49 protein-coding genes are annotated in these 57,671 nt (G+C 57.0%); 34 read left to right on the top strand and 15 right to left on the bottom strand.

From position 1 onward, the window contains the following. Positions 1 to 75 precede the first annotated feature (75 nt). Positions 76 to 462: a helix-turn-helix domain-containing protein gene (locus RTU33_RS17730; protein WP_312629111.1), complete on the top strand. Its 387-nt coding sequence runs from the start codon at positions 76 to 78 to the stop codon at positions 460 to 462. Between the two features lie 65 nt (positions 463 to 527). Here RTU33_RS17730 and cpdB read toward each other — a convergent pair whose 3' ends face one another. Continuing rightward, the gene (gene cpdB / locus RTU33_RS17725; RefSeq protein WP_312629110.1) at positions 528 to 2,471 is read right to left on the bottom strand and encodes a 2',3'-cyclic-nucleotide 2'-phosphodiesterase; all 1,944 of its coding nucleotides are present in this window, start codon (positions 2,469 to 2,471) and stop codon (positions 528 to 530) included. A gap of 191 nt (positions 2,472 to 2,662) precedes the next feature. Here cpdB and cysQ point away from each other — a divergent pair, with 191 nt between their 5' ends. Beyond that, complete coding sequence (gene cysQ / locus RTU33_RS17720; RefSeq protein WP_312629109.1) at positions 2,663 to 3,406, top strand: 3'(2'),5'-bisphosphate nucleotidase CysQ; 744 nt, start codon at positions 2,663 to 2,665, stop codon at positions 3,404 to 3,406. On the opposite strand, the gene RTU33_RS17715 is transcribed toward cysQ, so the two are convergent. Continuing rightward, complete coding sequence (locus RTU33_RS17715) at positions 3,400 to 3,957, bottom strand: YtfJ family protein (protein WP_312629108.1); 558 nt, start codon at positions 3,955 to 3,957, stop codon at positions 3,400 to 3,402. The two genes, cysQ and RTU33_RS17715, sit on opposite strands and share 7 nt — an antisense overlap. A 321-nt stretch (positions 3,958 to 4,278) precedes the next feature. On the opposite strand from RTU33_RS17715, the gene RTU33_RS17710 reads away from it, so the two are divergent. Next, entirely contained in the window at positions 4,279 to 4,485 is a 207-nt protein-coding gene (locus tag RTU33_RS17710) for a DUF1107 domain-containing protein (RefSeq protein ID WP_312629107.1), read from the top strand. 75 nt (positions 4,486 to 4,560) lie between these two features. Here RTU33_RS17710 and RTU33_RS17705 read toward each other — a convergent pair whose 3' ends face one another. Next, positions 4,561 to 5,898, bottom strand: coding sequence for a hemolysin family protein (locus RTU33_RS17705; protein WP_312629106.1), 1,338 nt, complete (start codon positions 5,896 to 5,898; stop codon positions 4,561 to 4,563). A 191-nt stretch (positions 5,899 to 6,089) separates the two neighbouring features. Then, positions 6,090 to 6,731 (bottom strand): peptide-methionine (S)-S-oxide reductase MsrA, encoded by a 642-nt coding sequence (gene msrA / locus RTU33_RS17700; RefSeq protein ID WP_312629104.1) that lies wholly within the window; start codon positions 6,729 to 6,731, stop codon positions 6,090 to 6,092. A 215-nt stretch (positions 6,732 to 6,946) separates the two neighbouring features. Here msrA and tamA point away from each other — a divergent pair, with 215 nt between their 5' ends. The 3 genes from tamA to RTU33_RS17685 are packed head-to-tail and all read left to right on the top strand — an operon-like array spanning position 6,947 to position 12,800. Further along, complete coding sequence (gene tamA, locus RTU33_RS17695) at positions 6,947 to 8,680, top strand: autotransporter assembly complex protein TamA (protein ID WP_312629102.1); 1,734 nt, start codon at positions 6,947 to 6,949, stop codon at positions 8,678 to 8,680. After that, positions 8,677 to 12,453, top strand: a complete 3,777-nt coding sequence (gene tamB, locus RTU33_RS17690) for an autotransporter assembly complex protein TamB (protein ID WP_312629101.1) — start codon at positions 8,677 to 8,679, stop codon at positions 12,451 to 12,453. Before tamA ends, tamB begins: the two co-directional genes overlap by 4 nt. 2 nt (positions 12,454 to 12,455) lie before the next feature. Next, on the top strand, positions 12,456 to 12,800 hold the full coding sequence (locus tag RTU33_RS17685; RefSeq protein WP_312629100.1) for a gamma-glutamylcyclotransferase: 345 nt from the start codon (positions 12,456 to 12,458) through the stop codon (positions 12,798 to 12,800). An 87-nt stretch (positions 12,801 to 12,887) separates the two neighbouring features. Here RTU33_RS17685 and ppa read toward each other — a convergent pair whose 3' ends face one another. After that, on the bottom strand, positions 12,888 to 13,415 hold the full coding sequence (gene ppa, locus RTU33_RS17680; RefSeq protein WP_032616230.1) for an inorganic diphosphatase: 528 nt from the start codon (positions 13,413 to 13,415) through the stop codon (positions 12,888 to 12,890). Positions 13,416 to 13,709: 294 nt separating this feature from the next. Between ppa and ytfQ the strand changes: the two genes are divergently transcribed. From ytfQ to RTU33_RS17655, 5 genes are all read left to right on the top strand, one after another. Then, entirely contained in the window at positions 13,710 to 14,666 is a 957-nt protein-coding gene (gene ytfQ, locus RTU33_RS17675; RefSeq protein WP_312629098.1) for a galactofuranose ABC transporter, galactofuranose-binding protein YtfQ, read from the top strand. A gap of 139 nt (positions 14,667 to 14,805) precedes the next feature. Then, positions 14,806 to 16,311, top strand: a complete 1,506-nt coding sequence (ytfR, locus tag RTU33_RS17670; protein ID WP_312629096.1) for a galactofuranose ABC transporter, ATP-binding protein YtfR — start codon at positions 14,806 to 14,808, stop codon at positions 16,309 to 16,311. A gap of 10 nt (positions 16,312 to 16,321) precedes the next feature. After that, positions 16,322 to 17,347, top strand: a complete 1,026-nt coding sequence (gene ytfT, locus RTU33_RS17665) for a galactofuranose ABC transporter, ATP-binding protein YtfT (RefSeq protein ID WP_312629094.1) — start codon at positions 16,322 to 16,324, stop codon at positions 17,345 to 17,347. Continuing rightward, a complete protein-coding gene (gene yjfF, locus RTU33_RS17660) occupies positions 17,334 to 18,335 on the top strand; it encodes a galactofuranose ABC transporter, permease protein YjfF (protein ID WP_312629093.1) in 1,002 nt (333 codons plus the stop codon). Before ytfT ends, yjfF begins: the two co-directional genes overlap by 14 nt. Before the next feature lie 95 nt (positions 18,336 to 18,430). Further along, a complete protein-coding gene (locus tag RTU33_RS17655; RefSeq protein WP_312629092.1) occupies positions 18,431 to 19,999 on the top strand; it encodes a methyl-accepting chemotaxis protein in 1,569 nt (522 codons plus the stop codon). A 97-nt stretch (positions 20,000 to 20,096) separates the two neighbouring features. Here RTU33_RS17655 and fbp read toward each other — a convergent pair whose 3' ends face one another. Beyond that, positions 20,097 to 21,095, bottom strand: a complete 999-nt coding sequence (fbp, locus tag RTU33_RS17650; RefSeq protein WP_312629091.1) for a class 1 fructose-bisphosphatase — start codon at positions 21,093 to 21,095, stop codon at positions 20,097 to 20,099. A 180-nt stretch (positions 21,096 to 21,275) separates the two neighbouring features. Between fbp and mpl the strand changes: the two genes are divergently transcribed. Both mpl and RTU33_RS17640 read left to right on the top strand, forming a co-directional pair. After that, the gene (gene mpl / locus RTU33_RS17645) at positions 21,276 to 22,652 is read left to right on the top strand and encodes a UDP-N-acetylmuramate:L-alanyl-gamma-D-glutamyl-meso-diaminopimelate ligase (RefSeq protein WP_312629090.1); all 1,377 of its coding nucleotides are present in this window, start codon (positions 21,276 to 21,278) and stop codon (positions 22,650 to 22,652) included. 85 nt (positions 22,653 to 22,737) lie between these two features. Further along, positions 22,738 to 23,262, top strand: coding sequence for a GNAT family N-acetyltransferase (locus RTU33_RS17640; RefSeq protein WP_312629089.1), 525 nt, complete (start codon positions 22,738 to 22,740; stop codon positions 23,260 to 23,262). A gap of 36 nt (positions 23,263 to 23,298) precedes the next feature. Here the strand turns inward: RTU33_RS17640 and yjgA are convergent, their stop codons facing one another. Then, complete coding sequence (gene yjgA, locus RTU33_RS17635; protein ID WP_312629088.1) at positions 23,299 to 23,853, bottom strand: ribosome biogenesis factor YjgA; 555 nt, start codon at positions 23,851 to 23,853, stop codon at positions 23,299 to 23,301. A gap of 94 nt (positions 23,854 to 23,947) precedes the next feature. Between yjgA and pmbA the strand changes: the two genes are divergently transcribed. The 13 genes from pmbA (at position 23,948) to RTU33_RS17570 (ending at position 35,431) form a co-directional block, all read left to right on the top strand. Next, entirely contained in the window at positions 23,948 to 25,300 is a 1,353-nt protein-coding gene (pmbA, locus tag RTU33_RS17630) for a metalloprotease PmbA (RefSeq protein WP_312629086.1), read from the top strand. Positions 25,301 to 25,370: 70 nt separating this feature from the next. Beyond that, complete coding sequence (gene cybC / locus RTU33_RS17625; RefSeq protein ID WP_312629084.1) at positions 25,371 to 25,757, top strand: cytochrome b562; 387 nt, start codon at positions 25,371 to 25,373, stop codon at positions 25,755 to 25,757. Positions 25,758 to 26,210: 453 nt separating this feature from the next. Beyond that, the gene (locus RTU33_RS17620) at positions 26,211 to 26,540 is read left to right on the top strand and encodes a glycine dehydrogenase (RefSeq protein ID WP_312629083.1); all 330 of its coding nucleotides are present in this window, start codon (positions 26,211 to 26,213) and stop codon (positions 26,538 to 26,540) included. 10 nt (positions 26,541 to 26,550) lie between these two features. Next, on the top strand, positions 26,551 to 26,913 hold the full coding sequence (locus tag RTU33_RS17615) for an SFCGS family glycine-rich protein (protein WP_312629082.1): 363 nt from the start codon (positions 26,551 to 26,553) through the stop codon (positions 26,911 to 26,913). A 2-nt stretch (positions 26,914 to 26,915) separates the two neighbouring features. Beyond that, positions 26,916 to 27,215, top strand: coding sequence for a DUF4312 family protein (locus tag RTU33_RS17610; protein WP_312629081.1), 300 nt, complete (start codon positions 26,916 to 26,918; stop codon positions 27,213 to 27,215). A gap of 19 nt (positions 27,216 to 27,234) precedes the next feature. Next, positions 27,235 to 28,011 carry a DUF4311 domain-containing protein gene (locus RTU33_RS17605; protein ID WP_312629079.1) on the top strand — a complete coding sequence of 259 codons (777 nt, stop codon included), beginning with the start codon at positions 27,235 to 27,237 and terminating at the stop codon, positions 28,009 to 28,011. Between the two features lie 11 nt (positions 28,012 to 28,022). Beyond that, positions 28,023 to 28,664: a DUF4310 family protein gene (locus RTU33_RS17600; protein WP_312629078.1), complete on the top strand. Its 642-nt coding sequence runs from the start codon at positions 28,023 to 28,025 to the stop codon at positions 28,662 to 28,664. 18 nt (positions 28,665 to 28,682) lie between these two features. Further along, positions 28,683 to 29,816: an amidohydrolase/deacetylase family metallohydrolase gene (locus RTU33_RS17595; protein WP_312629076.1), complete on the top strand. Its 1,134-nt coding sequence runs from the start codon at positions 28,683 to 28,685 to the stop codon at positions 29,814 to 29,816. Then, positions 29,800 to 30,918, top strand: coding sequence for a DgaE family pyridoxal phosphate-dependent ammonia lyase (locus tag RTU33_RS17590; protein ID WP_312629075.1), 1,119 nt, complete (start codon positions 29,800 to 29,802; stop codon positions 30,916 to 30,918). The genes RTU33_RS17595 and RTU33_RS17590 overlap by 17 nt, the downstream gene beginning before the upstream one ends. After that, entirely contained in the window at positions 30,915 to 31,655 is a 741-nt protein-coding gene (gene dagF / locus RTU33_RS17585) for a 2-dehydro-3-deoxy-phosphogluconate aldolase (protein WP_312629074.1), read from the top strand. Before RTU33_RS17590 ends, dagF begins: the two co-directional genes overlap by 4 nt. A gap of 188 nt (positions 31,656 to 31,843) precedes the next feature. Further along, positions 31,844 to 32,986 carry a lactonase family protein gene (locus RTU33_RS17580; RefSeq protein ID WP_312629073.1) on the top strand — a complete coding sequence of 381 codons (1,143 nt, stop codon included), beginning with the start codon at positions 31,844 to 31,846 and terminating at the stop codon, positions 32,984 to 32,986. Between the two features lie 51 nt (positions 32,987 to 33,037). Then, entirely contained in the window at positions 33,038 to 34,948 is a 1,911-nt protein-coding gene (locus RTU33_RS17575; RefSeq protein ID WP_312629072.1) for a PRD domain-containing protein, read from the top strand. Positions 34,949 to 35,233: 285 nt separating this feature from the next. Then, positions 35,234 to 35,431, top strand: a complete 198-nt coding sequence (locus tag RTU33_RS17570) for a cold-shock protein (protein ID WP_312629070.1) — start codon at positions 35,234 to 35,236, stop codon at positions 35,429 to 35,431. A gap of 142 nt (positions 35,432 to 35,573) precedes the next feature. Here the strand turns inward: RTU33_RS17570 and nrdG are convergent, their stop codons facing one another. The 3 genes from nrdG to RTU33_RS17555 form a co-directional block, all read right to left on the bottom strand. Continuing rightward, positions 35,574 to 36,038 carry an anaerobic ribonucleoside-triphosphate reductase-activating protein gene (gene nrdG, locus RTU33_RS17565; RefSeq protein WP_312629068.1) on the bottom strand — a complete coding sequence of 155 codons (465 nt, stop codon included), beginning with the start codon at positions 36,036 to 36,038 and terminating at the stop codon, positions 35,574 to 35,576. 106 nt (positions 36,039 to 36,144) lie between these two features. Further along, a complete protein-coding gene (gene nrdD / locus RTU33_RS17560; protein ID WP_312629067.1) occupies positions 36,145 to 38,283 on the bottom strand; it encodes an anaerobic ribonucleoside-triphosphate reductase in 2,139 nt (712 codons plus the stop codon). A gap of 373 nt (positions 38,284 to 38,656) precedes the next feature. Beyond that, complete coding sequence (locus RTU33_RS17555; protein WP_312629066.1) at positions 38,657 to 39,400, bottom strand: MurR/RpiR family transcriptional regulator; 744 nt, start codon at positions 39,398 to 39,400, stop codon at positions 38,657 to 38,659. A gap of 257 nt (positions 39,401 to 39,657) precedes the next feature. Here RTU33_RS17555 and RTU33_RS17550 point away from each other — a divergent pair, with 257 nt between their 5' ends. From RTU33_RS17550 to celB, 3 genes are all read left to right on the top strand, one after another. Then, complete coding sequence (locus tag RTU33_RS17550) at positions 39,658 to 39,966, top strand: PTS sugar transporter subunit IIB (protein WP_312629065.1); 309 nt, start codon at positions 39,658 to 39,660, stop codon at positions 39,964 to 39,966. Positions 39,967 to 40,050: 84 nt separating this feature from the next. Continuing rightward, positions 40,051 to 41,358, top strand: coding sequence for a 6-phospho-beta-glucosidase (locus RTU33_RS17545; protein ID WP_312629064.1), 1,308 nt, complete (start codon positions 40,051 to 40,053; stop codon positions 41,356 to 41,358). A gap of 22 nt (positions 41,359 to 41,380) precedes the next feature. Continuing rightward, the gene (gene celB, locus RTU33_RS17540) at positions 41,381 to 42,733 is read left to right on the top strand and encodes a PTS cellobiose transporter subunit IIC (RefSeq protein WP_312629063.1); all 1,353 of its coding nucleotides are present in this window, start codon (positions 41,381 to 41,383) and stop codon (positions 42,731 to 42,733) included. A 114-nt stretch (positions 42,734 to 42,847) separates the two neighbouring features. Here celB and treC read toward each other — a convergent pair whose 3' ends face one another. The 3 genes from treC to treR all read right to left on the bottom strand — a co-directional run bounded on the left by treC (position 42,848) and on the right by treR (position 47,058). After that, a complete protein-coding gene (gene treC, locus RTU33_RS17535) occupies positions 42,848 to 44,506 on the bottom strand; it encodes an alpha,alpha-phosphotrehalase (RefSeq protein WP_312629062.1) in 1,659 nt (552 codons plus the stop codon). Between the two features lie 50 nt (positions 44,507 to 44,556). Beyond that, positions 44,557 to 45,975, bottom strand: a complete 1,419-nt coding sequence (gene treB, locus RTU33_RS17530) for a PTS trehalose transporter subunit IIBC (RefSeq protein WP_312629144.1) — start codon at positions 45,973 to 45,975, stop codon at positions 44,557 to 44,559. Between the two features lie 135 nt (positions 45,976 to 46,110). Then, complete coding sequence (treR, locus tag RTU33_RS17525; RefSeq protein WP_312629061.1) at positions 46,111 to 47,058, bottom strand: trehalose operon repressor TreR; 948 nt, start codon at positions 47,056 to 47,058, stop codon at positions 46,111 to 46,113. Positions 47,059 to 47,247: 189 nt separating this feature from the next. Between treR and mgtL the strand changes: the two genes are divergently transcribed. The 5 genes from mgtL (at position 47,248) to mtgA (ending at position 54,248) form a co-directional block, all read left to right on the top strand. Continuing rightward, positions 47,248 to 47,301, top strand: a complete 54-nt coding sequence (mgtL, locus tag RTU33_RS21905) for a mgtA regulatory leader peptide MgtL (RefSeq protein WP_409438261.1) — start codon at positions 47,248 to 47,250, stop codon at positions 47,299 to 47,301. Positions 47,302 to 47,455: 154 nt separating this feature from the next. Further along, entirely contained in the window at positions 47,456 to 50,164 is a 2,709-nt protein-coding gene (mgtA, locus tag RTU33_RS17520; RefSeq protein WP_312629059.1) for a magnesium-translocating P-type ATPase, read from the top strand. A gap of 145 nt (positions 50,165 to 50,309) precedes the next feature. Beyond that, complete coding sequence (gene arcB / locus RTU33_RS17515; protein WP_312629058.1) at positions 50,310 to 52,637, top strand: aerobic respiration two-component sensor histidine kinase ArcB; 2,328 nt, start codon at positions 50,310 to 50,312, stop codon at positions 52,635 to 52,637. Positions 52,638 to 52,872: 235 nt separating this feature from the next. Then, on the top strand, positions 52,873 to 53,526 hold the full coding sequence (gene elbB, locus RTU33_RS17510) for an isoprenoid biosynthesis glyoxalase ElbB (RefSeq protein ID WP_312629057.1): 654 nt from the start codon (positions 52,873 to 52,875) through the stop codon (positions 53,524 to 53,526). Beyond that, on the top strand, positions 53,523 to 54,248 hold the full coding sequence (mtgA, locus tag RTU33_RS17505; protein ID WP_312629056.1) for a monofunctional biosynthetic peptidoglycan transglycosylase: 726 nt from the start codon (positions 53,523 to 53,525) through the stop codon (positions 54,246 to 54,248). Before elbB ends, mtgA begins: the two co-directional genes overlap by 4 nt. Positions 54,249 to 54,288: 40 nt before the next feature. Here mtgA and RTU33_RS17500 read toward each other — a convergent pair whose 3' ends face one another. Together RTU33_RS17500 and RTU33_RS17495 are read right to left on the bottom strand one after the other, a co-directional pair. After that, positions 54,289 to 54,792, bottom strand: a complete 504-nt coding sequence (locus RTU33_RS17500) for a GNAT family N-acetyltransferase (RefSeq protein WP_312629055.1) — start codon at positions 54,790 to 54,792, stop codon at positions 54,289 to 54,291. Between the two features lie 120 nt (positions 54,793 to 54,912). Continuing rightward, the coding region (locus RTU33_RS17495; RefSeq protein WP_312629054.1) for a valine--tRNA ligase at positions 54,913 to 57,671 on the bottom strand (2,759 nt) is incomplete at its 5' end.

Genomic DNA, 57,671 nt, shown 5'->3' with positions numbered 1-57,671 from the left:
CCATGGTGTTTGGTTTCAGTTGTGGTAAGCTAACACCATAGCTAACTTTTGGTAAGTACGTACAAAAAGGTAAGTATGAAAATGGCGAATCCGACACTGAGTGAGCAGCTGCGTGACGGCAATCTGTTTGCCGAACAATGCCCGTCCCGCGATGTGCTTAAGCACGTCACCAGCCGCTGGGGCGTACTGATTCTGGTGGCGCTGCGTGACGGCACTCACCGCTTCAGCGATTTGCGCCGCAAAATGGGCGGCGTCAGTGAAAAAATGTTGGCGCAGTCGTTACAGGCTCTCGAGCAGGACGGCTTTCTTAACCGCGTCTCTTTCCCCGTTGTGCCACCGCACGTCGAGTACAGCCTGACGCCGCTTGGCGAGCAGGTGAGTGAGAAAGTGGAAGCGCTGGCCGACTGGATCGAACTGAACCTGCCGCAGGTGATGGCGAACTGGGATGAGCGGGCGGCGTGAGCGTCCGCTATGATGCAGAAATTGCCCGGTAGCGGCTTCGCCTTACCGGGCTACAAATCCTTCCGCTACTTGCTTAAATCCACCTGATACACCGCAAAGCCAATCTCGTCGGTGCCGACCTGCTTCATCGGATACTGCGCTTTGTCTTTGATAAACGCAGCCGCTTTTTCTGACGGCGACGTTTCGAAGCGAATATCCAGCGGCGTAGCTGAGGTGATTGGCGCTAAGCGCCAGTTGTTGTCCGCTGCGGGATGAATCTCGCCATGCTTTTTCGACTCGGCGCTAATCCACGCCGCCAGGACTGAACGGTTTTCATCCGGCGAGGCGAAAGCGATATGGCTGTCGCCGGTGCCTGCAAACTTACCGCCGTAAGCGCGGTAGTTATTGGTCGCCACGAGGAAAGTCGCCTTTGGATCGATGGGCTTGCCGTTAAAGGTCAGATTTTTGATGCGCTCTGCGTTCGGGTTGAGGCTCTGGCATTCGCCGTCGTAGCGTGCGGGCTGGCTGACGTCTACCTGATAATTCACGCCGTCAATCACATCGAAGTTATAGGTGCGGAAACCGTCCCAGTTGATGAGCGACTGCGGTTTGCTGCTGGTCACGTCGATCTGGTTGAACTGCCCGGCGGAGCACTCCAGCCACTCTTTAACCTCCTGGCCGCTGACTTTCATCACCACTAGCGTGTTCGGGTAGAGATACAGATCGGCGGCGTTGCGGAAGGTCAGCTGACCCTTCTCCACTTCGGTGTAGCTCGCCGGATCGTTCTTGCGACCGCCTGCTTTGAACGGCGCCGCAGCGGAGAGCACCGGCAGCTTCGCCAGATCCGGATCGCCCTGAATAAAGTGCTCGACGTAGGCTTTCTGCGCCATATTCACCACCTGAACGGTAGGATCGTCCTGCACCAGCGATAAATAGCTGTACATGTTGTCCGAAGATTTGCCAATCGGCTTGCTGACAAAGGCGCGAGTGGCATCGTGGTCGGCCTTCAGCACCTTCACCAGGCTGGTGTCTTCTGCCGCGAGGGATTTTTTCGCCACCGGATCGTAAATCGGACGCGCCTCGGCTTTAGCCTGCGTCACCTGCCATTTGCCGCTGTCGTTATTCAGGCTCAAATCGACCACGCCCAGATGATCGCCCCACATGCCGGGCATTACCGCTGGCACACCGTTCAGCAGGCCTTTTTCAATATCGGCACCTTTAATACTGGCGAAATCTTTTGACGGGAAAACGGCATGCGCGTGGCCAAACATGATTGCATCCACGCCCGGTACCTGGCTTAAGTAGTACACAGAGTTCTCTGCCATGGCGTGATAAGGGTCTGCGGAGAGGCCTGAGTGGGCAATGACTACCACGATATCGGCACCTTTCTCACGCATCTCCGGCACGTATTTACGGGCGGTTTCAGTGATGTCGTTCACCGTCACTTTGCCGCTGAGATTGGCCTTATCCCAGGTCATGATCTGCGGCGGCACGAAGCCGATATAGCCGATTTTCAGCGTCTGCGGCTTGCCGTCCTTATCGACGACCTTTGTCTCTTTAATCAGGTAAGGGGTAAACAACGGCTGTTTGGTCTTAACGTCGATGATATTGGCGTTAACGTACGGGAATTTCGCGCCATTGATGGCTTTGTGCAGATACTCCAGCCCATAGTTGAACTCATGATTGCCGAGGTTGCCCACGGCATAGTCCAGCGTGTTCATTGCTTTGTAAACCGGATGCACATCTCCCGTTTTTAATCCTTTGGCCGCCATATAATCGCCGAGCGGGCTTCCCTGAATGACGTCGCCGTTATCCACCAGAACGCTGTTTTTAACTTCCTCACGCGCGGCGTTGATAAGGCTTGCGGTGCGTACCAGGCCGAATTTTTCCGTTGCGGTATCTTTGTAGTAGTCAAAATCCATCATGTTGCTGTGCAGGTCGGTGGTTTCCATGATTCGCAAATCCACCGTCGCCGCACTGGCGCTGGCGGCAATCAGCGTGGCCAGGAGCGTTGCGCTAAACTTAATCATCAGAGGCGTCCTTTTATTGATCGGGGGCACAAAAGAGAAAAGGGTATACATCCTGTTGCTTACAGAAATGTGAAGCTTGCCAGAAATCGGGGCGATGAAACGGGTAACGCTTCACAGATAGCGCAATTTGTCGCGATGGGATATAACTAAAACAACGAGTTAACGCCACTCTACTCAACACGAGGTGGAATATGTTGGAACAGGTTTGTCAGCTTGCACGGAAAGCAGGTGATGCCATTATGCAGGTCTACGATGGCGAGAAGCCGATGGACGTGGTCAGTAAAGCCGATGACTCTCCGGTGACGGCGGCCGATATCGCGGCCCATAAGGTGATTGCTGAAGGGCTAAGCGCGCTGACGCCGGATATTCCGGTGCTGTCAGAAGAGGATCCGCCGGGCTGGGACGTGCGCCAGCACTGGCAGCGCTACTGGCTGGTCGATCCGCTCGACGGTACCAAAGAGTTCATTAAGCGTAACGGCGAGTTTACCGTTAATATCGCATTGATTGAAAAAGGAAAACCGGTTATGGGCGTGGTTTACGCGCCGGTAATGAAGGTGATGTACAGCGCCGAAGAGGGCAAAGCCTGGAAAGAAGAGTGCGGCGTGCGTAAACAGATTCAGGTACGGGATGCGCGTCCGCCGCTGGTGGTGGTCAGCCGCTCGCACGGCGGCGACTCTGAGCTGCAGGAGTATCTGCAGCAGCTGGGTGAGCATCAGACAACGTCGATCGGCTCCTCGCTCAAGTTCTGCCTGGTGGCGGACGGGCAGGCTCAGCTGTATCCTCGCTTTGGGCCAACCAGCATCTGGGACACGGCGGCGGGCCACGCGGTGGCGGTGGCTGCCGGGGCGCACGTTCACGACTGGCAGGGCAAAACCCTCGATTACACGCCGCGTGAATCGTTCCTCAACCCCGGCTTCCGGGTATCGATCTACTGAGCTAACAGCTTATGCAGCAGGGCGATGACCTGCTGCACTTCATCCTGGGTTAGCGCCCCGTCTTTTGCCCATTCAATGCGGCCATTTTTATCGAGTACGATAATCGCGGAGCTCTCTTCATCGAGCTGCCAGGCGCTGCGCACCACGCCGTTGCTGTCGACGATAAACTGCGACCACGGATAGAGCTTTTTATTGCTCTCAAGGCTGCTGCGCACGAACATGCCCGAGCCGGGAATCGCATCATCGGTGTTCACGATGGTGGTGGTCTGGTACTTATCATGCGGGAATTTTGCGGTCTTGATCGCTTCAATCAGCGCGGCATTTTTCTCTTTGGCAGATGTACGACCGGCAATATGTTGTACAACTCTCACTTTCCCGGCGAGCTGCGAGCTATTCCAGTTTTTATAGCTAAACTCATCATTATTGAGAATGAGTTCACCGCGGTCGGCGACGCCTACCGCCGGAACGCGCTCTCCGGTTTTCAGGTTGTGCGCCGAGGCCATCAGCGGGAACAGCAGGCATGAAACTGCCATCAGCTTACGTAGAGTCATGATGTTTCCTTATTGTATGCAGGTGATCCGACCACTTAGGGTTTTGTTTTAATCATAAGTGCGAATGATGAGGTTTTCCCGCAAGCGTGATGCCAGTTTGCGGGTGAACGCACATAACCGTGAGAAAATGAAGGTTTATACTGCCTTTATAGTCATTCTGAAAAGATAATTCTTAAATTTTGTCATCAAACGGTAAATAAACTTCTACAGACTGGGTGTCCCGGTCGATATGGACTATAGTTTTAGTGCATTAATTTTGCGCCCCGGAACGCGGAGCCGATTGTGGACTCGCAAGGGTGTAAGACTCAGCAGGAGACAACAATGAAAATTTTCCAAAAGTACAACCCGCTTCAGGTGGCGAAGTACGTGAAGATCCTGTTTCGTGGACGGTTGTACATCAAGGACGTTGGCGCTTTTGAGTTTGATAAGGGCAAGATCCTTATCCCAAAAGTGAAGGACAAGCAGCATCTTTCCGTGATGTCCGAAATCAACCGTCAGGTTATGCGTCTGCAAACTGAGATGGCGTAATCAGCAACGTGCTATGCAGTAACGTAAAAAAACGGCTCCCGATGGGAGCCGTTGATGTTTGTAGGGCCGGAAACCTTACGCCGCGCCTTTCTCCTCCGCGTCCGGCAGCTTCGGTGCCAGCACCGTTGGCTTGCTGTCGATGCGGGTGACCAGCAGCTGGTCGATACGGAAGTTGTCGATATCCACCACTTCGAACTTATAGCCGGAGAACTTCACGAAGTCGGTACGTTTCGGGATCTTACGCAGCATAAACATCATGAACCCGCCGATGGTTTCGTAGTTGCCCGACTGCGGGAATTCGTCGATATCCAGCACGCGCATCACGTCGTCGATTGGCGTGCCGCCATCAACGAGCCATGAGTTTTCATCGCGGGCAACAATCTGCTCTTCCAGGCCCTGGCCGACCAGGTCACCCATCAGCGTGGTCATCACGTCGTTCAGAGTGATGATACCCACAACCAGCGCATATTCGTTCATGATCACCGCGAAGTCTTCACCGGCGGTTTTGAAACTTTCCAGCGCTTCTGAGAGCGTCAGCGTATCCGGCACGATCAGCGTATTGCGGATCTGCACGCCGCTGGTCAGCATCAGGCTCTGATTGGCCAGCACGCGGTTCAGCAGGTCTTTGGAATCCACATAACCGATGATGTGGTCGATATCTTCTTTACACACCAGGAACTTAGAGTGCGGATGCTCGGCCACTTTGTTTTTCAGGCTTTGTTCATCTTCGTTTAAATCAAACCAGATGACGTTTTCGCGCGAGGTCATCGAAGACGGCACGGTGCGTGATTCGAGTTCAAACACGTTCTCAATCAGCTCGTGTTCCTGCTTACGCAGCACGCCTGCCAGCGCACCGGCTTCGACAACGGCGTAGATATCGTCGGAGGTGATGTCGTCTTTACGCACCATCGGCAGCTTGAACAGGCGGAATATCATGTTTGCCATGCCGTTGAAGAACCACACCAGCGGGCGGAAGACGGCAAGGCAGAAGCGCATCGGGTTGATGATGCGCAAAGCCACGGCTTCGGGCGCAATCATACCGATGCGTTTCGGGGTCAGGTCGGCTATCAGAATGAACAGGCTGGTCACCAGGACGAACGACAGGACAAAGCTAATCTGCTCGGCCAGTTCAGCGGACATGTAGTTGATAAAAAGAGTATGGAAGGCCGGAGAGAAGGCGGCGTCACCGACGATACCCCCCAGGATAGCAACGGCGTTAAGACCAATTTGCACCACGGTAAAGAACATACCGGGGTTTTCCTGCATTTTCAGCACACGTTGAGCGTTAACGTTACCCTCATCGGCGAGCAGCTTCAGTTTAATTTTGCGGGAAGCCGCAAGCGAAATCTCGGAAATTGAGAAAAACGCACTGACGCCGATGAGGCAGAGTATGATTAATATACTGTTTAGCATAGTTTTTCTGGCTTTTGTCGCCAGAACCTCGGAAGGATAGTTGATGATGTTTTTGCGCGTGAAATTGCGCTTAAAAAAACCGGTCCGAAGGCGCTGGACCGGTAATATCGTGGGATAGTATAGCGTAAGGGACTGTAAATTCGCCAGAGGCTTAACTTTGCGCCCCGGCGTTGCGATGGCAAGTTCAGGCCTCAGGCAAGCTGTGGCGGTAAGCACACCCCGATTCCGCCGATACCGCAGTAGCCGTACGGGTTCTTATGCAGGTACTGCTGGTGATCGTCTTCCGCGTAATAGAAAGGTTTAGCGGTAGCGATTTCGGTGGTGATGGTGCGATCGTCCTGGGCTTCGCGCATCGCCGCCTGGAAACGCTCAAGGCTCTCGTGCGCAGCTTTGTCCTGTTCAGGAGTCAGAGGGTAAATCGCCGAGCGGTACTGTGTGCCCTGATCGTTCCCCTGACGCATGCCCTGCGCCGGGTCGTGGTTCTCCCAGAACACCTGCAACAGCTGTTCATAGCTGATGACTGCCGGGTTATATACCACGCGTACGGCTTCGGCATGGCCGGTCTGGCCTGAACACACTTCACGATAAGTCGGATTCGGCGTATAGCCTCCGGTGTAGCCCGCAGCGGTACTATACACGCCGGGCAACTGCCAGAAGAGGCGCTCCACTCCCCAGAAACAACCCATGGCAAACAGAGCGATCTCCATGCCTTCCGGGACGTTGGTCATCGAATGGCCATTAACGGCGTGCAGCGTGGCGACGGGCATTGGCGTATTGCGACCGGGTAGCGCATCCGCCTGCGAAACAAGGGTTTTCTTATCAAATAGACTCACGGGATGGCCTCCGGATAAAGGAAATTGGGGTTAAGGTTGTCACAGCGCCTCTCTTTGAACACAATAAAGGCCGTGAACACGACTAGAGTTAGACATAAGAAATAATATTGAGTTGGATCGATTTTTTTCAACCGAACGTGTTGGAATTTTGTTAAGCAGTAGATCGGCATTGTGTTTCCTGACGGGGTGGAAACAAGGACTTTTTGGGAGAAGACGTGCCACAAATTCGCCAATTTTGTTGGGCCAGCCTGTTGCTGGTCAGTGGTGTTGCCGGAGCGGCAAACATACGTTTACAGGTAGATGGGCTTGACGGAGAGCTGCTGAAGAACGTGCGCGCACAGCTGTCCACCATCGAGAGCGACGAGGTGACGCCGGATCGCCGTTTCCGCGCGCGCGTCGATGACGCTATCCGCGAAGGGCTGAAGGCGCTCGGCTATTACGAACCGCAGATTGATTTTGAGCTGAAGCCTGCGCCGGCCAAGGGCCGCCAGGTGCTGATGGCTCACGTTACGCCGGGCGAACCCGTTCGCATTGGTGGCACCGACGTGATTTTACGCGGCGGGGCGCGAACCGATCGCGATTATCTGGATTTGCTGAAAAAGCGACCTGCCGTCGGGACTATCCTTAACCACGGCGATTACGACGGTTTCAAGAAAGATCTTACCAGCGTCTCGCTGCGCAAAGGTTACTTCGACAGCGAATTCAAAAAGAGCCAGCTTGGCGTTTCCCTTGACCGCCATCAGGCGTTCTGGGACATCGACTACGACAGCGGCGAACGCTATCGCTTCGGGCCGGTGACGTTCCAGGGATCGCAGATTCAGGACCGCTATCTGCAAAATCTGATTCCGTTTAAGGAAGGGGATTACTACACCTCCGACGATCTGGCCGAGCTCAACCGCCGTCTCTCGGCGACAGGCTGGTTCAACTCCGTGGTGGTGGCGCCGGAATTTGATAAAGCGCGAAAAACGAAAGTTCTGCCGCTGGAAGGCGTGGTATCGCCGCGCACCCGGAACACGATTGAAACCGGGGTTGGCTATTCCACCGACGTAGGCCCGCGCGTTAAAGCGTCATGGAACAAGCCATGGATCAACTCCTACGGCCACAGTCTGACCTCGTCCGTAAGCCTTTCCGCACCGGAGCAGCAGCTCGATTTCTCTTATAAAGTGCCGCTGCTGAAGAACCCACTCGAACAGTATTATTTGCTGCAGGGTGGCTTTAAGCGCACCGATCTGAACGATACCGAATCGGACTCCACTACGCTCGGCGTGTCGCGCTACTGGGATCTTTCCAGCGGCTGGCAGCGTGCGATTAACCTGCGCTGGAGCCTTTCTCACTTTACCCAGGCGGACGTCACCAACACCACCATGCTGCTTTATCCGGGCGTGATGATAAGCCGCACCCGCTCGCGTGGCGGCCTGATGCCGACGTGGGGCGATTCCCAGCGCTATTCGGTCGATGTATCGAACACCGCGTGGGGATCGGACGTTGACTTCGCCGTTATTCAGGCGCAAAACACCTGGATTCGCACCCTTTACGATCGCCACCGCTTTGTGGTGCGCGGCAACCTTGGCTGGATCGAAACCGGCGACTTCGACAGAGTGCCGCCGGACCTGCGCTTCTTCGCCGGGGGCGATCGCAGCATTCGCGGCTATAAATACCAGTCGATCTCACCGAAAGACGATAACGGCAAGCTTACCGGGGCATCGCGTTTGGCGACGGGCTCGCTGGAGTACCAGTACAACGTGACCGGTAAATGGTGGGGGGCGATGTTCGTCGACAGCGGCGAAGCGGTAAACGACTTCCGCGATGACGATTTTAAAACCGGCGCGGGCGTCGGCGTGCGCTGGCAGTCTCCGGTCGGGCCCATCAAGCTCGACCTGGCGGTGCCGGTCGGTGACAAAGACGAGCACGGGTTACAGTTCTACATCGGTCTGGGGCCAGAATTATGAGTTTATGGAAGAAGATTAGCCTCGGCGTACTGGTATTCCTCATTCTGCTGCTGGGCACGGTGGCATTCCTGGTGGGGACCACGACCGGGCTGCATCTGGTTTTCAAAGCCGCGGACCGCTGGGTGCCCGGCCTTTCCATCGGCCAGGTGGTCGGCGGCTGGAAGGATTTAACGGTTAAAAACCTGCGCTATGAGCAGCCAGGCGTGGCGGTAGACGCGGGGCAGTTCCATCTGGCGGTGAATACTGCCTGCCTGTGGAAAAGCAGCCTGTGCGTGAACGATCTGTCGCTTTCAAACGTGAACGTGGCGATCGACAGCAAAAAAATGCCGCCGTCAGCACCCGCGACGGAAGAGGACAGCGGGCCGCTGAACCTCTCCACGCCGTACCCGATAACCCTGAGCCGGGTTGCGCTGAATAACGTGAATATCAAAATCGACGACACCACCGTGTCGGTGATGGATTTCACCTCCGGCCTTAACTGGCAGGATAAAAACCTGACGCTGACGCCGACCTCGCTACAGGGGCTGCTTATCGCCCTACCGAAAGTGGCTAACGTGGCGCAGGAACAGGTGGTTGAGCCGAAAATCGAGAAGCCGAAGCCGGATGAAAAAACGCTCGGTGAGACGATGAAGGAACTCTTCTCGAAGCCGGTGCTGCCAGAAATGACCGACGTGCATCTGCCGCTCAATCTGAATATTGAGGAATTTCGCGGTGAGCAGCTTAGGCTGACGGGTGACACCGACCTTACCGTCTACAAAATGCTGCTTAAAGTCAGCAGCATTGACGGCGACATGAAGCTGGACGCGCTGGACGTTGACTCCAGCCAGGGCACGGTGAACGCCACCGGCACGGCAAAACTTCAGGACAGCTGGCCGGTCGATTTAACCCTTAACAGCACCCTGAATATCGACCCGGTGAAGGGCGAGAAGATCAAAATGAAAATCGGCGGCGAAGTGCGCAAGCAGCTCGACGTCGGGATCAATCTCTCTGGTCCGGTAGACGTTGGCATTCGGGCGCAGGCGCAGCTCGCCGAAGCCGGGCTGCCGCTGAATCTGGAAGTGCTGAGCAAGCAGCTTTACTGGCCGTTTACCGGCGCGAAACAGTATCAGGCCGATGACCTGAAGCTGAAGCTCAGCGGCAAAATGACCGACTACACGCTGTCGTTCCGCACGGCGGTGAAAGGACAGGATGTGCCTCCGGCAACTATCACGCTGGATGCTAAAGGCAATGAGCTGCAGGTGAATCTCGATAAGCTGACCATCGCGGCGCTGGAAGGGAAAACGGAGCTCAAGGCGCTGCTGGACTGGCAGCAGGCGATCAGTTGGCGCGGTGCGCTGACGCTAAACGGCATCAATACCGCTAAAGAAATGCCGGACTGGCCTGCAAAGCTTAACGGCAGCATCAAAACCACCGGCAGCCTGTATGGCGGCAGCTGGCAGGTGGACGTGCCGGAACTTAAGCTCACCGGCAACGTGAAGCAAAATAAAGTAAACGTTGACGGTAAGCTTTCGGGCAACAGCTATCTGCAATGGAAAATACCGGGGCTCCATCTGGAGCTTGGGCGCAACAGCGCCGACGTGAAGGGCGAACTGGGCGTGAAGGAGCTGAACCTGGATGCGACCATCGATGCGCCGGGGCTGGATAACGCGCTTCCGGGCCTCGGCGGCACGGCCAAAGGTCTGCTGAAGGTTCGCGGCACCGTCGATGCGCCGCAGCTGCTGGCGGATATCACTGCCCGCAACCTGCGCTGGCAGGAGATTTCCGTCGCTCAGGCTTCGATCAAAGGCGACGTGAAATCCACCGACCAGATTGGCGGTAACCTCGATGTGCGTGTGAACGGTATTGCGCAGCCCGGCGTCAATATCAGGCAGGTGCTGCTGTCCGCGAAAGGCGATGAGAAACAGCACAAGCTGGAGCTGCGTGTTCAGGGCGAGCCGGTGTCCGGCCAGCTTGATTTGGCGGGCAGCTTTGACCGTAAAGAAGAGCGCTGGAAAGGGACGCTCAGCAATACCCGCTTCCAGACGCCGGTTGGGCTCGTGTCGCTCTCGCGCGCCATTACGCTCGATTTCCGCAATAAAGAGCAGAAAATCAGCATCGGGCCTCACTGCTGGACGAACCCGAACGCAGAGCTGTGCGTGCCGCAAACCATTGATGCCGGTGAGACCGGGCGGGCGGTGGTCAATCTTAACCGCTTTGATTTAGCCATGCTCAAGCCGTTTATGCCGGAAGAAACGCAGGCGAGCGGCGTGTTCACTGGCAATGCGGATGTGAGCTGGGATGCGACCAAACCGGGTCTGCCGCAGGGCAAAGTGACGCTCAGCGGACGTAACGTAAAGGTCACGCAGACGGTGAACGACGCGGCGCTGCCGGTAGCCTTTGACACGCTTAACCTGAACGCCGATCTGCACAATAATCGTGCTCAGCTGGGCTGGATGATTCGCCTGACCAACAACGGCCAGCTTGACGGACAGGTTGAAGTGACCGATCCGCAGGGGCGGCGCAATCTCGGCGGCAACGTGAATATCCGTAACTTCTCTCTGGCGATGATCAACCCGATTTTCGCACGTGGGGAAAAGGCCGCGGGAACTCTGAATGCGAACCTGCGCCTTGGGGGGAACGTTCAGAGCCCGCAGCTGTTCGGACAGCTGGCGCTGACCGGTCTGGATATCGACGGTAACTTTATGCCGTTTGACATGCAGCCGAGCCGGGTGGCGATGAACTTCAACGGCACGCGCTCGACGCTCGATGGCGTAATTGCCACCCAGCAGGGGCAAATTAGCCTCAGCGGTAACGCCGACTGGACGCAAATAGACAACTGGCGCGCGCAGGTGGCGGCAAAAGGCAGTCGGGTGCGCATCACCGTACCGCCAATGGTTCGCCTTGATGTGTCGCCGGACGTGGTCTTCACCGCAACGCCGAGCCTGTTTACGCTGGATGGCAACGTGGATGTACCGTGGGCGCGCATCGTGGTGCATGACGTGCCGGAGAGCGCCGTCGGCGTCTCCAGTGATGAAGTCATGCTCGACAAAGACCTGAAGCCGGTTAATCCGCAAACGGCGGGCATTCCGATCAACAGCAATCTGACTATTCACGTCGGTAACAACGTGCGCCTGGACGCGTTCGGCCTGAAGGCGCGCCTGACGGGCGATCTGAAAGTGGCTCAGGACAAGCACGGTCTGGGTCTGAATGGCCAGATCAACATCCCGCAAGGGCGCTTCCACGCCTATGGGCAGGATTTGATCGTGCGTAAAGGCATCCTGCTGTTCTCCGGCCCGCCGGATCGGCCGATGCTGAATATTGAAGCAATTCGTAACCCGGATGCCACGGAAGATAACGTCACCGCGGGCGTACGCGTGACCGGGCTGGCGGATCAGCCGAAGGCCGAAATCTTCTCCGACCCGGCAATGTCGCAGCAGGCGGCGCTTTCGTATCTGCTTCGCGGGCAGGGGCTCGACAGCCAGCAGGGGGACGGCGCGGCGATGACGTCAGCGCTGGTCGGACTAGGGGTTGCACAAAGTGGGCAGATTGTGGGTAAAATCGGCGAGACGTTTGGCGTCAGCAATCTGGCCCTGGATACTGCCGGGGTGGGCGACTCCTCACAGGTTGTGGTGAGCGGCTACATCGCTCCAGGATTGCAGGTGAAATATGGCGTGGGAATTTTTGACTCTCTGGCAACACTCACGCTACGCTACCGTCTGATGCCCAAGCTATATCTGGAAGCGGTGTCTGGCATAGACCAGGCACTTGATCTGCTCTATCAGTTCGAGTTTTAGCAATGCGAATATTTGTTTACGGCAGTTTACGGCGCAAACAGGGCAACAGCCACTGGATGACCAACGCTCAGTGGCTGGGCGATCACAGCGTCGATAACTATCAGCTCTACAGCCTGGGCCACTATCCAGGCGCGGTTCCCGGTGAAGGAACAGTAGCAGGTGAAGTTTATCGAATCGACGCCTCGACGCTCGCCGAGCTTGATGCGCTGCGTACCAAAGGTGGTGAGTACGCCCGCTACCTGATTCAGACGCCGTACGGCAGCGCGTGGATGTACGTCTATCAGCGTCCGGTAGACGGCTTCACCCGAATCGATACCGGCAACTGGCTGGATAAAGATAAGTTCTGACTAAGTCACGCCACCTTCGGGTGGCGTGACTTTTTGTGCACAATAAAAAACACCGCCCGGAGGCGGTGTTTTTTATCACGAAAAGAATTACTTCTTCGCGCGCTCGAAGGAGGCGATGATTTCTGCTTTTGCAGCTTCAGCGTTGTCCCAGCCTTCCACTTTCACCCATTTGCCTTTTTCCAGATCTTTGTAGTGCTCGAAGAAGTGAGCGATCTGGGCTTTCAGCAGTTCTGGCAGGTCGTTCACATCTTTAATGTGATCGTACTCTTTGCTCAGTTTGGTGTGCGGTACGGCAACCAGCTTCGCATCTTCACCGGCTTCGTCGGTCATCTTCAGGACGCCAACCGGACGGCAGCGAATCACGGAGCCCGGCTGCAGTGGATATGGCGTTGGAACCAGAACATCAACCGGGTCACCGTCCAGAGACAGGGTGTGGTTGATGTAGCCGTAGTTGCACGGATAGAACATCGCGGTAGACATGAAGCGGTCCACGAACAGCGCACCGGTGTCTTTGTCGATTTCGTATTTGATTGGATCTGCGTTAGCAGGAATTTCGATAACAACGTAGATGTCTTCTGGCAGCTCTTTGCCCGCAGGGACGTTGAGTAAGCTCATGTCGGATTCCTTAAAAATGTATAGCAACCAAGTGCCCGGTATTATAGCCAACTCAACCTAAATGTCTTCGCTTCTTTTCAGTCCTGGCTTGCCTTCGCGTCGTTTTTCAGAGCCTTTAACCAGGTGAAAAATCCATAAAGCCAGCCGCTTGATGAATAAAGCTGTGGAAGCGCTTACAAATCACACTTTCTCTTTTTGGAAGTGTGATGTAACGCATCACGTTACATTTCTCATTGTCTATAGTTTTTCGGCAGATGCTGGTTTTACCCACAAAATCTCAGAGAGGATACCCTTATGTGGAAGCGTTTACTTCTTGTCTCCGCTGTTTCCGCAGCCATGTCGTCTATGGCGATGGCTGCCCCTTTAACCGTAGGATTTTCACAGGTTGGTTCGGAATCTGGCTGGCGTGCTGCTGAAACCAGCGTGGCAAAAAGTGAAGCCGAAAAACGTGGGATCACCCTGAAAATCGCCGATGGACAGCAAAAACAAGAGAACCAAATCAAAGCGGTACGTTCGTTCATCGCCCAGGGCGTGGACGCCATTTTCATTGCTCCTGTGGTTGCAACCGGCTGGGAGCCGGTGCTGAAAGAAGCCAAACAGGCCAAAATCCCGGTATTCCTGCTCGACCGTTCGATTGATGTGAAAGACAAATCGCTCTACATGACCACCGTCACCGCCGATAACGTGCTGGAAGGCAAACTGATTGGCGACTGGCTGGTAAAAACCGAAGCCGGGAAGCCGTGTAACGTTGTTGAGCTGCAGGGTACCGTTGGCGCAAGCGTCGCTATCGATCGTAAGAAAGGCTTTGCCGAAGCCATCGCTAAAGCGCCGAACATTAAGATTATCCGCTCTCAGTCCGGCGACTTTACCCGCAGTAAAGGTAAAGAAGTGATGGAAAGCTTCATCAAAGCAGAAAACAACGGCAAGAACATCTGCATGGTTTACGCCCATAACGATGACATGGCTATCGGTGCCATTCAGGCCATCAAAGAAGCGGGTCTGAAGCCGGGCAAAGATATTCTGACCGGCTCCATCGACGGCGTGCCGGATATCTATAAAGCGATGCTGGCCGATGAAGCCAACGCTAACGTGGAGCTGACGCCAAACATGGCAGGCCCGGCGTTTGATGCGCTGGAGAAATTCAAGAAAGACGGCACTATGCCGCCGAAGCTGACCCTGACGCACTCTCAGCTGTACCTGAAAGACAGCGCCCAGGCCCAGCTGGATAAGAAAAAAGACATGGGCTACTGATGTAAAACCCCTCACCCTGGCCCTCTCCCCTGAGGGGAGAGGGAACCGATCGAGCGGCGTTTGATTTGAGCGGGCCTGGTGTTCTCCCTCTCCCTTTTAGGGAGAGGGTCGGGGTGAAGGTTATTTTTAGGGGCTGACAATGACTGATTCTGTTCACAATCAGGATATTTTGCGCACGGAAGGCCTGAGCAAATTTTTCCCCGGCGTTAAGGCGCTGGATAACGTCGATTTCAGCCTGCGTCGTGGTGAAATCATGGCCCTGCTCGGTGAGAACGGTGCCGGAAAGTCCACCCTCATCAAAGCGCTGACCGGGGTTTATCACGCCGATCGCGGCACCATCTGGCTCGAAGGCGAAACCATCTCCCCGAAAAACACCGCCCACGCTCAACAGCTTGGGATTGGGACGGTGTATCAGGAAGTGAACCTTCTGCCGAACATGTCGGTAGCGGATAACCTGTTTATCGGCCGCGAGCCGCGGCGTTTCGGCTTCCTGCAACGTAAAGAAATGGAAAAACGCGCGACTGCACTGATGGCTTCCTATGGCTTTTCGCTCGATGTGCGTGAACCGCTGAACCGTTTTTCCGTCGCCATGCAGCAAATCGTGGCTATCTGCCGTGCTATCGATCTCTCCGCTAAGGTGCTGATCCTCGACGAGCCCACGGCAAGCCTGGACACTCAGGAAGTGGAAATGCTGTTCACCCTGATGCGCCAGCTGCGCGATCAGGGCGTCAGTCTTATCTTCGTCACCCATTTTCTCGATCAGGTTTATCAGGTCAGCGACCGCATCACCGTGCTGCGCAACGGCAGCTTTGTCGGCTGTAAGGAAACCAAAGCGTTGCCGCAGATAGAGCTGGTCAAAATGATGCTGGGTCGCGAACTGGACAATAACGCCCTGCAACGCGCGGGCCGCACGCTGCTCAGCGATAAACCCGTCGCCGCGTTCAAAGGCTTCGGTAAGAAAGGCGTGATTGAGCCGTTCGATTTACAGGTGCGTCCTGGCGAAATTGTCGGGCTGGCGGGGCTGCTCGGCTCCGGGCGTACCGAAACCGCGGAAGTCATCTTCGGTATCAGGCCTTCGGACAGCGGCAGCGCGGAGATCAAAGGCAAGCCGCAGACGCTGCGCTCGCCGCATCAGGCTTCCTGTCTCGGCATTGGTTTTTGCCCGGAAGATCGCAAAACCGACGGTATTATTGCCGCCGCCTCGGTGCGGGAAAACATCATTCTGGCGCTCCAGGCGCAGCGCGGCTGGCTGCGGCCGATTCCTCGCCGGGAGCAAAACGAAATTGCCGAACGCTTTATTCGCCAGCTTGGTATCCGCACGCCGAGTGCTGAACAGCCAATTGAGTTTCTCTCCGGCGGCAACCAGCAGAAGGTGCTGCTGTCGCGCTGGCTGTTAACGCGCCCTCAGTTCCTGATCCTCGATGAACCTACGCGCGGCATTGACGTAGGCGCTCACGCTGAAATCATCCGCCTTATCGAAACGCTCTGTGCCGATGGCCTGGCGCTGCTGGTTATTTCCTCCGAGCTGGAGGAGCTGGTGGGCTATGCGGATCGGGTGATTATTCTGCGCGACCGTAAACAGGTGGCCGAGATCCCGCTGGACGCGCTATCGGTTCCGGCGATCATGAATGCTATTGCGGCATAAGGGGTATGCAGTGATGCCACAATCTCTCCCTCAAAGCGGGCCGAAGAAGCGCCGCTTTAGCTGGCCGACGGGGATGCCGCAAATCGCGGCGCTGATCCTCGTGCTGCTGGTCGACAGCTTCGTGTCACCGCACTTTTTCCAGGTGGTGCTGCAGGACGGACGACTGTTCGGTAGCCCGATTGATATTCTTAATCGCGCGGCGCCCGTGGCGCTGTTGGCAATCGGTATGACGCTGGTGATTGCCACCGGCGGGATCGATCTTTCCGTCGGCGCGGTGATGGCGATAGCCGGTGCGACGGCGGCGTCGATGGAGGTTGCCGGACACAGCCTGCCGGTGGTGCTGCTGGTGGCGCTGGCGACGGGCGTGCTGGCAGGGTTATGGAACGGCATTCTGGTCGCCATCCTCAAAATCCAGCCGTTTGTTGCCACGCTAATCCTGATGGTGGCCGGGCGAGGCGTGGCGCAGCTCATCACCGCCGGGCAAATCGTAACTTTTGATTCCGACTCGCTTGCCTGGTTTGGCAGCGGAAAACTGCTGCTGTTCCCGACGCCGGTGATCATCGCGCTGATAACGCTCATTATCTTCTGGTTATTCACCCGCAAAACGGCGCTTGGGATGTTCATTGAAGCGGTGGGGATCAACATCCGTGCGGCGAAAAACGCCGGGGTGAACACTCGCATAGTGGTGATGTTGACGTACGTGCTGAGCGGCGTCTGTGCCGCCATTGCCGGGGTGATCGTTGCCGCCGATATTCGCGGGGCGGATGCCAATAATGCCGGACTGTGGCTGGAGCTGGACGCTATTCTTGCCGTCGTCATTGGCGGCGGATCGCTGATGGGCGGGCGCTTTAATTTGCTGCTCTCGGTGATTGGCGCGCTGATTATTCAGGGCATGAACACCGGCATTCTGCTGTCGGGCTTCCAGCCGGAGCTGAACCAGGTGGTGAAAGCGGTGGTGGTGCTGTGCGTACTGGTAGTCCAGTCGCCGCGCTTTATCGGCTTACTGAAAGGAGTGCGCGGCCATGATAAAACGTAACCTGCCGCTGATGATCACCCTTGCGGTGTTCATTCTCGGCTATCTCTACTGCCTGACGCAGTTCCCCGGCTTCGCCTCAACGCGCGTGATCTGCAACATCCTCACCGATAATGCGTTTCTCGGGATCATCGCCGTTGGCATGACCTTTGTGATCCTCTCCGGTGGGATCGACCTCTCCGTGGGATCGGTGATCGCGTTTACCGGCGTGTTCCTCGCCAAGGCGATCGGCTTCTGGGGCATGTCGCCGCTGGTGGCGTTTCCGCTGGTGCTGGTGATGGGCTGTGCATTTGGCGCATTTATGGGGTTATTGATTGATGTCCTGAAGATCCCGGCGTTTATCATTACGCTGGCGGGAATGTTCTTCCTGCGCGGCGTCAGTTATCTCGTTTCGGAAGAGTCGATTCCGATCAATCATCCGATTTACGACAGGCTTTCCGATATGGCGTGGATGATCCCCGGCGGCGGGCGGCTCAGCGCCATGGGCCTCCTGATGCTGCTGGTTGTGCTGGCGGGGATGTTTGTTGCTCACCGCACGCGGTTTGGTAATCAGGTCTACGCCATCGGCGGAAGTGCGGTATCGGCGAACCTGATGGGGATTTCCACCCGCAGCACCACCATCCGGATTTATATGCTGTCGACGGGCCTGGCAACGCTCGCCGGGATTGTCTTCTCCGTTTACACCCAGGCGGGCTATGCGCTGGCAGGGATGGGCGTGGAGCTTGATGCCATTGCCTCGGTAGTGATCGGCGGTACATTGCTAAGCGGCGGCGTGGGAACGGTGCTTGGCACGCTGTTTGGCGTGGGTATTCAGGGGCTGATTCAGACCTACATCAACTTCGACGGCACGCTGAGCTCGTGGTGGACAAAAATTGCCATCGGCATTTTGCTGTTTATTTTTATTGCCCTGCAGCGCGGCCTGACGGTGTTGTGGGAAAATCGTCAGAGCTCGCCGGTGACGCGCGTGCCGGTGGCGGTAACAAAGCAATAACATACTGAATTTATTAATAACCCTAAAGTTTTCCCGGTCGCAGCCGATACCTTTTATTTACACCCAAAAGTCTCTTTGCTACCGGGAATGACATCATGCTGAAACAGCTCTCCATCCGTACCGGCCTGCTTTCTTTACTGGCCGTGATGACCCTCCTTTTGCTGCTGGTCAGCGGCATTGGTATTTACGCCCTCACCAAAAGTTCCGCATCGCTCACGCGCATTAATCACCTGCAGGGTGAGCAGCTCGTGCAGCTCAACAAAGGCTACACGCTGATTCTGCGTGCCCGCAACGAAGCCGGGCAGGCCGTCCGCCTGATGGAAATCGGCATGCTCGACGATGCGGCAAAGTCGGTACAGAACATTCACCGGGAAATCGGGGTTGTGCAGAAAACCCTGGCCGATGTGATCGACTCAAAAATTGATGATGAGCAGGGCACGCAGCTGCTGGCGAACGTTGCTAAAAGCTATGGTGCCTACAACCAGCAGGGCATCACCCCGATGCTGGCCGCGCTCGACAGCCAAAGCGCTGACAGCTATTACGATCTGCTGGAAAACCATCTGATCCCCGTTTCCCGCCAGTTTGATAACGATATGCAGGCATTTCAGGGCTGGGTGGATGCGCGCGGTCAGGCGGAAGTGAGCATAGTGCGGGCCAGTAAAAACCGGGTGATGACGCTGATGATTATCGCCATTTTGCTGACCGCAGGCGTGATCGTGCTGGCGTGGATGGCCCTGCGCCACATGCTGCTCAAGCCGCTGAATACGGCGATTGTGCAGCTTGAGCAGGTCGCGGCGGGCAACCTGACCCATAGCCAGAATGCCCTGGCGAGCTTCGAAATTAACCGGCTGAATGCGGCGATCGGCGAGATGCGTCAGTCATTGATGGATTCGGTATTGCGCGTGCGTGATGCCAGCTCGCAGATTGATATCGGCAGCCGCGAGCTGACCGCAGGCAATAACAATCTGGCGCAGCGCACGGAGTCGACTGCAACGTCGCTCGAACAAACGGCAGCCAGCATGGAGCAGATCACCGCCACGGTGAAGCAGAACGCAGACAACGCCGAACAGGCGCACCAGCTGGCGAAAACCGTCTCCGATACCGCCGATCGCGGCAGCGAAATGGTTTGCTATGTGATCGAGAAAATGCGCGACATCTCCGGCAGCTCCAGCCGTATTGGCGACATTCTGAGCGTTATCGACGGCATCGCCTTCCAGACCAATATCCTGGCATTGAACGCCTCGGTCGAAGCGGCGCGTGCCGGGGAGCAGGGGCGTGGTTTTGCGGTGGTAGCGGGAGAAGTGCGCAATCTGGCGAGCCGCAGCGCCGATGCGGCGAAAGAGATCCGCACGCTTATCAGCGATTCCCAGACCCACGTCAGCGAAGGCAGCGACCTGGCGCAGCAGGCCGGGGAAACGATGGACGAAATTGCGTCTGAAGTGATGCGCATGACCAAACTGATGCGCGAAATTGCCAGCGCGTCGCTGGAGCAGAGCCGCGGTATTGAGCAGGTGAACATTGCGGTGAGCCAGATGGATGAGACGGCGCAGCAGAACGCGGCGCTGGTTCAGCAGTCTTCGGCGGCCACGCGCTCGCTGGAAGAGCAGTCGCGTGAGCTGATGGACGCCATGGCGTCCTTCCGCTTGCAGAACCAGGCGGCTTAATTATTCTTCTTTACCCCCACCCCGGCCCTCTCCCTGAAAGGGAGAGGGCGCAAATTATTCCCTCGCCCCTTTGGGGAGAGGGTTAGGGTGAGGGGAATTACGCGTCCGGATACTCACGCATAAACCGCTCGACGTCTTCCACCATATGATCGGTGCCGACGAAGAACGGACGGCGCTGGTGCAGGGTCTCCGGAATAATATCCAGAATGCGGTCTTTACCGTCGCTCGCTTTGCCGCCCGCCTGTTCGGCGAGGAAAGCCATCGGATTGCATTCGTACAGCAGGCGCAGTTTTCCCTGCGGGTGGCTGGCGGTACTTGGATAGAGATAGATCCCGCCTTTCAGCAGGTTGCGGTGGAAATCCGCCACCAGAGAGCCGATGTAGCGTGAGGTGTACGGGCGCTGCGTTGCCTTGTCTTCTTCCTGACAGAACTTCAGGTATTTCTTCACGCCCTGCGGGAATTTAATGTAGTTGCCTTCGTTAATGGAGTAGGTGTTACCCCGCTCCGGGAAGCGCATGTGCTCCTGGCTCAGGCAGAACACGCCGAGCGACGGATCGTAGGTAAACGCGTGCACGCCGCAGCCGGTGGTGTACACCATCAGCGTTGAGGAGCCATAGGCCACGTAGCCCGCGGCGACCTGCTTGTTGCCAGGCTGCAGGAAATCTTCTTCGGTGACGCGGGTGCCAACTGGCGTAATGCGATGATAGATAGAGAAAATTGTGCCGACGGTTACGTTAACGTCAATGTTAGAGGAGCCATCCAGCGGGTCCATCAGCACGACGTATTTGGCGTGCTCACAGCCTTCGAAAACGACAATCTCGTCCTCTTCTTCAGAGGCGATCCCGGCGACGATGTTGCGCGCTTTGAGGGCGGCCTTCAGTTTTTCATTCGCAAACAGATCGAGCTTTTGCTGCGCTTCTCCCTGGATGTTCTCCGCGCCGCTGGCCCCGAGAATGTCGACCAGGCCTGCCTTGTTGACATCGCGGTGGATAATTTTGGCGCCGAGCTTTATTGCCGACAGCAAAGCAGTCAGTTCACCCGTGGCATGCGGAAAATCATGCTGCTTCTCGACAATAAATTCACCTAACGTTTTCATAACACTTTCCCTGCATTTGATGTTGAGTAAAGCGGTTAATGTCCAACAATCTTAACAAACATTCAAAAAGCCGCGTACAGGTGAATCGCGCCAGCTAAATACGGAATTCGCTGAAATGCATTTCCGACACTGCCCACAAGAGGGTAAAATACGCCGCTGATGAAAAAGGAACAGTGACGTATGCGCATTCATATTTTGGGTATTTGTGGCACTTTTATGGGCGGTCTGGCGATGCTGGCTCGTTCCCTTGGCCATGAAGTAACGGGGTCGGATAACAACGTGTATCCGCCAATGAGCACGCTGCTGGAAGAGCAGGGCATTGACCTGATTCAGGGCTACGATGCTGCCCAGCTTGAGCCTCAGCCCGATTTGGTGATCATCGGTAATGCCATGACCCGCGGCAACCCGTGCGTGGAAGCGGTGCTTGAGAAAAACATTCCGTTCATGTCCGGCCCGCAGTGGCTGCATGACTTCGTGCTGAAGGATCGCTGGGTTGTCGCCGTTGCGGGTACGCACGGTAAAACCACCACCGCCGGTATGGCGACGTGGATCCTTGAGGCCTGCGGCTATAAGCCAGGCTTTGTGATCGGCGGCGTACCGGGCAACTTCAACGTCTCCGCGCGTCTGGGCGACAGCCCGTTCTTCGTGATCGAGGCCGACGAATACGACTGCGCCTTCTTCGACAAACGTTCGAAGTTCGTGCATTACTGCCCGCGCACGCTGATCCTCAATAACCTCGAGTTCGATCACGCAGATATCTTCGACGACCTGAAAGCGATTCAAAAACAGTTCCATCACCTGGTGCGCATCGTACCGGGCCAGGGCCGCATCATCGCGCCAGAGAACGACATCAACCTGAAGCAGACCCTGGCGATGGGCTGCTGGAGCGAGCAGGAGCTGGTGGGCGAGCAGGGCCACTGGCAGGCGAAGAAAATCACCCAGGATGCCGCTGAGTGGGAAGTATGGCTCGACGGTGAGCAGGTAGGCCAGGTGAAATGGGGCCTGGTTGGCGAGCACAACATGCACAACGGCCTGATGGCGATCGCCGCTGCGCGCCACGTGGGCGTCAAGCCTGCCGATGCCGCCGACGCGCTGGGAAGCTTTGTGAACGCCCGACGCCGTCTGGAGCTGCGCGGTGAGGCCAACGGCGTGACCGTGTATGACGATTTCGCCCATCACCCAACCGCGATCCTCGCAACGCTTCAGGCGCTGCGCGGCAAAGTAGGCGGCACGGCGCGCATTCTGGCCGTGCTGGAGCCGCGCTCCAACACCATGAAAATGGGTATTTGCAAAGATGATCTGGCCCCGTCGCTTGGCCGTGCGGACGAGGTCTTCCTGCTTCAGCCTCAGCACATTCCATGGCAGGTGGCGGAAGTGGCAGATGCCTGCATCCAGCCTGCGCACTGGAGCGCGGACGTGGACACGCTGGTCGAGATGATTGGCAAATCTGCGCAGCCGGGCGATCACATCCTGGTGATGAGCAACGGCGGCTTCGGCGGCATTCACCAGAAGCTGCTGGATATGCTGGCGAAGAAAGCGCAGCAGGCGCAAGAGTAATTCCGCAGTCAGAGCCGTCGGCATTACTGCTGGCGGCTCATTTCCCCGCTTTACTGTCTTTCCCTCATCGATAATGGACGCTGCGATGCTAACGAGCGAAAAACTGACGCACGCCGAAGGGGAACGTTTCTCCCTGGTGGATAACCTCTATTCCCACGCTTTTCCCTGGCATGAACAGCGGGAAGATGTGGCGAAACGGCAGGCGCTGGCGCATCCGGACTACGCGCTGGAGGCCTGGTACGACGGTGACATATTTGTGGGCTTAAGCGGTACCTGGAGATTCGGTGATTATGGCTACATTGAGCATCTCGCCATTGACGACAGCCTGCGCGGTCAGGGCTACGGCAAGCGTTTACTCGCCCGGCTTCTGGCGCGCAATCCGCGTACGCTGCTGGAAATCGACCCGCTAACCACGGACATAGCCCACAAGCGGCTTCGCTTTTATCAGAGCATGGGGTTTGTCGCGAACGACTACGCGCATACGCATCCGAGCTATCACGATAGCATCGCCGATCATGAACTGATTGTATTGAGTTACCCGCAGCCGCTGGCGGAGGAAGCGTATCAACGCTTCAGGAAGGATTTACATCAGGTGGTGATGGCGGAGTAACAGCAGGCCCCGTCGGAACGGGGCTGCTACAGGCGATCAGTCGGCGTTTTCAGCCAGTTCGCGCAGATACTGGAAAATCAGGCGAGAGGATTTTGGTGGTTTGTTGCCTTCCTTCTCTTTCTTCGCGTTACGGATAAGCGAACGCAGCTGCTGTCGGTCGGCGTCCGGCCACAGGTTCAGCACTTCCGCGACGACATCATCCCCTTCGACAATCAGACGATCGCGCAGCTGCTCCAGCTTATGGAACAGGGCAACCTGCTGGTTGTGGCGGTTTTTCAGCTTATCAAGCGCCTGGCGAATCGGGTCAACGTCGCGGCTTCGTAGCATTTTGCCGATCAGCTGCAGCTGGCGGCGGCGGCCTTCTTTCTTGATCTTTTGCGCCAGCTCAATGGCGGCGCGCAGGTCTTCATCCAGTGGGATTTTGTCGAGCGCATTCTTGCCGAGCTCAACCATTTCGGCGCCGAGGTCTTTTAATTCCTCAGCGTCGCGTTTAATTTCACTTTTACTGACCCAGATGATTTCATCATCTTCATCGTCAATTTCGTCATCACCGGGCACGTCATCGAGCCAGTCTTTGGGCTGCTTGGTCATCTCAGGCTCCTAAAAAAAGAGACACATGGTAGCAGTTTCATTACGCACTGAAAAACGGTTCTCTGATAGACTTCAATAAACTCCTTTCTACATTATGGCATTAGCGATGAAAGTCATCACACAGGTAGCAGAACAGCGTAAAGCACTGGAAAAAGCCGTCTCCACCGCGCTGGAGCTGGCGGCAGGCAAATCTGATGGCGCAGAGGTCGGGGTCAGCAAAACCACCGGGATCGGCGTCAGCACGCGCTATGGCGAAGTGGAGAATGTTGAATTCAACAGCGACGGCGCCCTTGGCATCACGGTGTACCACCAGAACCGTAAAGGCAGCGCGTCCTCAACGGACTTAAGCCCGGACGCCATTGCCCGTACCGTACAGGCGGCGCTGGATATTGCCCGTTACACCTCGCCAGATCCGTATGCGGGCGTGGCGGAAAAAGAGCTGCTGGCCTTTGATGCGCCGGATCTCGATCTGTTCCACCCGGCGGAAGTCTCCCCCGATGAAGCGATTGAGCTTGCCGCACGCGCCGAACAGGCCGCGCTGAAGGCGGACAAACGCATCACCAATACCGAAGGCGGCAGCTTCAACAGCCACTACGGCATCAAGGTGTTCGGCAACAGCCACGGCATGCTGCAAAGCTACTGCTCCACACGTCACTCGCTCTCCAGCTGCGTTATTGCCGAAGAGAACGGCGACATGGAGCGCGACTATGCGTACACCATTGGCCGCGCGCTGGGCGATCTGCTCGCCCCGGAAGCCGTAGGGGCAGATTGTGCGCAGCGCACGCTGTCCCGTCTCTCGCCACGCAAGCTCTCCACCATGAAAGCGCCGGTGATTTTTGCCAATGAAGTGGCGACTGGGCTGTTTGGGCATCTGGTCGGTGCGATTGCGGGCGGGGCGGTTTACCGCAAATCCACCTTCCTGCTGGACTCCCTCGGTAAGCAAATTCTGCCAGAGTGGCTGACCATTGAAGAACATCCGCATCTGCTGAAAGGCCTGGCGTCCACGCCGTTTGACAGCGAAGGTGTGCGCACCGAACGTCGTGATATCATCAAAGACGGTATTCTGACCCAATGGCTGCTGACCAACTACTCCGCGCGCAAGCTCGGCCTGAAAAGCACCGGCCACGCGGGCGGCATTCACAACTGGCGTATTCAGGGTCAGGGCCTCAGCTTTGAAAAATTGCTTAAAGAGATGGGCACCGGCCTTGTGGTCACCGAGCTGATGGGGCAGGGTGTGAGTGGCGTGACGGGCGACTACTCCCGCGGCGCGTCCGGTTTCTGGGTGGAAAATGGCGAAATCCAGTATCCGGTGAGTGAAATCACCATTGCCGGAAACCTGAAAGAAATGTGGCGTAATATCGTGACCGTGGCCGACGACATCGAAACGCGCAGCAACATTCAGTGCGGTTCCGTACTGCTGCCGGAAATGAAAATCGCCGGGCAATAACAGTGTTCTCATGGTGACGCAACCTGCTGCGCCACCTCTGTTCAATAATAAAAAATGAAGGAAGTGAGCAATGCGTAAAACAGTTCTGGCTATGCTGGCAGCCTCTACCCTGATGCTGGGTATCGCCCCTGCCTTTGCCGATCTCGGCGATGATATGGACACCCTGTCTGAAAACCTGAAAGTGGTGCAGAAAACGGATGATGCCGCGGAAATGAAAGCGGCGCTGACAAAAATGCGTACGGCGGCCCAGGATGCGCAGAAACAGACCCCACCGAAGCTGGAAGATAAAGCGCCGGACAGCGCGGAGATGAAAGATTTCCGCCACGGCTTCGATATTCTGATCGGCCAGATTGATGGCGCGATGAAGCTCGCGAACGAAGGCAAAATCAAGGAAGCGCAGGGTGTGGCTCTCGATCTGGCCGGAACCCGCAATACTTACCATAAGAAATACCGTTAAGAAGGGCGCCTGAGCACAACGCGGCCAGCGGAAGGCTGACGAAGAAATTCGGAGGTCCTTCGCCCGCGAATTCTCGTTGTCCGACGTAACAGATAAAGCCCCATTCCTGATGCAGAGTCAGGCTGGGGCTTTCTGATTTTTGTCTCCTGCTTCAGACAAAAAACCTCAGGCACCCGCCGTTATTCTCCCGTATCGTCATCGTAAAAGCTTATCGACGTCACAGTTTTACGTGAAGGCTCGCAAAATATTGCTGCTTCCTTCCGCGGCTAATTCAGTTTTTTCTCGTGACCTTCATCACGCTTATCCAGCATTTCATCCCCGATCGGCCAAATTCTGTGGGACAGATCACTCCTGCCGCTCGCCTTTCCACTTCGAAGTGGAAAACAACTCGCTACAAACCCGACAGCTGCCACGGTAGTTTTTGACTCAGACGCAATAAACGGGGTCAGAAGAGTGAACAACGGAGCAGTTATTACCGACGTCGGGAGTCAGACCGAAGAGCTTGCAACTCGCATGCTGGGCCAGGTGTACAGCCTGCTCAAGGGTCACGACATCATCCCGAATGCCGTCCAGGAACAAATGCTGACGTCTCACGTCCGTGCGATGGCACACCGGTCAATTACCGGCGAGCCGCTGCCCGAAGTGGAAGCCAGCCTGTTTGAAGAAATTTCAGCCGATTCAATGAACCTTGCCCGCGAAGTAGTGGCGCAGTTTGGCAATCTTCCGGATGAAGAAGCCTGGCTGCTGTCGGTGCACTTCGAAGTGGCGAAAGAAAACCTTTAAGGAGCAAAACATGGAACAAATTACCGTCGTGATTGGTGACCGTCTGGGCAAAGGTCAGAAAGTGGCAGCGGGCGTGGAAAAAGCCGGTGGCCGTGCGGTTGTTGTACCGGGCGTGGCAGCAGATATGAAGCTTGGTGACGTGATGAAGGCGGAAAACGCGACCTTCGGCATCTCCTTCTGCGGCAGCGGCGGCGCGGGTGCGATTACCGCTCAGACCAAGCACGGTTACAAAGCGAAGTACGGCATGCGCTCCGTGGATGAAGGCGTTACCGCGATCAACGAAGGCGCGAACGTGCTGGGCTTCGGCTTCATGGATAAAGAAGAGCTGGGCGAGCGTTTAGTGCAGGCCTGGCAGAAGAAATACGGCGCATAAGCATGAAAGAACAGTTCACCACCACGGTGAGGGTGAAGGGCAAAGGCGAGGCCAAAGCACGGGCCTTTGCCGATGCGCTGAGCCAGGTACAAGGTACGGTGATGAAATCCTCACCGCACATTTTACTGCGCATTGAACCACAGGATGTGGCGGTTGTTCATGCGCAGGAAACGGTCCGGAAAGAAGCATTTTTGTTTTTCTTTCTGCGCCGGGAGCGACGCATGTTCAGCGTGGAGCTGGACGTCACCGTCAACGTGACGGCGTTAAACCTCGACAAAGTGGATTTCGTCACGACAACATAACCATGAAAAGGACAGACTCATGTTCCTGATAATTCTTATTAAATCGCTCATCATCGGCGGCCTGGTTGGCGTCGGCGTGGGCGCCGGAGCTGCACGCATGTTTCATGCGCCCACCACACAAGGGATGGGTGCTTTTCGTACGTTGGGCGAGCTGAACTCCTGCGAAGGGGATCCGGCTTCTCACTTCTCCTTTGGTCTGGGCTTCTTCTTCAACGCCTGGGCATCTTCCGTGGCGGCGGGTGCCTTCACTCAGGACGTTGACCACCGCATCATCCCGCACTGGGGCGCTTCAGCACTGATGCTGAAAAACCGCAACGTGGCGGAAACTCTTCACGATCCGAAGAAAATGGCGATTGCCTGCGGCCTGATCGGCATGATCGTTGTAGCGTTCCTCAACTCCACGGCGTCGGCAGTACCGGAAGCGTTACAGGTCACGGCGGTTAAAGTGCTGGTGCCTGCGGCTAACCTGCTGGTGAACATCATCATGCCAGTGATTTTCTGGCTGGCGGCGATTGATGCCGGTAAGAAATCCGGCTTCTGGGCGACCATCTTCGGCGGCGCAGCGCAGCTGATTATGGGCAACGCCGTACCGGGTCTGGTGCTGGGCATCCTGATCGGTAAGGGCGTAGAAGATGCGGGCTGGAACCGCGTAACCAAAATCATGATGGCGGCCATTATCGCCCTGTTCGTGCTGAGCGCCTTCTTCCGTGGCTTCGACATGAAGATGATCGAATCCTTCCACATGACGGTGCCGAACTGGCTGGATCTGCTGCATAACGCGTTAAGCGGCAAATAAGGGGATAACGCATGGAACAGAATAAAGGTTTTTGGTACGCGGACTGGTCATTCCCGATCTTTGTCGGCCTGCTCTCTTCCGGCGTTTTCGCCGGGACACACATGTACTACCTGTATGGTATCGGCGCGTTTAACGAAGTGGCCTTCGTGGCGATGCTGAAATCCGGGATCGACACCGGCGTCTACGGCGCGGTGGCGGCCTTCGGCGCGAGCTTTCTGTTTGCCCGCATTATTGAAGGTTCACTGGTCGGTATTCTTGATATCGGCGGGGCGATTCAGACCGGCGTGGGCCTCGGCGTTCCGGCGCTGCTGCTCGGCGCAGGCATCGTCTTCCCGGTGGCGAACTTTGCCGCTTCTCTGGCAACCGGCCTGATTATCGGCCTCGCGATTGGCTACGTCATTATTCTGGCGCGTAAGTTTACCGTTAACCAGAGCAACTCGACCTACGGGGCGGACGTCATGATGGGCGCAGGTAACGCTTCCGGTCGCTTCCTCGGGCCGTTGATTATCCTGAGCGCAATGACCGCTTCCATTCCTATCGGGATTGGCTCGCTGATTGGCGCATTACTGTTTTACATCTGGCAGAAGCCGATCACCGGCGGCGCCATCCTCGGCGCGATGATTCTCGGTTCCATCTTCCCGGTGGCGATTTAAGTCTGCAAGGAGAAAGCGATGTTTGATTTACTGCTTAAGGGCGCACGCCTGGTTGACGATACGGTAACGGATATCGCCATTAAAGACGGCAAAATTGCAGCCCTGGGCGACATTAACGGCGAGGCGACGAAAGTCGTCTCTCTGGGCGGCGAGCACTATGTCAGCGCAGGCTGGATTGATTTACACGTTCACTGCTACCCGAAATCGCCGATTTACAACGACGAGCCGGACAGCGTGGGCGTCGCCACCGGCGTGACGACGGTGATTGATGCGGGCAGCACCGGCGCGGATGACGTTGACACGTTCTACGACATCACCCGTAAGTGCGGAACGGATGTCTACGCCCTGCTCAATATCTCCCGCGTCGGGCTGATTGCGCAGAACGAGCTGGCGAACATGGCGAACATTGATGCAGAGGCTGCGGCTTCTGCCATCAAACGTCATCCGGATTTTATTGTTGGCCTGAAGGCACGCATGAGCAGCAGCGTGGTGGGCGAAAACGGCATCACGCCTCTGGAAAAGGCGAAGGAAATTCAGAAAGCCAACGGCGATCTGCCGCTGATGGTGCATATCGGCAACAACCCGCCGAACCTCGATGAAATTACTGAGCTGCTGACCTCCGGCGACATCATCACCCACTGCTACAACGGCAAACCGAACCGCATTCTGACGCCATCTGGCGAACTGCGCGCCTCCGTTTCCGGCGCGCTGAAGCGCGGCATTAAGCTCGACGTGGGCCACGGTACGGCAAGCTTCAGCTTCGACGTAGCGAAGCAGGCGATTGCGATGGGCATTCTGCCGCATACCATCAGCTCGGATATCTACTGCCGTAACCGCATCAACGGCCCGGTGCATTCACTGGCGCGCGTGATGGCGAAGTTCCTTGCTATCGGCATGTCGCTGCCGCAGGTCATCAACTGCGTGACCGCTAATGCCGCCGAGGCGATTCGCCTCAAGCGCAAAGGCAGGCTTGCCGTTGGCTTCGATGCCGATCTGACCATTTTCACCCTGAAACGCCAGCCGGTAACGCTGGTGGATGCAGAAAACAACGCCCTGCAGGCGGACCTGGATCTGGTGCCGCTCGCCGCAATTCGTGCAGGCAAGGGCTATATGACCGAACAAGGGAGCGCAGAACATGCCTTCGATTTATGAGAAATACCAGCTTAAACAAGTGATTAACGCCTCTGGCCGCATGACAGCACTCGGCGTGTCAACGCCACGCCCGGAAGTGGTGGACGCGGTCATGACCGGCATGAATCACTACTTCGAGATGAAAGACCTGGTCAACAAAACCGGTGAATACATCGCGAAGCTGCTGGAAGTGGAAGGCGCGACGGTAGTGTCGTGCGCTTCTGCGGGTATCGCTCAGTCCGTCGCGGGCGTACTGGTCAAAGACAGCGACTGGCTGCTGGAAAACCTGCACAGCACCCCGATTGAGAATAACGAAATCGTCCTGCCACGCGGCCACAACGTTAACTTCGGCGCGCCGGTCAGCACCATGATCGCGCTCGGTGGCGGCAAAATGGTGGAAGCGGGCTACGCCAACGAATGCTCTGCCGATCAGCTGGCGGCGGCAATCACGCCTCGTACCGCGGCGATTCTTTACATCAAATCTCACCACTGCGTGCAGAAAAGCATGCTGAGCGTAGAACAGGCGGTGGTGGTGGCGCGTAAGCACAATCTGCCGCTGATTGTGGATGCGGCTGCCGAAGAAGATTTGCAGTGCTACTACCGTTATGGCGCGGACCTGGTCATCTATAGCGGCGCGAAAGCCATCGAAGGGCCAACCAGCGGCCTGGTCATCGGCAAAACCCAGTATGTTGAATGGGTGAAACGTCAGACCGCGGGCATTGGCCGCGCGATGAAGGTCGGTAAAGAGGGCATTCTCGGCCTGACCTGCGCTATCGAACACTACCTGACCGCCGAGAAAGAGAGCGGTGCAGAGATGGTGGAAAAAATGACGCCATTCATCAACGCCATGAACGCCCTGAACGGCGTGTCTTCCCGTGTGGTGTGGGATGCGGCGGGCCGTGATATCGCGCGCACTGAGATTAAATTCGACGAAGCCGTCACCAAAGTCGCGACCGGCGACCTCGTGGCCGAGCTGAAAAAAGGTGAATACGCCATCTACTTCCGCGGCTACAAGGCTAACGAAGGCATTATCGAAGCTGACGTTCGCAGCGTGAACGCGCAGCAGCTGGAGATCGTGGCACGCCGCATTGCGGAAGTGCTGAACAAGGAGAACAACGCATGAAACTGACCCCTAATTTTTACCGTGACCGCGTCTGCCTGAACGTGCTGGCAGGTTCCAAAAGCAACGCCAGCGACGTGTACGAAGCGGCGGAAGGTCATGTGCTGGTGGGCGTGCTCTCCAAAAACTATCCGGACGTACCGAGCGCGGTTGCCGACATGCGCGAATACGCGAAGCTTATCGATAATGCGCTGTCCGTCGGTCTTGGTGCGGGCGATCCGAACCAGTCTGACATGGTGAGCCTGATCGCCCGTGAAGTTCAGCCGCAGCACGTAAATCAGGTGTTTACCGGCGTAGCAACCAGCCGCGCGCTGCTCGGGCAGAAAGAGACCGTGGTGAACGGCCTGGTGTCACCAACCGGTACGCCGGGAATGGTCAAAATCTCCACCGGCCCGCTGAGCAGTCAGGAAAAGGACGGCATCGTGCCGGTTGATACCGCCATCGCTCTGCTGAAAGACATGGGCTGCAGCTCCATCAAATACTTCCCGATGGGTGGCCTGAAGTGCCGCGACGAGTATCAGATTGTTGCCGAAGCCTGTGCACGCCATGATTTCTGGCTGGAGCCAACCGGCGGCATCGATCTGGAAAACTACAGCGAAATCCTGAAGATCGCCCTCGATGCGGGCGTGAAGAAAGTGATCCCGCACATCTACAGCTCGATCATCGACAAAGAAAGCGGCAACACGCGCCCGGAAGACGTGCGCACGCTGCTGGAGATGACCAAAAAGCTGGTGGGGTGATTTTTCCCCCCTCTCCCTAACCCTCTCCCTCAGGGAGAGGGAACTGGATTGTGCTCGTATTTTTTCTCTTCCCCTGCAAAGGGAAAGAACTGGACTGCTGCTCATTCTCTTCTCCCTCTCCCTGTGGGAGAGGGCCGGGGAGAGGGCATCAGACCTCACTTCTGCTCAATCACCGTCAAGGAGTCATCATGCTGTCTGCACGTCACCTGCTTGTCGCTTCATTCTCTCTGCTGGCTACCGCCGCTCACGCCCAGTACGCCTGGGTGGGGACTTATAATCCGAACGGCGAAGGGCTTTACCGCTTTACGATCGATCCGAAGACCGGCGATTTGCACGATAAAACGCTGGTCAGTTCACTGCCTAACGCCGCGCAGCTGACGGTATCGCACGACGGCAAAACGCTGTATGTCGCAAGCGAAGCCGAAAAAGGTGTGGTGCAGGCGCTGAAAATAGGCGCAGACGGCTCGCTCACCGAGCTCAATCAGGTCTCCTCCGGCGGTGCGGGCCCGGTTTATCTGTCGCTGACGCCGAACGGTCGTCATCTTCTGGTGGCAAACTACGTCAGCGGCACGATTGCGGTATTGCCGGTGAAGGAAGACGGTAGCCTGAGTGAAGCCTCGGACACGCATCAGGATGAAGGCCCGGCGGGCGCGGGCAAACCGGGAGCGGCAGCGGAAGGCAGCTTTGCCATCAGCGATCATAACGGGCCGCATGCGCATATGATTTCTGCCGATCCTCAGGGAAAATACGTCTTCTCCACCGATCTGGGGCTCGATCGTATCTATCAGTATCAGCTGGATGACGCGACCGGCAAGCTGACGCCAAACACGCCGCCGTTTATTAATGCCTCTTCAAAAGGCGCAGGGCCGCGTCATTTTGTCTTCACGCCGAAGGGGGACGGGCTATGGTTAATTAATGAGGAAGCTTCAACGCTGACGCATTACCATCTCGACAAAGACAAAGGTCTGTTGACGGAAGGCAAAACGGTTTCTGCGCTGCCGAAAGAGTACAAAGGCACCAGTTTTGCCGCCGGACTGGCGCTCAGCCAGGATGGAAAGCAGCTCTATGTCGCCAATCGTTTGCATAACAGCGTCGCACACTTTACGGTATCTGCCGACGGCGAGCTCGTTCATCAGGATGATGTCTGGACCCGCGGCGATTACCCGCGCACCGTTACGCTCGACCCTGAGGGGCAGTGGCTGTATGTGATGAACCAGCGCAGTGACAATATTACTCGCTTTAAAGTCGCACCGCACAGCGGCAAGCTGACCTTTGAGCCGGGCTATACCGCCGTGGGCAGCCCGTCGCAAATGGTGATATCACCAAAATAATAAGAAACACCGCGGGCGCTTAGCGCCCGTTCTGAACATGAGGACACCGGAGTGCGATTCCCGAATCAACGCTTAGCGCAGCTTTTTGACATGCTGCAAAACGAAACGCTGCCGCAGGACGAACTCGCCCGGCGGCTTTCTGTTTCCACGCGAACCGTTCGGGCAGATATCACCGCACTCAATGCGCTGCTGGTTCAGCACGGCGCGCAGTTCGTGCTGAGTCGGGGCAACGGCTATCAGCTGCGCGTTGACGACCCGGCACTGTTCCAGTCCTTGCAGGATTCCCGCCCGCGCGCATTGCGCATTCCACGCACCGGCACTGAGCGCGTTCACTATCTGATGGTGCGATTTCTGACGTCGGCCTTTTCGCTCAAGCTTGAAGATCTGGCGGATGAATGGTTTGTCAGTCGCGCCACGCTTCAGGGGGATATGGCTGAGGTGCGCGAGTGGCTGGCGCGCTATCAGCTGACGCTGGAAACCCGTCCGCGCCACGGCGTGAAGCTTTTCGGCAGCGAGATGGCCATTCGCGCCTGCCTTACCGACCTGCTCTGGCAGCTGGCCCAGCAGGACAGCGCCAACCCGCTGTTGACTCAGGAAGCGCTGAACGCTGGCGTGCCGGAGCAACTGACGGCGGTCCTGCAGGAGGTCTTCAGCCGTTGGCACATTCGTTTGACGGACGAAGGCGAGCTGTTCGTGCGTCTTTACTGCGCGGTGGCGGTGCGCCGCGTCAGTGAAGGGTATCCGCTGCCGGAATTTACCGCCGATGATGTGGAAGAGAACGTGCGCCATGCTGCTCGCGATCTTGCGGCCGCGATTCAAAAGTTGGCGGGCAAAACCCTGGCGGCTTCGGAAGAAAACTGGCTTCGGGTGCACATTGCAGCACGTCAGGTTCAGGATATCGCGCCGAGCCAGATCAACGCCGACGATGACGAAGCGCTGGTGAACTACATTCTCCAGTACATCAACAGCCACTATAACTACAACCTGCTCAGCGATGAGCAGCTGCACGCAGACCTGCTGACGCATATCAAAACCATGATCACCCGTGTGCGCTACCAGATAATGATCCCCAACCCGCTGCTCGATAACATCAAACAGCACTACCCGATGGCCTGGGACATGACTCTCGCTGCGGTGTCGGGCTGGAGCAAATACACGCCCTGGACCATCAGCGAAAACGAAATTGGTTTTCTGGTGCTGCACATTGGCGTGGGGCTGGAGCGTCATTACAACATCGGCTACCAGCGTCAGCCGCGTGTGCTGCTGGTGTGCGACGCCGGAAACGCGATGGTGCGCATGATTGAGGCGGTGCTACAGCGCAAATATCCGCAGCTCGAAATGACCGAAACCATCACCCAGCGCGACTACGAACAGCGCGAAAGCATCAGCGAAGATTTTGTTGTTTCAACGGTGCGTATCACGGATAAAGACAAGCCGGTGGTAGTGATGTCGCCGTTCCCGACGGAGTATCAGCTGGAACAAATCGGCAAGCTGGTGCTGGTGGACCGCACCCGTCCGTGGATGCTGGAGAAGTTTTTCGACGCCCGCCATTTCCGCATTATCAACGAGCCTATCGATCAGCAGACGCTGTTCGCCGGGCTGTGTAAGCAACTGAGCGATGAAGGGTTTGTTGACAACGAATTTGTCGCATCGGTAGTGGAGCGTGAGGCCATTGTCAGCACCATGCTCGGCGACGGTATTGCACTGCCGCACGCCCTGGGGCTGCTGGCGAAGAAGACCGTGGTCTACACCGTGCTTGCGCCACAGGGAATCGCCTGGGGCGATGAAACTGCGCATGTGATTTTCCTGCTGGCGATCAGCAAAAGCGAATACGAAGAGGCGATGGCGATCTACGATATTTTCGTCACCTTCCTGCGGGAGCGGGCGATGGCGAGGCTGTGCAGCTGCAAGAACTTCAGAGAATTTAAAACGGTGGCGATGGAGTGCGTGAGCCGCTTTTAATGGCTATTTATGCTGAGCAGTAAGTGTAAGAAATGCTTACTGCTTATCGTCAATGACAACGCGTAATCCTGTTATTTACAATTCTTTTTATAACGGGGCTTGCCGGAAAACAATATTCATGAGTTAATGATGGTCTGGTTTGAACGTGAAAATTTACTGAAGTTACCCTAAAAGCAATTCCCATCATCTGCAGTATCCTCCGATATCTCCTGGTGTTTTTTCTTTTGTACCTCGTCAAATTTTGTTTCAGGCCACTTACCCAAAAAAATTATAAAGGTTATTGATATGAAAAATACGACTCAATCTATCCATTTTCGCTGCCCATGCTGCCATGGCTCGCAGTACCGCACCTCCGCTTTTGATGTGACGAAAAGCAATCCGCATGGTGCGAAATGCATTTTCTGTAAATCGGCCATGGTGCCGTTTGATAATGTCTTTACGTTTATTCAATCGGGCTACGCCCCGATGCAGTATCGTAAATAAAAAACCGCATCAGGCATAATATATTCAGGTGAATCGCTCGCGCCGTAATCTGAAAATATCAGAGTGTCCTGATTGCTGTTTATAAATAAAAAAACGCCCTTGGGCGTTTTTTTATTTCTGTAGCGATAACATTGCAGAACCCTCAGCGCAGGTGATGGACGACCTGGTTACTGCTGCCGCGCCAGATCAGCGCCGGATCTTTCAGGTCCTGCACGAACTTCCCGTCGACCAGCACGTTAATCAGATCCACCACGGCCATCTGGTCAGCATTCAGCTCCGCAAGCTTATAGCCCGTCCATATCCAGATATCCTTCCCCGGGCATTCGGCATGAACGCGTTTTATCAGTTTCAGAATGTGCGGCACGTTCTGCGGATGCAGCGGATCGCCGCCGGAGAGTGAAATCCCCTGACGCTTCACGCGGGTGTCGTTGAGATCGGCGATGATGCGATCTTCCATCTCCACGGTAAAAGGCATGCCGGAGTTAAGCCGCCAGGTGCTTTTGTTGTAGCAGCCGGGGCATTCGTGGACGCAGCCGGAGACGAACAGCGTGCAGCGAGTGCCGGGGCCGTTGACGATGTCGACAGGGTAGTACTGATGAAAGTTCATAGCTGATAACCATGCCGGGTGGCGCTGCGCTAACCCGGCCTACAATGAATGGCGGATCTGTAGGCCCGGTAAGCGCAGCGCCACCGGGCAGTCACGTGGCAGAGGCTTAACCGATTTGCCCATTCCCCAGATGCTTCACGCGGCGCTTCACTTCTTCTTGCTTCCCGGCGTTAAACGGACGGGCATCCGGGCTGCCTAAATAGCCGCATACGCGGCGGGTGACCGAGACGCGAGCCGCATCGTGGTTGCCGCATTTCGGGCAGGTAAAGCCTTTGCTGGTGCATTCGAACTCGCCGGTGAAGCCGCACTCGTAGCACTCGTCGATTGGCGTGTTGGTGCCGTAATACGGCACGTGCTGATAGCTATAGTCCCACACGTCTTCCAGCGCCTTCAGGTTGTGCTGAATGTTCGGGTACTCGCCGTAGCAGATGAAGCCGCCGTTGGCGATCGGCGGGTAGGCCGCTTCGAAGTCGAGCTTATCGTACGGGTTCACCTTTTTCTCCACGTCGAGGTGGAAGCTATTGGTGTAGTAGCCTTTATCCGTTACGCCGTTCACCAAGCCGAACTGCGCGGTGTCGAGGCGGCAGAAGCGATCGCACAGGTTTTCGCTTGGCGTGCTGTAGAGGCTGAAGCCGTAGCCGGTCTCATCCTTCCACTGGTCAACCGCGTCACGCAGGCGCTGCACGATGGCAACGCCTTTCGCACGCAGCGCTTCGTTGTCGTACATGTGCGTTTCACCACACAGAGCGTTAATGGTCTCGTGGATGCCGATATAGCCCAGCGAAATGGACGCGCGACCGTTTTTGAAGATTTCAGACACGTCGTCATCGGCCTTCAGACGCACGCCACAGGCGCCTTCCATATACAGAATCGGTGCCACACGCGCCTTCACGCCTTCCAGACGGGCGATGCGGGTCATCAGCGCTTTACGTGCCAGCTGCAAACGTTCGTCCAGCAGCATCCAGAAGGCGGCTTCGTCGCCCTTAGCTTCCAGCGCGATACGCGGCAGATTGAGGCTGATAACGCCGATGTTGTTGCGGCCATCGTGGACTTCTTCGCCGTTTTCATTTTCCCACACGCCGAGGAAGCTGCGGCAGCCCATCGGGGTTTTGAACGAACCGGTGACTTTTACCACCTGGTCGTAGTTCAGGATGTCCGGATACATACGCTTGCTCGCGCACTCCAGCGCCAGCTGCTTGATATCATAGTTGGCATCGCCAGCCTTGTGGTTCAGGCCATCGCGAATGGCAAAGACCAGCTTCGGGAACACGGCGGTTTTGCGGTTTTTACCCAGACCCGCGATGCGGTTGCGCAGAATCGACTGCTGGATCAAGCGCGATTCCCAGCTGGTGCCCAGACCAAACCCAAAGGTGACGAACGGCGTCTGACCGTTGGCGGTGTGCAGCGTGTTGACCTCATATTCCAGTGACTGGAACGCGTCATAGCACTCTTTCTCGGTGCGGGAATGGGCGTAGCCTTCCGCATCCGGAATCTGCCACTCTTCCGCCGTTTTGCGGTGCTTGGCGAAGCTTGCAGTGACAAACGGGGCCAGCACTTCATCAATGCGGTTGATGGTGGTTCCGCCATAGATATGGCTCGCTACCTGAGCAATGATCTGCGCGGTGACCGCCGTTGCGGTAGAGATAGATTTCGGCGGCTCGATCTCCGCGTTGCCCATCTTGAAGCCCTGGGTCAGCATGCCTTTAAGATCGATAAGCATGCAGTTGAACATCGGGAAGAACGGCGAATAGTCGAGGTCGTGATAGTGGATTTCACCGCGCTCGTGCGCCTGTACCACATCGTACGGCAGCAGATGCTGGCGCGCGTAATGTTTGGCGACGATGCCTGCCAGCAGGTCGCGCTGGGTTGGGATCACTTTACTGTCTTTGTTGGCATTCTCGTTGAGCAGCGCCGAGTTGGTCTGCTCAACCAGACCGCGAATTTCCTGATTCAGACGACCGCGCTTCTCGCGCTGTACGTCACGGTCATGGCGATACTCAATATAAGCACGCGCCAGCTGTTTATGTGGGCCAGACATCAGCTGGTTTTCCACCGCCGTCTGGATCTCACTGATATCAACCTGGTCGCGGCCCTGCATCTGCTGGCTGACGACTGCTGCGACGGTGGCGCAATAGTCTGCGTCATCGACTCCCGCTGCTTTGGCCGCACGCAGGATAGCTTCCTGGATGCGCGCTGAGTTGAAAGGCGCTTTACAGCCGTCTCGTTTCATCACATGCGGTGTCATGATCACTCCATAATTAAAAGAACAGGTTATCCACAGAGGGGGAAAGCTGACTGAAAGCGCAATTGGGCTTATTCGCCAATCACTTCCTTCAGTCCCGGCCCTTTTTATCCACAAATCTCATCGCCTGGCTTGTGTGGCCATTGGTGTGAGAATAGACGATTAATACAATATGTAGGGCCGGGGTGCATTCTAAGTTCTATATATAGTGATTTGCATCAAACATGTTTGCGATTTTTTTGATTCAGAACAAAGTAAAAATGGGACAGCGCAGCAGGCGGGCAGTGCGGATTAAAATGAAATTTCCGGGAAGGTGAGGTGGGTAAAAAAGCCGCAAAATCAGCTGGTCACGGCACGAGCAGCGCCGTGATGAGGATCACGCATTGAGGGTATCGTTAAGTAAATCCACCAACATCAGCAGCGCATAGCGGGCAGCCTGCGGCGAAGAGGAAAGCGGCAGCACTTCCGCCGCCATGTTGCTAAGTGCGTGATTTTCAGGCGTGAGGGCAAAAATGGTTGCGCCCTGCATGCGGGCCTGCAGCGTCGCGCCCTGGAGCAGGTTGTCCGCCTGGCCGGTGGCGAGCACCAGCAGCAGATGATCGTCGCTCAACGTGCTGGCAATCATCCGCATCAGGTTGCCATCCTGGCAAAGATTAAGCGCAATGCCGAGCGGCAGCAGCTGATGCTGTAACAGGGTCGCCAGCGGCACGTCCTGCTCTCCCAGCGCAAAGCAGTGCACGGCACGGGCCGTTTGCAGGCGTGATTTCAGCTTATCGAGAGCGCTTTCGCTGGTGTGCTCCAGCTGATGCGTCAGCGTCAGGTTTACGGCGTCGAAACGATCGCGCCAGGCGGCGGGCAACGCGGCGCTGTGGCCTGATACCCAGGTTGAGCGGCGCTCGCTTGCCTGGGCCAGCTGTTTACGCAGATCGCGAATGTCGTCGCAGCCCACCGAGCGGGCAAAGCGGGTGATCGTGGCCGGGCTGACGCCCGCTTTCGCCGCCAGTTCGTCAATCGAGGCGCTGGCGGTAAAGCTCAGATTTTCCAGAATAAACGTTGCCACCCGGGATTCCTGGGTGCTGAAACGGCTCATTCCGTCCTTCAGTTGGCCAACGATGTCCATCCGGTTCGGTCCTTTGCGTGATGTCACGGTTTGAAAATATTTTTCACTTATGGTTGACTCACTTTATACCACTGATTGCTGATACCGCCTACATTTCTGCTTGAACTCTGTACCGTAAGGGCGCAACTATTGGCTGAAAGTTATGCATCGATCACATCCATGAAAATAAATTTCATATAGCCTTCTCCATTACATAATCTTAACAATATAGTCGTGCGGGTCGGAAGCGATCGCATGCATCACTAAAGGGGAACGTCATGCAACGAATCGTTTTATGCTGCGCTGCGGGGATGTCGACCAGCATGTTGGTCAACAAAATGAAGGCGGAAGCGCAGCAGCGCGCACTGGATCTGGATATTTACGCCGTGCCCGTCGCCGAGTTCGAACGCGAGCTGCCGGGCGCGGACGTGGTACTGCTTGGCCCCCAGGTCAAATATGAAGTTGCCCGTCTCTCGGCGATTGCCGAACCGCAGGGCAAAGCCGTGGCGGTGATCGACATGGCCGACTACGGCCTGATGCGCGGCGCAGCGGTGCTGGATAAAGCGCTGGCGCTCATCGCTCACTGATTTTCCTTTTTCTAATCTGACCGGCACTTCCGCGTGACGTTAGCGAACACGCGCGGGCTTCCCTGTGCCGAAAACGAGGTCATCATGCAGGCATTAAAAATCGCCGTCATCGGCGGCGGCAGCAGCTACACACCGGAGCTGATTGAGGGAATTATCCTGCGTTACGAGCAGCTCCCGGTGACGGAACTGGCGCTGGTGGACGTGGAGTCCGGTCGTGAGAAAGTGGAGATTATCGCTGCGCTGACCGGGCGTATGCTCAAGCACAAAGGGCTGGAGCACGTCAAAGTGAGCGTCCACTTCACCCTTGATGATGCGATTCGCGGCGCAAGCTTTGTGCTCACCCAGCTTCGCGTCGGGCAGCTGGCGGCCCGTGCCCAGGATGAACGTCTGGGCCTCAAATACAACCTGCTGGGGCAGGAAACTACCGGCGTCGGCGGCTTCGCCAAAGCGCTGCGCACCATTCCGGTGATCCTTGACGTTGCGCGTAAGGTCGAGAAGCTGGCGCCGGACGCCTTCATTCTTAACTTCACCAACCCGGCGGGCATCGTGACCGAAGCGGTCAGCCGCTACAGCAAGGCGAAGATAATCGGCCTGTGTAACGTGCCTATCAATATGCAGCACATGATTGGCAAAATGCTCGATGCCGATGAAGCCGCGCTCAACCTGCGCTTTGCCGGGCTGAACCACATGGTGTGGATCCACAAGGTGATGCACAACAGTAAGGATGTCACCGCAGACGTCATTGAGATGCTCTGCGACGGCAGCGCGCTTTCAATGAACAATATTAAGGAGCTGCCATGGCCTGCTGATTTCCTGCGCGCGCTGAAGGCCATTCCTTGCCCGTATCATCGCTACTTCTGGCTGACGCCAGCGATGCTGGCCGATGAAATTGAAGCGGCTAAAAGCAAGGGCACCCGCGCCGAGCAGGTGATGAAAGTGGAGCAGGAATTGTTTGAGCTCTATGCCAGCCCCGGCCTCGACGAAAAGCCGGAACAGCTGAGCTTCCGCGGCGGCGCGTACTATTCCGAAGTGGCGGTGGAGCTGATCAACGCTATTCACAACAATCTCGGTAAAGAGATGGTGGTGAATACCCGTAACAACGGCGCTATTCACGGACTGGACGACGATGCGGTGGTGGAAACCAACAGCATTATCGATGCGCAGGGGGCGCGTCCGCTGGCTTTCGGGCCGCTGCCGCCCGCGATGAACGGCCTCACCCAGCAGGTGAAAGCATTCGAGCATTTAACCATCGAGGCCGCCGTTCACGGCTGTCGGGAAAGCGCGCTGCTGGCGCTGGTGACCAACCCGCTGGTGGGGAACGTCACCGACGCGCAGGCGCTGCTGGACGAAGTGTTAACCCTGAATCGTCAGTGGTTACCGCAGTTTAACTGAACCTTTAAGACGGGATATAACCATGTCAAAAACAACGTTAATTGAACGCTATGTCATGCCCGTCGCGCTGAAAATCGCCGGGCAGAAGCACGTGCTGTCGGTGCGTGACGGCATCATTCTCAATATGCCGTTTATGCTGATAGGCTCGTTTTTCCTGATTTTTGCTTACCTGCCGGTGCCGGGCTACGCCGATATGATGAGCCACCTGTTCGGTGACGTCTGGCGGGACAAAATGCTCTATCCGGTCAAGGCGACCTACGACATCATGGCGCTGATTTCGAGCTTCGGGATTGCCTACCGCCTCGCGGAAAAATACCGCACGCTTGATCCGCTCACCGCCGGGGCGATGTCGCTGGTGGCCTTTGTTATGACCATTCCGCAGAACACGCTGTTCACCCCGGTTCACGGCGCAGCGGAGGTGGTGAAAGGCGTGCTCCCGATTAACTTTGTCGGCAGCCAGGGGCTGTTTGTGGCGATTGTGATTTCGCTGCTTTCTACCGAGATTTACCGCTTTGTCGCCAGCCGCAATCTGGTGATCCGCATGCCGGACGGCGTGCCCCCTGCGGTGGCGAAATCGTTCCTCGCGCTGGTGCCGGGCTTTTGCGTGCTGGCGGTGGTACTGGCGCTGCGTCTGGCGGTAGAAGCCTCCCCGTTCGGCGACATTAACAGCATGATTGCCACGCTTATCGGCATTCCGATGCACCACGTCGGCGGCACGCTGCCGGGGATGATTATCTCGGTTATCCTGATTGGCGTTCTGTGGACGCTTGGCCTGCACGGCGATGCCATCGTGCTGGTGTTTATTCAGCCGGTATGGCTGTCGAATATGGCGGAAAACCTGACCGCGTTCCAGAACGGCCAGCCTGTTCCGCACATTATCACCCAGCAGTTCTATGATTTGTGGATCGCACCGGGCGGTACCGGAGCGCTGCTCGGGTTAGTGATTTTTATGGTGCTGAGAAGCCGCAGCGCACAGATGAAGCAGCTCGGTAAAATCGCCGCGCCTGCCGCACTGTTTAACATCAGCGAGCCGATGGTGTTCGGTATTCCGCTGGTGATGAACCCGTACTTCTTCCTGCCGTTTATCCTGACGCCGGTGCTGCTGGTGATTGTCAGCTACACCGCGATGGCGACCGGGCTGGTGGCTCCACCTGCGGGGATCGCGCTGCCGTTCACCACGCCGATTTTCATCAGCGGCTATCTGGCCACCGGCGGGCACGTTTCCGGCACGGTGCTCCAGGCGGTGAACCTCGGGATTTCGCTGGTGATTTACTATCCCTTCTTCCGCGCCTGGGATCGCCTGAAGGCGAAGGAAGAGCATGCGTCACAGCAGAAAGAGAGCGCCGTGGCGGTGGATGGGGTGCCAAACGCCTGATTGTTGATGAGAAGAGAATTGCCGGGTGGCGGCATGCGCCTTACCCGGCCTACGGGATGACTGTGTTCCGCCATGTATGCGTAGGCCGGGCAAACGCAGTGCCGTCCGGCAATACTACGGCTTCTGCAGCCACCACACCGCTTCAAACGGGCGCAGCGTCATCGCGCCCGGTTTGTTTTGCGGCTGAGGATAGTTGCTTATCGCCACTTCCCACTCTCCCGCCATCGTCTCAAGCTCGCAGTGCTGTTCGTCGCGGCTGAGGTTGGCGACAACCAGCAGCGTTTGCCCCTGCCATTCGCGGCGGTAGCACCACAGCGACGGATGCTCCGGCAGCAGATCCTGATAGTTCCCCCACGTCAGCAGCGGCTCTTCTTTACGCAGGGCGATGAGCTTCTGATAGGCATAAAACACTGAATTCGAATCTTTGAGCGCCGCGTGCGCGTTGATCTCCGCTACGTTATCGGCGAGGTTGATCCACGGCCTGCCGGTGGTGAAGCCACCGTGTTCCTCGCTATTCCACTGCATCGGCGTGCGGCTGTTGTCGCGGGATTTACTGGCGAGGATCGCCAACAGTTCGTCGGCATCGCGGCCCTGAGCGCGGAGTTCGGCATACATATTGTGGCTTTCCACGTCGCGATACTCGCGGATAGTCGAGAAGTGCGGATTGGTCATGCCGATCTCTTCGCCCTGGTAGATGTACGGCGTGCCCTGCATGCCGTGGAGCACCATTGCCAGCATTTTCGCCGCCGGGACGCGATATTCTCCTTCATCGCCAAAGCGTGAAACGATGCGAGGCTGATCGTGGTTACACCAGAAAAGCGCGTTCCATGCGACGTTGTGCATGCCCTGCTGCCAGTGGCTGAACAGCGCCTTTAACGCCACGTAATCCGGCAACGCCTGCGTCCACTTTTCGCCGCCTGGATAATCCACCTTCAGGTGGTGGAAGTTGAAGGTCATCGACAGCTCGTTGCCGTCGAGCGAGGCGTATTGCTGACAGTGGTCGAGAGTAGTGGAAGACATTTCGCCGACGGTCATTAAATCGCGCGGGGTGAACACGTCGCGGCTCATTTCCTGCAGGAACTCATGCACGCGTGGGCCGTCGGTGTAGAAGCTTCGCCCGTCGCCGACCGGGTCGCCCGGGAACGCCTGATCTTTGGAAATCAGATTGATCACGTCGAGACGCAGGCCGTCCACGCCGCGATCGGACCAGAACTCACAAACCTTTTTCAGCTCAGCACGGACCTGTGGATTTTCCCAGTTCAGGTCCGCCTGTTCGGTGGCGAACAGATGCAGATAATACTGCTCGCTTTCGGCGTGCCACTGCCAGGCGTTGCCGCCAAATTTTGAGCGCCAGTTGTTTGGCAGCTCGCCAGATTTGCCGTCTCGCCAGATATAGAACTGACGGTAAGGGCTTTGTGGATTCAGGGATTCGCGGAACCACGGATGCTGCGTGGAGGTGTGGTTGAGCACCATGTCCAGCACGATGCGGATGCCACGGGATTTCGCTTCGGCCACCAGCTCATCGAAATCCTCAAGCGTGCCGTAGGCCTGGTCAATGGCGGTGTAGTTTGCCACGTCGTAGCCGTTATCCACCTGTGGTGAAACGTAGAACGGGGTCAACCAGATGGCGTCAATACCGAGGGTTTTCAGGTAGTCGAGGCGCAGGGTAACGCCGCGTAAATCGCCGGTGCCGCTGCCGGTAGTATCCTGAAAACTCTTGGGATAGATCTGGTAGATGGTGCCGTTTTGCCACCACTGAGGAAGGTTGTTCATAAGGCTTTCCTGGTCAAATGAGGAAGGGGCGCAAGTGCGCCCCGAAAAAGTCAGACAATCTGTAACGCGCCCTGGCGGAATTTACGCTGGTACATCACGGTGGTGAGGATAATCGGCACAATCACCGCAATCGCCATTGCGAGGGCATAAACGGCCCAGAACTTCGGCTGGATGGAGAGGATACCCGGCAGGCCGCCGACGCCAATCCCGTTGGCCATCACGCCGTTCAGGCCGCAGAGCAGGCCCGCCAGGCCGGAGCCAATCATCGCGCAGAGCATCGGGAAGCGGTACTTCAGGTTGATGCCGTACATCGCCGGTTCGGTCACGCCGAGGTAGGCGGAGATGGCAGCAGGCACTGAAATTTCACGCTCGTTGTGTTTGCGGCTGCAGATAATGATGCCGACAACCGCAGACGCCTGAGCAATATTAGACAGCGCAATCAGCGGCCATACCGGGGTGCCGCCCATGCTTTGAATCATCTGCATGTCGATGGCAAGCGTGGTCTGGTGGACGCCTGTGATAACCAACGGCGCATACAGGAAGCCAAACAGCGCCGCCCCAATCGGCGCGAAGCTGCCGGTCATCAGGTGGCGTACCGCGAAGGCAACGCCATCGCCAATCCAGCGGCCAAACGGGCCGATAAAGGCGTGGGCGAGGAACACGGCCAGGATCAGCGAGCAGACCGGCACAATCACCAGGTAGAGATAATCCGGCACGATGCGCTTCAGGCGCGTTTCGATAAAGCCGAGCGCCAGGCCTGCCAGCAGCGCCGGGATCACCTGCGCCTGATAGCCGACTTTCTCAATGGCGAACAGGCCGAAGTTCCACACTTCCGGAATCTTGCTGCCGAGCTCGTAGGCGTTCATCAGCTGCGGAGAGACCAGCGTTACGCCGAGCACAATGCCGAGGATTGGCGTACCGCCCATCTTCTTCACCGCAGACCAGCAGATGCCGACCGGCAGATAGAAGAAGATGGCTTCGCCAATCAGCCACAGGAAGTCGTACAGCGTTTTCAGGCCCGGGTACATCTGCGCCAGGGTCTGGCCGTTGCTCATCGGCACGTCGCCGATGACGTTACGGAAGCCGAGGATCAGGCCGCCGCTGATCAGCGCGGGCAGCAGCGGGAAGAAGATTTCCGCGAAATGGGAGATCATCTGCTCGTGCCATTTCATGTTCTGGCGTGCGGCAAGCTTAGCCTGCTCTTTATCGGCGGAAGCCTGCCCGGTGGTGGTCAGCAGCAGCTTGTACCAGTCACCCACGTCGGTGCCGATCACCACCTGGAACTGCCCGGCGTTGGTGAAGCAGCCTTTCACCATCGACAGATCTTCAATGGCCTTCGGATCGGCCTTTGCCGGATCGTTCAGCACGAAGCGCAGGCGGGTCAGGCAGTGGCTGACGGTGGCGATGTTATCGCGCCCGCCAACCAGCACGATCAGTTTGTCGATGTCCTGTTGATTAACTTTGCTCATCATGAAGCCTCATGACTGTAGAAGAAAGGGAGTGTATTGACTGGCTGCAAGAGTATCCGCTTCGCTGAAAATCGAAAATGGGAACGTTCCCGAAATTGGGTGAGGATCACAATAATTCGGTTTTGCGCGTAGCCGTCAGGCGAGGGAGGCAGGGATGATCAGCTGCTGGGGTGCGATACGGCCATTGATCTGCTCGATCAACTGATGTGCGGCCTGGCGGCCCGCTTCACCGTAGCCCGGATCGACGGTGACAATCTCCGGATGCAGGAATTTCATCAGCGGGGTGTTGCCGACGCTCGCCAGCTGTAGCGTGTCGTTGCGCTGTTCCTGGAGGTATTTGCTGGCGCCGAGGGCGAGGGTATCGGTGGCGCAAACCAGCGCGGTAGTCTCTTCATGGGTGACGCTGCTGACGGCGTCATAACCCTGCTTCATCGCCAGGCCCGGGAGGGCGGCAACAGGGTGGATTTTGTGTTTTTTACAGAAGGCGAGATACGCGTCGTGGCGGCGCTTGCCGGTGGTCACGTCGCTGTGCGGCACGCCCAGATAGCTGATATGGCGGTGGCCTTTGTCGTACAGGTGCTGCATCAGCAGGGTAATGGCCCCTTTATCGTCGTAGCAGACGGAGGCAATGTCTTTGGCATCGCGGGCGAGCATCACCAGCGTTTCGCGCCAGGGCTTTAGCATCGCCTGGGTGATGCCCGTAAAGCCGAACAGCACCACGCCGTCGATATTGCGGCGGCGCAGCATGCCGAGGTGTTCTTCCACCTTTTCTGGCGAAAACTGGCTTTCCATCATGATCGGGTCGTAACCCTGTTCGTAGAACGCCGGGAGCATGGTCTGCACTGCGAGGTTTTCCGACAGCGAATCCAGGCGGCTCATAATGATCGCCACCACCTTATCGCTCTGGCCGCGCATGGCGCGCGCCGAACGGGAAGGGGAGAAGTCATGCTGATTCATCACCGCTTCGACCCGCTCACGGGTGCGCTGGCTGACGCCGCTTTCATTGTTCAGCACGCGGGAAACCGTCGATTTCCCGACGCCGCTTAAGCGCGCAATATCTTTGATGGTCAGCCGGTTTTGCATCCTTTTTTCCCGTGTCAGCGAAGCGATTTGAAGAAAGAGCGTAATCGTACTCAATGAAACTTCAATGAGTAAAGTCTGGTATACGCGCCGTTTAGCTATGCGCGCCTATAATAATCGGCATTATCGCTACGCATTGTAAGGTTTAAGAGGTATAGTGCGCAGCGTTTCTTTTCACTTACCGGAGGCTGTATGGATCCCGATCCCACGTCCCATCATCGATGGAGCATGATCTTTTCCCGGTAAGCCAGTCTTTCGCTGCCTTACCGGATAATGCGTGAGGCAGTGACGTCATTTCTCAGATGTCCCTGTTTTAACTAAAAAAGTACCATCAGGTGCGGCCTCGTTGCGCCTGACAGTTACCCGCGATCGCCGAACGGCGAGCGCGAAGGGGCTTATTATGCTGAAAAACATTACCCGGCAGCTGATCGCACAGCTCAGCCGCCATCTGCCACATCGTCTGGTCAGCCGCGATCCGCTGCCGGATGCAAAAAACCTGGCCGCTGCGCCGATTCCGGACTCTCTTAGCAAGCAGTGTCTGAACGTCGCGGCGATGGATGAAAACGAAATCTGGCGGGCGTTCAGCAGCCACCCGGAAGGGCTGAACGAGCAGGAAGTTGAAGATGCGCGCGAACAGCACGGCAGCAACGTTATTCCTGCGCAGAAGCCATCGCCATGGTGGGTGCACCTGTGGCTCTGCTACCGTAACCCGTTCAACATTCTGCTGACCATTCTCGGCGTGATCTCCTACTCCACGGAAGATCTGTTTGCCGCGGGCGTTATCGGCCTGATGGTGATGATCTCCACGCTGCTGAACTTCATTCAGGAAGCGCGATCCACCAAAGCCGCCGATGCGCTGAAGGCGATGGTGAGCAACACTGCGACGGTGCTGCGCGTGGTGAACGAGCTGGGGGAAAGCCGTTGGCTGGAGATCCCTATCGATCAGCTGGTGCAGGGCGATATCGTTAAGCTTTCGGCCGGTGACATGATCCCGGCGGATCTGCGCGTGTTTCAGGCGCGCGATCTGTTTGTCGCGCAGGCTTCGCTGACCGGCGAATCGCTGCCGGTGGAGAAAGTGGCGCGCAGCCGTGATCCGCAGCAAAACAATCCGCTGGAAGCCGATACCCTCTGCTTTATGGGCACCAACGTGGTGAGCGGTTCGGCGCAGGCGATCGTCTTTGCAACCGGCGGCAATACCTGGTTTGGTCAGCTGGCGGGGCGCGTCAGCGAACAGGAAAGCGAGCCGAATGCGTTCCAGAAAGGCATCAGCCGAGTCAGTATGCTGCTGATCCGTTTTATGCTGGTGATGGCGCCGGTGGTGCTGTTGATTAACGGCTACACCAAAGGCGACTGGTGGGAAGCGGCGCTGTTTGCGCTCTCCGTGGCCGTGGGCCTGACCCCGGAAATGCTGCCGATGATCGTCACCTCGACGCTGGCGCGCGGGGCGGTGAAGCTGTCGAAGCAGAAGGTCATTGTGAAACACCTCGACGCGATTCAGAACTTTGGCGCGATGGACATCCTCTGCACCGATAAAACCGGCACTCTGACGCAGGACAAAATCGTGCTGGAAAACCATACCGATGTGTCCGGCAAAACCAGCGAACTGGTGCTGCACAGCGCCTGGCTCAACAGCCACTACCAGACCGGGCTGAAAAACCTGCTCGACGTGGCGGTGCTGGAAGGCGTGGAGCAGGAGTCAGCCCGCAGCCTGTCCGAGCGCTGGCAGAAAATCGATGAAATCCCGTTTGATTTCGAACGCCGCCGGATGTCAGTGGTGGTGTCCGAGCAGGACGACGTGCACCAGCTGATCTGCAAAGGCGCGTTACAGGAGATCCTCAACGTTTCCACTCAGGTGCGTTACAACGGCGAGATTGTCCCGCTCGATGACACCATGCTGCGTCGTATTCGCCGCGTAACGGATACCCTGAACCGTCAAGGGCTGCGCGTGGTGGCGGTGGCGACGAAATATCTGCCCGCCCGAGCTGGCGACTATCAGCGTGCTGATGAATCCGATCTGATCCTCGAAGGCTACATCGCGTTCCTCGATCCACCGAAAGAGACCACCGCACCGGCGCTGAAAGCGCTGAAGGCCAGCGGCATCACCGTGAAAATCCTCACCGGCGACAGCGAGCTGGTGGCGGCAAAAGTGTGCCACGAAGTCGGCCTGGAAGTGGGCGATGTGGTGGTGGGCAGCAGCATTGACGAGATGGGCGACGACGAGCTGGCGGCGCTGGCAAAGCGCACTACGCTGTTTGCCCGCCTGACGCCGATGCACAAAGAGCGTATCGTCACGCTGCTCAAGCGTGAAGGACACGTGGTCGGCTTTATGGGCGACGGTATCAACGACGCCCCGGCGCTGCGTGCGGCAGATATCGGTATTTCCGTGGACGGCGCGGTGGATATCGCCCGTGAAGCGGCGGATATCATCCTGCTGGAAAAAAGCCTGATGGTGCTGGAAGAGGGGGTTATTGAAGGCCGCCGGACCTTCGCTAACATGCTGAAATACATCAAGATGACCGCGAGTTCTAACTTCGGTAACGTCTTCAGCGTGCTGGTGGCAAGCGCCTTCCTGCCGTTCCTGCCGATGTTGCCGCTGCACTTGCTGATTCAGAACCTGCTGTACGATGTATCCCAGGTGGCAATCCCGTTCGATAACGTTGACGAGGAGCAAATCCAGAAGCCACAGCGCTGGAACCCGGCAGATTTGGGGCGCTTTATGGTGTTCTTCGGACCGATCAGTTCGATTTTCGACATCCTGACCTTCTGCCTGATGTGGTTTGTGTTCCACGCCAATACGCCTGAGCACCAGACGCTGTTCCAGTCCGGCTGGTTCGTGGTGGGCTTGCTGTCGCAGACGCTGATCGTACATATGATCCGTACCCGCCGCATTCCGTTCATTCAGAGCCGGGCCGCGTGGCCGCTGATTGTGATGACGCTGCTGGTGATGGTGGTCGGGATCGCGCTGCCGTTCAGCCCGCTGGCAGTCTATCTGTCGCTGACGCCGCTGCCGCTTTCCTACTTCCCGTGGCTGGTGGCGATTCTGGTGGGCTACATGACCCTGACGCAGTTGGTGAAAGGGGTCTACAGCCGTCGCTACGGCTGGCAGTAATCGTCTGACGCAACGCCCCTTTTCCGGCAAGAAAGGGGCGTTTTTACCTTCCTGATGCCAATCATTACCGCATTTTTCGCACAACCTTCAACGCGTTGCTCAGAATTGGGTATTATTGAGCGACGTTGTGGTGAAGGAAATCCCTATGAAGCAAATCCGAATGCTTGCGCAGTACTATGTCGATCTGATGATGAAGCTCGGCCTGGTGCGCTTCTCAATGCTGCTGGCCCTGGCGCTGGTGGTGCTGGCCATCGTGGTACAGATGGCGGTCACCATGGTGCTGCATGGTCAGGTCGAAAGTATCGACGTTATCCGCTCTATCTTCTTCGGGTTGCTGATTACGCCCTGGGCGGTTTATTTCCTCTCGGTGGTGGTGGAACAGCTGGAGGAGTCGCGTCAGCGCCTGTCGAAGCTTGTCGATAAGCTTGAGGAGATGCGTGACCGCGACCTGAAGCTTAACGTACAGCTGAAGGACAACATCGCTCAGCTTAACCAGGAAATCAGCGACCGCGTAAAAGCGGAGGCCGAGCGCCAGAGCACGCTGGAGCAGCTGAAAATCGAGATGAAAGAGCGCGAACAGACGCAGATCCAGCTCGAGCAGCAATCCTCTTTCCTGCGCTCCTTCCTTGATGCCTCGCCGGACCTCGTGTTCTACCGCAACGAAGATAAAGAGTTCTCCGGCTGCAACCGCGCCATGGAGCTGCTGACCGGCAAAAGCGAAAAGCAGCTGATTCACCTGAAGCCAGCGGATGTCTACTCCCCGGACGCGGCGGCAAAAGTCATTGAAACCGATGAGAAAGTCTTCCGCCACAACGTTTCTCTGACCTATGAGCAGTGGCTCGACTACCCGGACGGGCGCAAGGCCTGCTTCGAAATCCGTAAAGTGCCGTACTATGACCGCGTCGGGAAGCGTCATGGCCTGATGGGCTTTGGCCGCGATATCACCGAGCGCAAGCGCTACCAGGATGCGCTCGAACGCGCCAGCCGCGACAAAACCACGTTTATCTCCACCATCAGCCACGAACTGCGTACGCCGTTGAACGGCATCGTCGGCCTGAGCCGCATTCTGCTGGATACCGAGCTCACCACCGAGCAGGAAAAATACCTGAAAACCATTCATGTTTCGGCAGTGACGCTCGGCAATATCTTCAACGATATTATTGACATGGATAAGATGGAGCGCCGGAAGGTGCAGCTGGATAACCAGCCGGTCGATTTCACCAGCTTCCTGGCCGACCTGGAGAACCTCTCCGGTTTGCAGGCTCAGCAAAAAGGGCTGCGTTTCGTGATGGATCCGACGCTGCCGCTGCCGCATAAGGTCATCACTGACGGCACGCGCCTGCGGCAAATTCTGTGGAACCTCATCAGCAACGCGGTGAAGTTTACCCAGCAGGGCAACGTTTCGGTGCGGGTGCGCTATGACGAAGGCGACATGCTGCATTTCGAAGTGCAGGACTCCGGCATCGGGATCCCGCAGGAGGAGCAGGACAAGATTTTCGCCATGTATTATCAGGTGAAGGACAGTCAGGGCGGGAAGCCTGCTACCGGCACCGGTATTGGTCTGGCGGTATCGCGCCGCCTGGCGAAAAGCATGGGCGGTGATATTACGGTCGCAAGCCTTCCGGGCAGCGGTTCAACCTTTACCTTGACGGTTCATGCGCCGGCGGTGGCGGAGGAAGTCGAGGACGCGTTCAGCGACGACGATATGCCGCTTCCAGCGCTGCATGTGCTGCTGGTGGAAGACATTGAGCTTAACGTGATTGTGGCGCGCTCGGTGCTGGAGAAACTCGGCAACAGCGTTGACGTGGCGATGACCGGAAAGGCCGCGCTGGAGATGTTCACCCCGGGCGAATACGACCTGGTGCTGCTGGATATTCAGCTGCCGGACATGACCGGCCTGGATATCTCCCGCGAGCTGAAGCAGCGCTACCATGCCGATGAGCTGCCGCCGCTGGTCGCGCTGACCGCAAATGTGCTGAAAGACAAAAAAGAGTACCTGGATGCGGGCATGGATGATGTCCTGAGCAAACCGCTCTCCGTGCCGGCATTGACGGCGATGATCCAGAAATTCTGGGATACCCCTGACGACGAGGAGAACCACGTGACCGCAAGCGACAGCAGTAAATCAAGCAACGTGCTGGATACCGACATGCTTCAGCAGTACATCGAACTGGTGGGGCCAAAGCTGATTACCGACGGTCTGGCCGTGTTCGAGAAAATGATGCCGGGCTACCTGGCGGTGCTGGAATCTAACCTGACCGCTCGCGACCAGAAGGGCATTGTCGAAGAGGGGCACAAAATCAAAGGCGCGGCGGGCTCTATTGGCCTGCGCCATATTCAGCAGCTGGGGCAGCAGATCCAGACGCCCGATCTTCCTGCGTGGTGGGACAACGTGGGGGAATGGGTTGAAGAGATGAAAGCCGAATGGCAACAGGATGTGGCAGCCCTGAAAGCGTGGGTGGCCAGCCGATAAAAATGACCCCGGTCAAGCCGGGGTGCGCGAATACTGCGCCAACACCAGGGAAATCGTGGCTGCGCCTTAGCGTTGATATCGTTGTTGACTGGCACTGCCTGAAAACGGGGTTGTACGCTCATTAAGATAGCAAAACTTATAATATTTGTTACGTAAATCAGTAAAATGTGTGAAGCATAGCGGTTAAATCAAAATAATTGATGGGCTTCATACGGTTGCAACAAGGAAACGCGTTATGAAAAAAATTGGCGTCGTGCTGAGCGGCTGTGGTGTCTATGACGGCAGTGAAATCCATGAAGCGGTGCTGACCCTGCTGGCGATTGCCCGCAGCGGCGCTAAGGCGGTCTGTTTTGCGCCTGATAAAGCCCAGTCGGACGTGATTAATCATTTGTCTGGTGAATCGATGGCGCCCGAACGCAACGTGCTGATTGAAGCCGCGCGTATTGCCCGCGGTGAGATTCAGCCGCTGTCGATGGCAGATGCACGCGAGCTGGACGCGCTGATTGTGCCCGGCGGTTTCGGTGCGGCGAAAAACCTGAGCAATTTTGCCGTGCAGGGAAGCCAGTGCAGTGTCGATCCGGAGCTGAAGGCGCTGTCGCAGGCGCTGCATCAGGCCGGTAAGCCACTCGGTTTTATGTGTATCGCCCCGGCGATGCTGCCCGCGATTTTCGACTTCCCGCTGCGCATCACTATCGGAACTGACATAGACACCGCTGAAGTGCTGGAAGAGATGGGCGCAGAGCACGTGCCTTGCCCGGTGGATGATATCGTCGTGGACGAAGAGAACAAAGTGGTGACAACGCCTGCCTACATGCTGGCGCAGAATATCGCTGAGGCCGCGACGGGCATCGAGAAGCTGGTCGCGCGTGTGCTGGTGCTGTGCGAATGAGATCACGTCGTTCACCTCTCTCCTGGCTGAAACGCATTGCGCTGCGGGTGCTGCTGGTGCTTGCCGTTTTCTGGGGCGGCGGAATAGCGCTGTTCAGCGTGCTGCCCGTCCCGTTTTCGGCGGTGATGGTTGAGCGTCAGCTGGGCGCCATCTTTAGCGGCAACTTCCACTATCTGGCCCATTCCGACTGGGTCAGCATGGATGAGATGACGCCGTGGATGGGGCTGGCGGTGATTGCGGCAGAAGATCAGAAATTCCCCGAACACTGGGGGTTTGACGTGTCGGCGATAGAAAAGGCGCTGGCGCACAACGAACGCAACGAGAACCGCATTCGCGGTGCCTCAACGCTCTCGCAGCAAACCGCCAAAAATCTGTTTTTGTGGGACGGAAGAAGCTGGCTGCGTAAAGGGCTGGAGGCCGGGCTGACGGTGGGGATTGAAACCGTCTGGAGCAAGAAACGCATCCTGACCGTTTACCTCAATATCGCTGAATTTGGCGAAGGCGTGTTCGGCGTGGAAGCCGCTTCGCAGCGCTATTTCCACAAGCCTGCGAGCAAGCTGACGATGTCTGAAGCCGCGCTACTGGCCGCCGTATTGCCGAATCCTCTCAAGTTTCGGGCTGATGCGCCTTCCGGTTACATCCGCAGCCGTCAGGCGTGGATCCTGCGTCAGATGCGCCAGCTTGGTGGGGAAGGGTTTATGCGGGAGCACAAGCTGTACTGACTTTTGCCTGCGCGAACGGCGGCAGGCAAAGTGGATGAAATCAAAGCACCTTCAGCATCCGCACTTCGCAATCCACATGGCCCGTGCAGCCGAGCGGGCCGTCTATATGCTCAAAGCCTAAATGCTCATACAGCGCGATGGCCTCTTTCAAAAAGGCCGTGGTTTCCAGATAACAGCGCGTAAATCCCTGACGACGCGCATGATCCATCGCCATCAGCGCCAGCTTCTTCGCCATGCCTTTGCCCCGCGCCGTGGGCAGAAAATACATTTTTTGCAGCTCGCAGATATCCGTATCGCTGCATTTCAGCGGCGCTACGCCGCCGCCGCCCACGATCTTCCCGCCTTGCTCGATAACCCAATAGGCATGCCCCGGCTGGCTGTAGAGCTGATACAGCTCGTCCAGGTTCGGGTCGGCCACGGTGTAGCCTTTGTCGGCCGTGAGGCCGTATTCGGCAGAAACCTGGCGGATGACCGAAGCGACGGCTGAATTATCCTGCTCAGCAATCCGGCGCAGCGTGAGGGCGGCGGGGGTCATAACATTCATAGCATTACTCGTGGCGATATGTGACAGATAGTGCAGTTAATAGCACCGCAGAAAAATGAGTGCAAGCGAGGAGTTTTCAGGAAGAAAACCCCTTACGCGGGTGCGTAAGGGGTTGAGGGATTACAGCGCGGCGATCACGGCCTGCTGTTCAATCAGCTTCGCTTTCGCTTCGGCGTAGCCGTCGAGTTTCTCACGCTCTTTGGCAATCACCGCTTCCGGTGCGCGTGCCACAAAGCCTTCGTTCGACAGTTTGCTTTCGATGCGGCTGATTTCGCCTTCGATCTTCGCCACTTCTTTCGCCAGACGCGCCAGCTCATCTTCTTTGTTGATGAGGCCAGCCATCGGGATCAGCAGCTCTGCGCCGTCGATGATTTTGGTCACGGAAACCGGGCCTTTGTCATCCGCAGGCAGAATGGTGATGCTTTCCAGACGCGCCATGGACTGCAGGAAGCTCTGGTTATCGGTCACGCGACGCACGGCATCGGCGCTGCAGCCACGAAGCAGCAGCTCCAGCGGTTTGCCCGGCGCGATGTTCATTTCCGCGCGGATGTTACGTACGGCAACGATCGCCTGCTTCAGCCATTCGGTATCGGCCAGCGCGGCTTCATCAACCTGAGCGGCATCGAACGCCGGGAACGGCTGCAGCATGATGGTGTCGGCAGTGTTGCCACAAAGCAGCTTCACGCGCTGCCAGATTTCTTCAGTGATGAATGGAATGATTGGGTGCGCCAGGCGCAGCAAACCTTCCAGCACGGTGACCAGCGTGTTGCGGGTGCCGCGCAGTTCTGCTTCAGAGCCCCCGGTCATCACCGGCTTGGTCAGCTCCAGATACCAGTCACAGAACTGGTTCCAGGTGAACTCATACAGGATGCCCGCGGCGATATCAAAGCGGAAGTTATCCAGCGCTTCACGGTACGCTTTCACGGTCTGGTTGAATTCCGCGAGGATCCAGCGATCGGCCAGCGACAGTACTTTTTCGCCGCCGTTGAAGCCGCAATCCTGATCTTCGGTGTTCATCAGCACGAAGCGGCTGGCGTTCCACAGCTTGTTACAGAAGTTGCGGTAGCCTTCCAGGCGCTTCATGTCCCAGTTGATGTCGCGGCCGGTTGAGGCGAGCGCGGCCAGGGTGAAGCGCAGGGCGTCGGTGCCGTGCGGCTCGATGCCGTCCGGGAACTGCTTCTCGGTGCGCTTGCGGATTTTTTCCGCCAGCTGCGGCTGCATCATGTTGCCGGTACGTTTCTCCAGCAGGTCAGCCAGAGAAATACCGTCGACCATATCCAGCGGATCAATGACGTTACCTTTGGATTTGGACATCTTCTGGCCTTCGTCATCGCGGATCAGGCCGGTCATGTAGATGGTCTTGAACGGGATCTGCGGCTTGCCGTCTTCATCTTTGATGAAGTGCATGGTCATCATGATCATGCGGGCGATCCAGAAGAAGATAATGTCGAAGCCGGAGACCATCACGCTGGTTGGGTGGAACTGACGCAGTGCGTCGGTGTTTTCCGGCCAACCGAGGGTCGAGAACGTCCACAGCGCGGAGGAGAACCAGGTGTCGAGCACGTCTTCGTCCTGACGCAGCGCGACGTCTGCGCTCAGGTTGTTTTCGCTGCGCACTTCTTCTTCGGTGCGGCCAACGTAGACGTTGCCTTCGTTGTCATACCACGCCGGGATACGGTGACCCCACCACAGCTGACGGGAGATACACCAGTCCTGAATGTCGCGCATCCAGGAGAAGTACATGTTTTCGTACTGCTTCGGCACGAACTGGATGTCGCCGTTTTCTACCGCTTCTACGGCAGGCTTCGCCAGCACGTCGGCACGCACGTACCACTGGTCGGTCAGCATTGGCTCGATAACCACGCCGCCACGGTCGCCGTACGGCACGGTCAGATCGTGAGGTTTGATTTCGTCCAGCAGGCCCAGGGCATCAACGGCGGCAACGATGGCTTTACGCGCGGCAAAACGCTCCAGCTTCTGGAATTCCGCCGGGATGTCGCTGGAATAAACGTCGGACTCTTCGCCTTTGGTATCGAACACCTGCGCGCTTTCGCGGATATCGCCGTCGAAGGTCAGGATGTTGATCATTGGCAGCGCGTGACGCTTACCGACTTCGTAGTCGTTAAAGTCGTGTGCCGGGGTGATTTTCACGCAGCCGGTGCCTTTTTCCATGTCGGCGTGTTCGTCACCAACAATGGGAATGCGGCGGTTAACCAGCGGCAGCACCAGGAATTTGCCAATCAGATCTTTGTAACGCGGATCTTCAGGGTTTACGGCTACGCCGGTGTCACCGAGCACGGTTTCCGGACGAGTGGTGGCAACCACGAGGTAATCTTTACCGTCTGCAGTTTTCACACCGTCTGCCAGCGGATAGCGGATGTGCCACATCGAGCCCTTAGACTCGCGGTTTTCCACTTCGAGGTCAGAAATCGCGGTGCGCAGTTTCGGGTCCCAGTTGACCAGGCGCTTGCCGCGGTAGATCAGATCTTCTTTGTACAGGCGAACGAAGACTTCTTTCACGGCATTGGAAAGGCCTTCGTCCATGGTGAAACGCTCGCGCTCCCAGTCTACGGAGTTGCCGAGACGGCGCATCTGGCGGGTAATGGTGCCGCCGGATTCGGCCTTCCACTGCCAGATTTTGTCGATAAAGGCATCGCGACCGTAGTCGTGACGGGTTTTCCCTTCTTCAGCGGCAATCTTACGCTCCACCACCATCTGGGTTGCGATACCCGCGTGGTCGGTACCGGCCTGCCACAGGGTGTTTTTGCCCTGCATGCGCTGGTAGCGGATCATGGTGTCCATGATGGTTTGCTGGAAGGCATGACCCATATGCAAACTGCCGGTGACGTTCGGCGGCGGGATCATGATGCAGAAGGACT

It is taken from the genome of Scandinavium sp., assembly GCF_032012665.1.
In the GTDB taxonomy this organism is placed as follows: Bacteria; Pseudomonadota; Gammaproteobacteria; order Enterobacterales; family Enterobacteriaceae; genus Scandinavium.
Note: the sequence above shows the minus strand (reverse complement) of the source record. Positions and strands in the feature narration are given on the sequence as shown.

Bases quoted from the DNA above. Each gene is read 5' to 3' on its own strand.
- RTU33_RS17730 (WP_312629111.1), top strand. From the start codon at position 76: ATGAAAATGGCGAATCCGACACTGAGTGAGCAGCTGCGTGACGGCAAT.
- cpdB (WP_312629110.1), bottom strand. From the start codon at position 2,471: ATGATTAAGTTTAGCGCAACGCTCCTGGCCACGCTGATTGCCGCCAGC.
- cysQ (WP_312629109.1), top strand. From the start codon at position 2,663: ATGTTGGAACAGGTTTGTCAGCTTGCACGGAAAGCAGGTGATGCCATT.
- RTU33_RS17715 (WP_312629108.1), bottom strand. From the start codon at position 3,957: ATGACTCTACGTAAGCTGATGGCAGTTTCATGCCTGCTGTTCCCGCTG.
- RTU33_RS17710 (WP_312629107.1), top strand. From the start codon at position 4,279: ATGAAAATTTTCCAAAAGTACAACCCGCTTCAGGTGGCGAAGTACGTG.
- RTU33_RS17705 (WP_312629106.1), bottom strand. From the start codon at position 5,898: ATGCTAAACAGTATATTAATCATACTCTGCCTCATCGGCGTCAGTGCG.
- tamB (WP_312629101.1), top strand. From the start codon at position 8,677: ATGAGTTTATGGAAGAAGATTAGCCTCGGCGTACTGGTATTCCTCATT.
- RTU33_RS17685 (WP_312629100.1), top strand. From the start codon at position 12,456: ATGCGAATATTTGTTTACGGCAGTTTACGGCGCAAACAGGGCAACAGC.
- ppa (WP_032616230.1), bottom strand. From the start codon at position 13,415: ATGAGCTTACTCAACGTCCCTGCGGGCAAAGAGCTGCCAGAAGACATC.
- ytfQ (WP_312629098.1), top strand. From the start codon at position 13,710: ATGTGGAAGCGTTTACTTCTTGTCTCCGCTGTTTCCGCAGCCATGTCG.
- ytfR (WP_312629096.1), top strand. From the start codon at position 14,806: ATGACTGATTCTGTTCACAATCAGGATATTTTGCGCACGGAAGGCCTG.
- yjfF (WP_312629093.1), top strand. From the start codon at position 17,334: ATGATAAAACGTAACCTGCCGCTGATGATCACCCTTGCGGTGTTCATT.
- RTU33_RS17655 (WP_312629092.1), top strand. From the start codon at position 18,431: ATGCTGAAACAGCTCTCCATCCGTACCGGCCTGCTTTCTTTACTGGCC.
- fbp (WP_312629091.1), bottom strand. From the start codon at position 21,095: ATGAAAACGTTAGGTGAATTTATTGTCGAGAAGCAGCATGATTTTCCG.
- mpl (WP_312629090.1), top strand. From the start codon at position 21,276: ATGCGCATTCATATTTTGGGTATTTGTGGCACTTTTATGGGCGGTCTG.
- RTU33_RS17640 (WP_312629089.1), top strand. From the start codon at position 22,738: ATGCTAACGAGCGAAAAACTGACGCACGCCGAAGGGGAACGTTTCTCC.
- yjgA (WP_312629088.1), bottom strand. From the start codon at position 23,853: ATGACCAAGCAGCCCAAAGACTGGCTCGATGACGTGCCCGGTGATGAC.
- pmbA (WP_312629086.1), top strand. From the start codon at position 23,948: ATGGCATTAGCGATGAAAGTCATCACACAGGTAGCAGAACAGCGTAAA.
- cybC (WP_312629084.1), top strand. From the start codon at position 25,371: ATGCGTAAAACAGTTCTGGCTATGCTGGCAGCCTCTACCCTGATGCTG.
- RTU33_RS17615 (WP_312629082.1), top strand. From the start codon at position 26,551: ATGGAACAAATTACCGTCGTGATTGGTGACCGTCTGGGCAAAGGTCAG.
- RTU33_RS17610 (WP_312629081.1), top strand. From the start codon at position 26,916: ATGAAAGAACAGTTCACCACCACGGTGAGGGTGAAGGGCAAAGGCGAG.
- RTU33_RS17605 (WP_312629079.1), top strand. From the start codon at position 27,235: ATGTTCCTGATAATTCTTATTAAATCGCTCATCATCGGCGGCCTGGTT.
- RTU33_RS17600 (WP_312629078.1), top strand. From the start codon at position 28,023: ATGGAACAGAATAAAGGTTTTTGGTACGCGGACTGGTCATTCCCGATC.
- RTU33_RS17595 (WP_312629076.1), top strand. From the start codon at position 28,683: ATGTTTGATTTACTGCTTAAGGGCGCACGCCTGGTTGACGATACGGTA.
- RTU33_RS17590 (WP_312629075.1), top strand. From the start codon at position 29,800: ATGCCTTCGATTTATGAGAAATACCAGCTTAAACAAGTGATTAACGCC.
- dagF (WP_312629074.1), top strand. From the start codon at position 30,915: ATGAAACTGACCCCTAATTTTTACCGTGACCGCGTCTGCCTGAACGTG.
- RTU33_RS17580 (WP_312629073.1), top strand. From the start codon at position 31,844: ATGCTGTCTGCACGTCACCTGCTTGTCGCTTCATTCTCTCTGCTGGCT.
- RTU33_RS17570 (WP_312629070.1), top strand. From the start codon at position 35,234: ATGAAAAATACGACTCAATCTATCCATTTTCGCTGCCCATGCTGCCAT.
- nrdG (WP_312629068.1), bottom strand. From the start codon at position 36,038: ATGAACTTTCATCAGTACTACCCTGTCGACATCGTCAACGGCCCCGGC.
- nrdD (WP_312629067.1), bottom strand. From the start codon at position 38,283: ATGACACCGCATGTGATGAAACGAGACGGCTGTAAAGCGCCTTTCAAC.
- RTU33_RS17555 (WP_312629066.1), bottom strand. From the start codon at position 39,400: ATGGACATCGTTGGCCAACTGAAGGACGGAATGAGCCGTTTCAGCACC.
- RTU33_RS17550 (WP_312629065.1), top strand. From the start codon at position 39,658: ATGCAACGAATCGTTTTATGCTGCGCTGCGGGGATGTCGACCAGCATG.
- RTU33_RS17545 (WP_312629064.1), top strand. From the start codon at position 40,051: ATGCAGGCATTAAAAATCGCCGTCATCGGCGGCGGCAGCAGCTACACA.
- celB (WP_312629063.1), top strand. From the start codon at position 41,381: ATGTCAAAAACAACGTTAATTGAACGCTATGTCATGCCCGTCGCGCTG.
- treC (WP_312629062.1), bottom strand. From the start codon at position 44,506: ATGAACAACCTTCCTCAGTGGTGGCAAAACGGCACCATCTACCAGATC.
- treB (WP_312629144.1), bottom strand. From the start codon at position 45,975: ATGAGCAAAGTTAATCAACAGGACATCGACAAACTGATCGTGCTGGTT.
- treR (WP_312629061.1), bottom strand. From the start codon at position 47,058: ATGCAAAACCGGCTGACCATCAAAGATATTGCGCGCTTAAGCGGCGTC.
- mgtA (WP_312629059.1), top strand. From the start codon at position 47,456: ATGCTGAAAAACATTACCCGGCAGCTGATCGCACAGCTCAGCCGCCAT.
- arcB (WP_312629058.1), top strand. From the start codon at position 50,310: ATGAAGCAAATCCGAATGCTTGCGCAGTACTATGTCGATCTGATGATG.
- elbB (WP_312629057.1), top strand. From the start codon at position 52,873: ATGAAAAAAATTGGCGTCGTGCTGAGCGGCTGTGGTGTCTATGACGGC.
- mtgA (WP_312629056.1), top strand. From the start codon at position 53,523: ATGAGATCACGTCGTTCACCTCTCTCCTGGCTGAAACGCATTGCGCTG.
- RTU33_RS17500 (WP_312629055.1), bottom strand. From the start codon at position 54,792: ATGAATGTTATGACCCCCGCCGCCCTCACGCTGCGCCGGATTGCTGAG.